This is a genomic window from Candidatus Dormiibacterota bacterium (assembly GCA_035532035.1).
Lineage (GTDB): Bacteria > Vulcanimicrobiota > Vulcanimicrobiia > Vulcanimicrobiales > Vulcanimicrobiaceae > Tyrphobacter.
In genome coordinates this window covers 1-57,671 of sequence record DATKRS010000029.1, presented here as the reverse complement: position 1 = coordinate 57,671, position 57,671 = coordinate 1, and the positions used below count along the sequence as shown (strand labels likewise).

52 protein-coding genes, 1 tRNA gene and 1 pseudogene (1 of these 54 running past the window's edge) are annotated in these 57,671 nt (G+C 65.0%); 34 read left to right on the top strand and 20 right to left on the bottom strand.

Translation table 11 applies throughout. The features are described from left to right. The 4 genes in view from alaS to VMV82_08745 are tightly spaced (at most 11 nt apart) and all read left to right on the top strand, a layout consistent with a single transcriptional unit that may run on beyond the window. On the top strand, window positions 1-288 hold the 3' end of the coding sequence (alaS, locus tag VMV82_08760) for an alanine--tRNA ligase (protein ID HUY41639.1). Its footprint begins 2,310 nt before the window's first position; the window shows 288 of its 2,598 coding nt (coding positions 2,311-2,598); its start codon lies off the left edge, out of view; its stop codon occupies window positions 286-288. Next, window positions 285-929, top strand: coding sequence for a hypothetical protein (locus VMV82_08755; protein HUY41638.1), 645 nt, complete (start codon window positions 285-287; stop codon window positions 927-929). Before alaS ends, VMV82_08755 begins: the two co-directional genes overlap by 4 nt. 11 nt (window positions 930-940) lie before the next feature. Then, window positions 941-2,437 (top strand): DUF2723 domain-containing protein, encoded by a 1,497-nt coding sequence (locus VMV82_08750; GenBank protein HUY41637.1) that lies wholly within the window; start codon window positions 941-943, stop codon window positions 2,435-2,437. Further along, entirely contained in the window at window positions 2,434-3,579 is a 1,146-nt protein-coding gene (locus VMV82_08745; protein ID HUY41636.1) for a hypothetical protein, read from the top strand. Before VMV82_08750 ends, VMV82_08745 begins: the two co-directional genes overlap by 4 nt. On the opposite strand, the gene VMV82_08740 is transcribed toward VMV82_08745, so the two are convergent. Further along, the gene (locus VMV82_08740; GenBank protein HUY41635.1) at window positions 3,515-5,158 is read right to left on the bottom strand and encodes a glycosyltransferase family 39 protein; all 1,644 of its coding nucleotides are present in this window, start codon (window positions 5,156-5,158) and stop codon (window positions 3,515-3,517) included. The two genes, VMV82_08745 and VMV82_08740, sit on opposite strands and share 65 nt — an antisense overlap. Next, a complete protein-coding gene (locus VMV82_08735) occupies window positions 5,158-6,909 on the bottom strand; it encodes a DUF255 domain-containing protein (protein HUY41634.1) in 1,752 nt (583 codons plus the stop codon). The genes VMV82_08740 and VMV82_08735 overlap by 1 nt, the downstream gene beginning before the upstream one ends. 77 nt (window positions 6,910-6,986) lie before the next feature. On the opposite strand from VMV82_08735, the gene VMV82_08730 reads away from it, so the two are divergent. Genes VMV82_08730 through VMV82_08715 form a run of 4 tightly spaced genes read left to right on the top strand, consistent with a single transcriptional unit; the run spans window position 6,987 to window position 10,491 of the window. Next, a complete protein-coding gene (locus tag VMV82_08730) occupies window positions 6,987-7,148 on the top strand; it encodes a lmo0937 family membrane protein (GenBank protein ID HUY41633.1) in 162 nt (53 codons plus the stop codon). Beyond that, on the top strand, window positions 7,132-8,715 hold the full coding sequence (gene ligD, locus VMV82_08725) for a non-homologous end-joining DNA ligase (GenBank protein ID HUY41632.1): 1,584 nt from the start codon (window positions 7,132-7,134) through the stop codon (window positions 8,713-8,715). Before VMV82_08730 ends, ligD (VMV82_08725) begins: the two co-directional genes overlap by 17 nt. Then, window positions 8,715-9,671: a non-homologous end-joining DNA ligase gene (ligD, locus tag VMV82_08720; GenBank protein HUY41631.1), complete on the top strand. Its 957-nt coding sequence runs from the start codon at window positions 8,715-8,717 to the stop codon at window positions 9,669-9,671. The genes ligD (VMV82_08725) and ligD (VMV82_08720) overlap by 1 nt, the downstream gene beginning before the upstream one ends. A 1-nt stretch (window position 9,672) precedes the next feature. After that, window positions 9,673-10,491: a Ku protein gene (locus VMV82_08715; GenBank protein HUY41630.1), complete on the top strand. Its 819-nt coding sequence runs from the start codon at window positions 9,673-9,675 to the stop codon at window positions 10,489-10,491. Between the two features lie 8 nt (window positions 10,492-10,499). On the opposite strand, the gene VMV82_08710 is transcribed toward VMV82_08715, so the two are convergent. Together VMV82_08710 and VMV82_08705 are read right to left on the bottom strand one after the other, a co-directional pair. Further along, complete coding sequence (locus VMV82_08710) at window positions 10,500-11,663, bottom strand: MFS transporter (protein HUY41629.1); 1,164 nt, start codon at window positions 11,661-11,663, stop codon at window positions 10,500-10,502. Next, a complete protein-coding gene (locus VMV82_08705; protein ID HUY41628.1) occupies window positions 11,660-12,607 on the bottom strand; it encodes a trypsin-like peptidase domain-containing protein in 948 nt (315 codons plus the stop codon). Before VMV82_08705 ends, VMV82_08710 begins: the two co-directional genes overlap by 4 nt. A 147-nt stretch (window positions 12,608-12,754) precedes the next feature. On the opposite strand from VMV82_08705, the gene VMV82_08700 reads away from it, so the two are divergent. After that, a tRNA-Leu gene (locus VMV82_08700) sits at window positions 12,755-12,838 on the top strand. Window positions 12,839-13,166: 328 nt separating this feature from the next. Here the strand turns inward: VMV82_08700 and VMV82_08695 are convergent. Beyond that, window positions 13,167-13,571 (bottom strand): DUF805 domain-containing protein, encoded by a 405-nt coding sequence (locus VMV82_08695; GenBank protein HUY41627.1) that lies wholly within the window; start codon window positions 13,569-13,571, stop codon window positions 13,167-13,169. Window positions 13,572-14,246: 675 nt separating this feature from the next. Next, window positions 14,247-14,711: a hypothetical protein gene (locus tag VMV82_08690; GenBank protein ID HUY41626.1), complete on the bottom strand. Its 465-nt coding sequence runs from the start codon at window positions 14,709-14,711 to the stop codon at window positions 14,247-14,249. A gap of 659 nt (window positions 14,712-15,370) precedes the next feature. Here VMV82_08690 and VMV82_08685 point away from each other — a divergent pair. The 4 genes from VMV82_08685 (at window position 15,371) to VMV82_08670 (ending at window position 20,254) form a co-directional block, all read left to right on the top strand. Further along, complete coding sequence (locus tag VMV82_08685; protein ID HUY41625.1) at window positions 15,371-15,940, top strand: hypothetical protein; 570 nt, start codon at window positions 15,371-15,373, stop codon at window positions 15,938-15,940. Window positions 15,941-16,319: 379 nt separating this feature from the next. Continuing rightward, window positions 16,320-16,688 carry a hypothetical protein gene (locus VMV82_08680; protein ID HUY41624.1) on the top strand — a complete coding sequence of 123 codons (369 nt, stop codon included), beginning with the start codon at window positions 16,320-16,322 and terminating at the stop codon, window positions 16,686-16,688. A gap of 108 nt (window positions 16,689-16,796) precedes the next feature. Then, window positions 16,797-17,837, top strand: a complete 1,041-nt coding sequence (locus VMV82_08675) for a copper amine oxidase N-terminal domain-containing protein (protein HUY41623.1) — start codon at window positions 16,797-16,799, stop codon at window positions 17,835-17,837. Between the two features lie 944 nt (window positions 17,838-18,781). After that, the gene (locus VMV82_08670) at window positions 18,782-20,254 is read left to right on the top strand and encodes a helix-turn-helix transcriptional regulator (protein HUY41622.1); all 1,473 of its coding nucleotides are present in this window, start codon (window positions 18,782-18,784) and stop codon (window positions 20,252-20,254) included. Between the two features lie 97 nt (window positions 20,255-20,351). On the opposite strand, the gene VMV82_08665 is transcribed toward VMV82_08670, so the two are convergent. After that, window positions 20,352-21,209 (bottom strand): diacylglycerol kinase family protein, encoded by an 858-nt coding sequence (locus tag VMV82_08665; GenBank protein ID HUY41621.1) that lies wholly within the window; start codon window positions 21,207-21,209, stop codon window positions 20,352-20,354. 326 nt (window positions 21,210-21,535) lie between these two features. Between VMV82_08665 and VMV82_08660 the strand changes: the two genes are divergently transcribed. Together VMV82_08660 and VMV82_08655 are read left to right on the top strand one after the other, a co-directional pair. After that, window positions 21,536-21,694 (top strand): lmo0937 family membrane protein, encoded by a 159-nt coding sequence (locus VMV82_08660; protein HUY41620.1) that lies wholly within the window; start codon window positions 21,536-21,538, stop codon window positions 21,692-21,694. A 2-nt stretch (window positions 21,695-21,696) separates the two neighbouring features. Further along, on the top strand, window positions 21,697-22,965 hold the full coding sequence (locus VMV82_08655) for an Nramp family divalent metal transporter (GenBank protein ID HUY41619.1): 1,269 nt from the start codon (window positions 21,697-21,699) through the stop codon (window positions 22,963-22,965). A 167-nt stretch (window positions 22,966-23,132) separates the two neighbouring features. Here the strand turns inward: VMV82_08655 and VMV82_08650 are convergent, their stop codons facing one another. Beyond that, on the bottom strand, window positions 23,133-23,318 hold the full coding sequence (locus tag VMV82_08650; protein HUY41618.1) for a hypothetical protein: 186 nt from the start codon (window positions 23,316-23,318) through the stop codon (window positions 23,133-23,135). A gap of 91 nt (window positions 23,319-23,409) precedes the next feature. Beyond that, entirely contained in the window at window positions 23,410-24,048 is a 639-nt protein-coding gene (locus tag VMV82_08645) for a Fe-Mn family superoxide dismutase (GenBank protein ID HUY41617.1), read from the bottom strand. A gap of 653 nt (window positions 24,049-24,701) precedes the next feature. On the opposite strand from VMV82_08645, the gene VMV82_08640 reads away from it, so the two are divergent. Then, complete coding sequence (locus tag VMV82_08640; protein ID HUY41616.1) at window positions 24,702-25,718, top strand: alcohol dehydrogenase; 1,017 nt, start codon at window positions 24,702-24,704, stop codon at window positions 25,716-25,718. Here VMV82_08640 and VMV82_08635 read toward each other — a convergent pair. Together VMV82_08635 and VMV82_08630 are read right to left on the bottom strand one after the other, a co-directional pair. Beyond that, entirely contained in the window at window positions 25,655-27,991 is a 2,337-nt protein-coding gene (locus tag VMV82_08635) for a plasma-membrane proton-efflux P-type ATPase (GenBank protein ID HUY41615.1), read from the bottom strand. The two genes, VMV82_08640 and VMV82_08635, sit on opposite strands and share 64 nt — an antisense overlap. Continuing rightward, window positions 27,988-28,590 carry a class I SAM-dependent methyltransferase gene (locus VMV82_08630; GenBank protein ID HUY41614.1) on the bottom strand — a complete coding sequence of 201 codons (603 nt, stop codon included), beginning with the start codon at window positions 28,588-28,590 and terminating at the stop codon, window positions 27,988-27,990. Before VMV82_08630 ends, VMV82_08635 begins: the two co-directional genes overlap by 4 nt. A gap of 107 nt (window positions 28,591-28,697) precedes the next feature. Between VMV82_08630 and VMV82_08625 the strand changes: the two are divergent. The 7 genes and pseudogenes from VMV82_08625 (at window position 28,698) to VMV82_08595 (ending at window position 35,936) form a co-directional block, all read left to right on the top strand. Further along, window positions 28,698-28,822 (top strand): annotated as a pseudogene (locus VMV82_08625) (isocitrate lyase/phosphoenolpyruvate mutase family protein). A gap of 63 nt (window positions 28,823-28,885) precedes the next feature. Then, a complete protein-coding gene (gene solA / locus VMV82_08620; GenBank protein ID HUY41613.1) occupies window positions 28,886-30,061 on the top strand; it encodes an N-methyl-L-tryptophan oxidase in 1,176 nt (391 codons plus the stop codon). 68 nt (window positions 30,062-30,129) lie between these two features. Continuing rightward, window positions 30,130-31,179: an HlyD family efflux transporter periplasmic adaptor subunit gene (locus tag VMV82_08615; GenBank protein HUY41612.1), complete on the top strand. Its 1,050-nt coding sequence runs from the start codon at window positions 30,130-30,132 to the stop codon at window positions 31,177-31,179. Further along, window positions 31,176-33,083 carry an ATP-binding cassette domain-containing protein gene (locus VMV82_08610; GenBank protein HUY41611.1) on the top strand — a complete coding sequence of 636 codons (1,908 nt, stop codon included), beginning with the start codon at window positions 31,176-31,178 and terminating at the stop codon, window positions 33,081-33,083. Before VMV82_08615 ends, VMV82_08610 begins: the two co-directional genes overlap by 4 nt. A gap of 1 nt (window position 33,084) precedes the next feature. Beyond that, a complete protein-coding gene (locus VMV82_08605) occupies window positions 33,085-34,188 on the top strand; it encodes an ABC transporter permease (protein ID HUY41610.1) in 1,104 nt (367 codons plus the stop codon). Beyond that, the gene (locus VMV82_08600; GenBank protein HUY41609.1) at window positions 34,188-35,291 is read left to right on the top strand and encodes an ABC transporter permease; all 1,104 of its coding nucleotides are present in this window, start codon (window positions 34,188-34,190) and stop codon (window positions 35,289-35,291) included. Before VMV82_08605 ends, VMV82_08600 begins: the two co-directional genes overlap by 1 nt. A gap of 42 nt (window positions 35,292-35,333) precedes the next feature. Beyond that, on the top strand, window positions 35,334-35,936 hold the full coding sequence (locus VMV82_08595) for an FMN-binding negative transcriptional regulator (protein ID HUY41608.1): 603 nt from the start codon (window positions 35,334-35,336) through the stop codon (window positions 35,934-35,936). A 15-nt stretch (window positions 35,937-35,951) separates the two neighbouring features. On the opposite strand, the gene VMV82_08590 is transcribed toward VMV82_08595, so the two are convergent. Beyond that, a complete protein-coding gene (locus VMV82_08590) occupies window positions 35,952-36,836 on the bottom strand; it encodes a hypothetical protein (protein ID HUY41607.1) in 885 nt (294 codons plus the stop codon). Window positions 36,837-36,980: 144 nt separating this feature from the next. On the opposite strand from VMV82_08590, the gene VMV82_08585 reads away from it, so the two are divergent. The 6 genes from VMV82_08585 (at window position 36,981) to VMV82_08560 (ending at window position 41,126) form a co-directional block, all read left to right on the top strand. Then, the gene (locus VMV82_08585; GenBank protein ID HUY41606.1) at window positions 36,981-38,372 is read left to right on the top strand and encodes a winged helix-turn-helix domain-containing protein; all 1,392 of its coding nucleotides are present in this window, start codon (window positions 36,981-36,983) and stop codon (window positions 38,370-38,372) included. An 88-nt stretch (window positions 38,373-38,460) separates the two neighbouring features. Next, the gene (locus VMV82_08580; protein ID HUY41605.1) at window positions 38,461-38,589 is read left to right on the top strand and encodes a hypothetical protein; all 129 of its coding nucleotides are present in this window, start codon (window positions 38,461-38,463) and stop codon (window positions 38,587-38,589) included. A 14-nt stretch (window positions 38,590-38,603) separates the two neighbouring features. Next, window positions 38,604-38,999 (top strand): GntR family transcriptional regulator, encoded by a 396-nt coding sequence (locus VMV82_08575; GenBank protein ID HUY41604.1) that lies wholly within the window; start codon window positions 38,604-38,606, stop codon window positions 38,997-38,999. Further along, window positions 38,996-39,898 carry an ABC transporter ATP-binding protein gene (locus VMV82_08570; protein ID HUY41603.1) on the top strand — a complete coding sequence of 301 codons (903 nt, stop codon included), beginning with the start codon at window positions 38,996-38,998 and terminating at the stop codon, window positions 39,896-39,898. The genes VMV82_08575 and VMV82_08570 overlap by 4 nt, the downstream gene beginning before the upstream one ends. A 2-nt stretch (window positions 39,899-39,900) precedes the next feature. Beyond that, complete coding sequence (locus VMV82_08565) at window positions 39,901-40,950, top strand: hypothetical protein (GenBank protein HUY41602.1); 1,050 nt, start codon at window positions 39,901-39,903, stop codon at window positions 40,948-40,950. Continuing rightward, window positions 40,947-41,126, top strand: coding sequence for a hypothetical protein (locus VMV82_08560; protein HUY41601.1), 180 nt, complete (start codon window positions 40,947-40,949; stop codon window positions 41,124-41,126). The genes VMV82_08565 and VMV82_08560 overlap by 4 nt, the downstream gene beginning before the upstream one ends. A gap of 14 nt (window positions 41,127-41,140) precedes the next feature. Here VMV82_08560 and VMV82_08555 read toward each other — a convergent pair whose 3' ends face one another. Genes VMV82_08555 through pnp form a run of 5 tightly spaced genes read right to left on the bottom strand, consistent with a single transcriptional unit; the run spans window position 41,141 to window position 47,845 of the window. Further along, window positions 41,141-42,301, bottom strand: coding sequence for a branched-chain amino acid ABC transporter substrate-binding protein (locus VMV82_08555; GenBank protein HUY41600.1), 1,161 nt, complete (start codon window positions 42,299-42,301; stop codon window positions 41,141-41,143). Further along, window positions 42,298-43,173: a UbiA-like polyprenyltransferase gene (locus VMV82_08550; GenBank protein ID HUY41599.1), complete on the bottom strand. Its 876-nt coding sequence runs from the start codon at window positions 43,171-43,173 to the stop codon at window positions 42,298-42,300. Before VMV82_08550 ends, VMV82_08555 begins: the two co-directional genes overlap by 4 nt. Then, complete coding sequence (locus VMV82_08545) at window positions 43,170-44,657, bottom strand: menaquinone biosynthesis decarboxylase (GenBank protein HUY41598.1); 1,488 nt, start codon at window positions 44,655-44,657, stop codon at window positions 43,170-43,172. The genes VMV82_08550 and VMV82_08545 overlap by 4 nt, the downstream gene beginning before the upstream one ends. A 13-nt stretch (window positions 44,658-44,670) precedes the next feature. Continuing rightward, window positions 44,671-45,585, bottom strand: a complete 915-nt coding sequence (locus VMV82_08540) for an SDR family NAD(P)-dependent oxidoreductase (protein ID HUY41597.1) — start codon at window positions 45,583-45,585, stop codon at window positions 44,671-44,673. Then, on the bottom strand, window positions 45,521-47,845 hold the full coding sequence (gene pnp, locus VMV82_08535; GenBank protein HUY41596.1) for a polyribonucleotide nucleotidyltransferase: 2,325 nt from the start codon (window positions 47,843-47,845) through the stop codon (window positions 45,521-45,523). Before pnp ends, VMV82_08540 begins: the two co-directional genes overlap by 65 nt. 305 nt (window positions 47,846-48,150) lie before the next feature. Between pnp and ggt the strand changes: the two genes are divergently transcribed. Continuing rightward, window positions 48,151-49,839: a gamma-glutamyltransferase gene (gene ggt, locus VMV82_08530; protein HUY41595.1), complete on the top strand. Its 1,689-nt coding sequence runs from the start codon at window positions 48,151-48,153 to the stop codon at window positions 49,837-49,839. Here the strand turns inward: ggt and rpsO are convergent. Continuing rightward, on the bottom strand, window positions 49,836-50,105 hold the full coding sequence (rpsO, locus tag VMV82_08525) for a 30S ribosomal protein S15 (GenBank protein ID HUY41594.1): 270 nt from the start codon (window positions 50,103-50,105) through the stop codon (window positions 49,836-49,838). The two genes, ggt and rpsO, sit on opposite strands and share 4 nt — an antisense overlap. A 136-nt stretch (window positions 50,106-50,241) precedes the next feature. Here rpsO and VMV82_08520 point away from each other — a divergent pair, with 136 nt between their 5' ends. Continuing rightward, window positions 50,242-51,006: an SDR family oxidoreductase gene (locus VMV82_08520; GenBank protein ID HUY41593.1), complete on the top strand. Its 765-nt coding sequence runs from the start codon at window positions 50,242-50,244 to the stop codon at window positions 51,004-51,006. A 16-nt stretch (window positions 51,007-51,022) separates the two neighbouring features. Next, entirely contained in the window at window positions 51,023-51,583 is a 561-nt protein-coding gene (locus VMV82_08515) for a DJ-1/PfpI family protein (GenBank protein ID HUY41592.1), read from the top strand. Here VMV82_08515 and VMV82_08510 read toward each other — a convergent pair. Continuing rightward, complete coding sequence (locus VMV82_08510; GenBank protein HUY41591.1) at window positions 51,580-52,683, bottom strand: quinolinate phosphoribosyl transferase; 1,104 nt, start codon at window positions 52,681-52,683, stop codon at window positions 51,580-51,582. The two genes, VMV82_08515 and VMV82_08510, sit on opposite strands and share 4 nt — an antisense overlap. 57 nt (window positions 52,684-52,740) lie before the next feature. On the opposite strand from VMV82_08510, the gene polX reads away from it, so the two are divergent. Further along, complete coding sequence (polX, locus tag VMV82_08505; protein HUY41590.1) at window positions 52,741-54,462, top strand: DNA polymerase/3'-5' exonuclease PolX; 1,722 nt, start codon at window positions 52,741-52,743, stop codon at window positions 54,460-54,462. On the opposite strand, the gene VMV82_08500 is transcribed toward polX, so the two are convergent. Beyond that, the gene (locus tag VMV82_08500) at window positions 54,459-56,714 is read right to left on the bottom strand and encodes a bifunctional YncE family protein/alkaline phosphatase family protein (protein HUY41589.1); all 2,256 of its coding nucleotides are present in this window, start codon (window positions 56,712-56,714) and stop codon (window positions 54,459-54,461) included. The two genes, polX and VMV82_08500, sit on opposite strands and share 4 nt — an antisense overlap. On the opposite strand from VMV82_08500, the gene VMV82_08495 reads away from it, so the two are divergent. Beyond that, window positions 56,713-57,671, top strand: a 959-nt coding sequence (locus VMV82_08495) for a branched-chain amino acid transaminase (protein HUY41588.1), incomplete at its 3' end; no start/stop codon positions are given. The genes VMV82_08500 and VMV82_08495 overlap by 2 nt on opposite strands.

Genomic DNA, 57,671 nt, shown 5'->3' with positions numbered 1-57,671 from the left:
GACGCGACGCCGGACGCACTGCGCCACTTGAGCCATGCGATACGCACGCGCCTCCCGAGCGGCGTCATCGCCCTTGCGGGCGTCGACGATGGAACCGTGAGCCTGCTGGTGTCGGCGAGCGAAGATCACGTAAAACTCGGCGTCCACGCGGGCAATCTCGTCAAGCTCGCTGCGCCGCTCGTCGACGGAAGGGGCGGCGGCCAGGCGGCGCAGGCGCAGGGCGGAGGAAAGAAGCCGGGCGGCGCGAGCGCCGCGCTCCAGGCGATTCGCGAGGCGGTGCTCGCGTGAAAACCGTCCTCGTATTGGCGGCGTTGCTCGTGGGAGCGCTCCCCGCTCCGCTCGATTCGCAGCTCGTGCTCGAGCGCTACGCAACCGCATTGGCGAATCTCGTGCCGCCGAAGGCGATGATCTTCGTTTACAGCATTTCTCAAGCCGGGCCGACGAACATCGAGCAGCAGCATCGCGTCTACCGTAGCGGCATCAACGTTCGAGACGAAACCATCTCGATCAACGCCGTCTCGGTCCATCGCAAGATCGTCCGAATTGCGCGACGCGGCGACGTATACTCGGTGGCGGCGGTTGCGCCGCGACCGGATGCGTACGAGCTGCTCTTTCTCGACGCCGTGCGGGACGGCGGCCACCTGGACTACGTCTTTCAAACGATACCGCTGCTGCATTCCTCGAGCGGCTTCGCCGTCGATCGCGTCACGATCGACGGCCAAAGCTACCTTCCCCGGTTCGTCGACTTTCACAGCAGCGGCGCGATCGCTGCCGGCAGCGGGCGCATTGCGTTCGGCAGGGAGGGCCGTTACTGGGTACCGCTCAGCGCCTCCGTGAGCGCGACGGTCGGCGGCGGCATGGCGCGCGAGCGCATCGTCTTCAGCCAGTATCGCTTTCCGGCGGCACTACCCCGCTCCACGTTTCTGTAAGGCGGCGCACGTTGCGCGCCGCTCGGCACTTCGCTTCGCTTCGGCTGCTACGCTTCGCTTGGCTGCCCGCGGTCTTGGCTTGGCTCGTGCCGCTGTGCATCTACGCCGCGAGCGCGCGCCGCGACGTCTGGTTTTGGGACACCGGTGAGATGGACACCGTGCCCTGGATTCTCGGAATCGCACATCCGGCCGGCTTCCCCGCGTACGTCGTGATCGGTTACGTCTTCTCGCACCTCGTGCCGTTCGGCTCGGTCGCGCTGCGCATGAGCCTCATGAGCGTGCTCGCGATGAGCGTCGCCGCGTGGCTCGTCGCGCGGAGCGTCGAGGACGAGGGCGCGAAGGCGTGGATCGCGAGTGCCTGCGCGTGGCTCTTCGCCTTCGGGTCCATTGCGTGGACGCGCGCTACGTACGCTGAGGTGCACGCGCTTGCGACGTGCGCGCTCGCAGCAACGGTGTTCTTCGCGCTGCGCTGGCATCGTCGCGGCGACGCGCGCGATCTCTACGCCGCGGCCGCCGTCTGGGGCGTGGGCGTGGCGATACACCCCGTGCTGCTGCTCGCACTTCCCGCGCTGCTCTTTTTGGCGATCATGCACGTGCGTGCCTCGCGTCCGTGGGAACCGCTGGCCGCCGTTGCAATTGCCGTCGTCTCCGCTGGCGCCTGGTACGCGTATCTCCCACTGCGAAGCGCGTACGTGAGCGCGCACGCCGTCGATCCGACGCGCCTGTTGGGGCTTCCGGCCGGCGCACCGTTCTGGGATTACGATCACCCCGCGTCGCTGGGCGGCTTCCTCACGCTCGTGACCGGCGGAGCGTTCGACCCGGTGCGCGCTCTCGCGGGCGTCGCGAACCACGCCGCGCACCGGCTCACGCTCGGGGAGTACGCCGTCGAAGCGATGCGCGAGCTCACGCCCCTGGGGGCGGCGGCGACGGCGGCCGGCGTCTGCACGACCTGGATGCGCGATCACGTCAGAGCCGCTACGCTCTTGCTCTTCGGCATTCCGTGCATTCCGTTCGCTCTCGGCTTTCCGCCGGAGTCGGAGCCCAGGCGCTACCTTCTCGCCTCGTTCGTCGTCGCGGCGATCTTTGCCGGGGACGCAGCGGAGTTCGTCGCGCACCGCATACCGCAGCTGCGCGCCCTCGTCACGGCAGCTCTACTCGCGGCGGCGGTAGTGCTCGTGGTCGAAAATCGCTGGATCTTTGCGTTGGCCGGCGACGAGCGCGCGCGTGCGGTCATCTCCGACGTGCAGCAGCGAACGCCGCAAGACGCGGTGCTCGTGGCGAACTGGCTCGACGCGCCGGCGCTTGCGTACGCGGCATACGTTGAACGCTCGCTCGGCGGGCGCATCGTCGTAGCTGCGTGGATCGGTGACGTCGCGTCCGACGTGCCGGCGTGGCGACGGACGCGCCCGGTCTTCGTCGTAGGGCCATCGAATGCGACGAGCGTCGCCGGCCTTCGCATCGTTCCGCTTTCGCCGGGATCGCCGGTCTATCGGTTGGCGCGTCCGTGAGGCGGGTGCCGCGCAGCGTGCTCGCGGGAATCATCGCAGGCGTCTTCACGCTCGTCGTCTCGCACGGGCGCTCGACGCCGTACGACAACTACGTTCTTCTCGCGCAGGCGGTACTCCAAGGACACGTGTGGATTCATTGGCCCGGAGCGTTCATCGACGCACTGCCCTACAACGGTCTCTACTACATCATCGAAGCGCCCTTTCCGGCGATCCTGCTGCTGCCGTTCGTCGCGATCTTCGGCGGTGCGAATCAGACGTTGCTGGCCGTCGCGCTCGCAGCGGTCGCAGTCGGCGCCGCGTGGAAGCTCGGCGAGCGCTTCGGCCTGCGCCCGGCGACGAACGCCTGGATCTGCGCCTTCCTTTTGGCGGGGACGGATCTGCTGTGGTGCGCGATGCTCGGCGACGTATGGTTCGTCGCCCACGTCGGCGCGGTGTGCTTTACGTTTCTTGCGCTCGTCGAGCTCGCCGGGAAGCGGCGGCCGTGGCTCGTCATGCTCTGGGCCGCCTGCGCATTCGAGTCGCGGTTCTCACTCGTGCTCGCCGTGCCGGTCTACGTCGCGCTCATGGTCGCCGAAGCGCGCGCGAGCGAGCGCGCGCGCGTTATCGCGTCCGCGGCTGCGGTCCTCGTGCCGGTTGCGATCCTATGGGTTGCGTACAACGAACTGCGGTGGGGAACGTGGAGCGACATCGGCTATAGCGCGTGGTACCACCAAGATCAAGCGGGGCTTCCCTATGGATCGCCGTTTCGTTTGCAGTATCTCGGCTACCAGCTGCGCTCGTTCTTCGTTCAGCTGCCGTCGTGGACGCCGGTGTTTCCGTGGCTGGTACCGGGAATGAGCGGCGTGGCACTCACGTGGACGAGCCCGGCGCTGGTCCTCGCGTTCTTCGCCCGTAAGCCGACGCGTTTGGTCGCTGCGCTCTGGGCGGCCGCGATCCTGACGGCGCTCCCGAACCTCCTGTATTACGTCAACGGATTCGCGCAGTTCGGCATGCGGCACGCGCTCGACTTCGTTCCCTTCCTCGTTGCGCTCATGATGCTTACCGCACGCGAGCGGTTGCCGCGCTGGGGGGTTGCGCTCATCGTCTGGTCGGTGCTGGTGGGCCTGTGGGGATGCTGGTACTGGAACGCGTTCGTGCGCTAGCGTTCAGCGGCCGGCCCGAGATGACGGCAAATACCGCACCGTTGACGTCGCGTACGACCGCTAACGGCGTGAAGGCGCGGCGGCTGACGCGATGGTCGTCGTCCGTAACGAGCAGCGTCCCCGGCAGAAAGCACGCGGAACTGTCGACGTTCTCGATCGTCGTCAGCGGCGACCCCGCGAGATAGTAGCGTACGTACGTGTCGAGCGCGTACCATGCCGGGTAGATCGAGATGCAGACGCGCCGGTAGCGGTGCTCGTGAGCGCGGATGAACGCGAACGTCGCGCGCGTTCCAGAGTCCCACGCGTTGGGATAGACGTGGATGTACTGCGTGAAGTAGTAGAGAGAGAAGAGCAGGACCGAGATCGCGACGTTGAGGCCGAGAAGCCCCCGCAACGCGGGCACGGCCAGCCCCTTGCGGTTCGACGGTTCGTGGGCTTTGGCTGCATCCGTGAGCCAGGCGAAGCCGATTGCCGCCAGCACGCAGAAGACCGGCGCTCCCGCCAACGTTCGGGGAGCGTTGGGTATTCCGTCGGTAGTCAGCGCCCCGCCGAGCGGGTAGGCGAGAAGCCAGACCCACAGCCAACCGCGCGCCCACGGCTGCGTGACGTACGCGCGTGCGCAGAGCACGCCAAGGATCGCAAGCGGCACGACCCACCAATAGAATGCGCCGAAACCGACCAAGTAGCGCCACGTCGTTCCCGTTTGCGGGTCGCCCGTCGTGACCAGGTACGACCATCGGAACTGCGCCGCGTAGTTCGCAACGAAGGTCGCAAGCGCCGGCAGCGACACGCCGTGAGCGAACGTCGCCATGCGTTGCGTCCTATCGGCGGTCGACGCGTTCCAGAAGAGCATCCAGAACGCCGGCGCCGCGAGCGCGGCCCACACGGCGGTCGCTCCGGCGATGCGTGGAAGCACGCGGCGCGAGCGCAGCCGCTTCGCGTTGAGCGCGAGGATCGCCCCGGCGAGCACGATCGCGTAGAACCACGCCGCCATGTACGTGTAGCACGTCAGCGCCAGCAGCAACGCGGCAAGCGCGAAGCGCGCAAAGGTCAGTTCGGCATCGCCGCCATCGTCGGCGCGGCGAAACGTCCGTACCAATACGTAGAGACCCGCGAGAAGGAAGGGCAGCTCCGTTGCCGGTTCCCACGCGATGCGAGAAAAGTGCACGAAGATCGGCTGCGTCGCCTGCAGGAGCGCGGTAATGAGTGCGACGTCTCGCCGGCGCGTGAGTTCGAAGGCGATCGCGTACATGAGGAGGATTGCGATGAGGCCGAACGCGGCGGCGGGGAATCGCAGGCCGAACGCGTTTCTCCCGAAGATCAGCGTCGACGCGTAGCCGACGACGGCGTACATCGGCGGATGGCGCGTGAAGGACGAATAGAAGAACGGCAGGAGCCTTCCGTCGATGTCGCGACCGGTCGTGACGATGCTCTGCGCGTTGTCGTAATGTTTCAGCTCGTCGGCGATCAGCTCCGACGGAACGCCGGCGATGTCGTAGAAGCGCAGCGCCGCCCCGAGCGCCATCACGAGGACGAGCGCGCACGTGTGGGCGTTCCAACGCCGGCGCGGCGGCTGCACTAAGGTTGGAGCAGCGCGTCGTAGGCGGCGCGTAGCGCGCCCGCGTCGCGCGCCGGCGCGCCACACCGCTCTCGAGCGCACACGTACGCTGCCGGCGTCGGTGCCGACGCAAGCCCGAGCGCAGCGGAATCGCCCGGCTCGATCGTGCGTACCGCGACGAAAGGTGAAGGCAGGCGGCGAGCGGCCTCTCGAAATGCCGCGGTCTCCGCCTCTGTACCGACGATGCGCACCTCGACCGGGGGCGCGAGGAAGCGGCGCAGCGCGCGCGCGTACGCCGCTGCGAACGGGCCGGCGCTCTGGGCGCTCTGTTCGTACACGCGCAGCGTACGCTCTGCGACGTCGCGGTAGCGTTCCTGCCCGCAGAGCGCGGCAATGCGCATGAACGACTCAGCCAGGATCGCGTTCTCGACGAGCGGCCGGTCGCGCAGCGCGAGGCGTCCGAGCTCCGCTTCGATACCTGCGTGATCGTAGAAGCCGCCGTCGTCCGCGGCGAAGCGTCGCTCGACTGCGCCGGCTACCGCCAGGGCGCGTTCGAGAAAGCGAGCGCTCCCGGAGGCTTCGTGCGCCTCGAGCAGCGCGCGCAGATACGCGGATTGGTCCCCGAGAAGACCGCGAATCGACGGCGTTTCACCGGGGCGTCGTACGTGATAGAGCAGGCCTTCGTCGTCGAGCATAGTCTCGTGAAGTACGTCGAGCGCGCGCACGCCGGCATCGGCGACCGCCGCGTCGTCGAGCGTAGCTCCTGCGAGCACGAGCGCTCCAGCGAGCGCGGCGTTGCGGTCGGAGTACACGGTCCGATCGACGTACGGCGTTGCGAGGGCTCGACGCTCGTCGAGCGTCAGCGCGTAGTACTCTTCGTCGGCGTCCTGGCTGCCGGCAAAGAAGCCCGTCGCCGGGTCGCGCAGTACGTTCGTCACGTACCCGACGAGAGAGCGCAGCGTGGCATGAAGCTCGTCGTGTCGCGTCTGCTGAAGTTCGAGCGAGAGCACGCGAGCGAGCCCGGCGTTTTCTTCCGCCATCTTTTCGAAGTGCGGAATCGACCAGTCGCGCGTCGTGGAGTATCGAAAGAATCCGCCCTCGACGTGATCGTACATGCCGCCTCTCGCCATCGCGAGCAGCGTGCGCACGGCCATCGCGCGCAGGCGGTCGTCGCCGGTCGCGCGTGCCTCTACGACGAGAAACTCGAGCAGCTCGGGTTGCGGAAACTTTGGAGCCTCGCCGAACCCGCCGAACTCCTCGTCGAACGCCGAGGCGATCGTCTCGGCGATGCGTCGCACCTGTTCTGGTTTCGCGCGATCTGCGGGCGTGAGATCGACGCGCGCGGAGGTATGTGGTGCGCGTGCGCGCTCGGCGATCTCGTCTTCGTGCTGCGCGTACCACGTCGCGATTTCACCGAGCACGCGCCGCATCTGCGGCGGCGGGAGATAGGTTGCACCGGTGAGCGCCGTCCCGTCCGAAGCGAGAAAGGCGGTCGTCGGCCAACCGCCCATATTGTACCGCGCGTTGACGTCCGGGCGCTCGTCGTTGTCGACGCGAACGGGAACGAAGTGCTCGCGAATGGCGTCGATGACGCCGGGGTCCGAGTACGTCGTTTCATCCATGACGTGGCACCAGTGGCACCAGACCGCCGAAATCGAGAGCAAGACCGGCTTGCGCTCTCGCTCCGCTGCCTCAAAGGCCCGCGCGCCCCACGGCAGCCAGGGGATTTCGTGCGCCCGATTCGGGCGTGGCGAGAAGCGGAACTCGGGCATCGTTCGACCAAGTTTCGCTGTGGGGTCCGGCGCTCATGCGTGACGCGGCCGCGAAGAGCGGGAACGGAGGATATGCAGTGGGTCAGTTGCTTTGGACGCTCGTCGTCGTTCTCTTCATCCTATGGCTCGTTGGGTGGCTGATCTTTCATCTCCTGACGATTTCCATTCACGTCCTCTTGATCGTGGCGATCGTCTTACTCGTCATAAATCTGCTTCGCAACCGTGCCCGCGCGCGCTAAGCGGGGATCGCTCGCGATCTACCGCGCCAAGCGCGACTTCGCGCAGACGCCGGAGCCTTCGGGTGCGCGCGAGCGCTCAGCGCGCCACCACCGGTTCGTGGTACAGATGCATCACGCGACGCGGCTGCACTGGGACTTTCGCTTGGAGGCCGGCGGAACGCTGGCGTCGTGGGCGGTGCCGAAGGGGCCGACCATGGTCGCAGGCGAGCGGCGTCTCGCAATGCACGTGGAGGATCATCCGCTCTCCTATCGCGACTTCGAAGGCACGATTCCGAAGGGACAGTACGGTGCGGGAAGCGTCATCGTTTGGGATCGCGGTACGTACGATCTCGCCGAAGGAGCGGATCCGACGCACGAGATCGCAAACGGCAAGATCAAGTTCGTGATGCAGGGCGAGAAGCTCAAAGGGCTCTTCACGCTCGTTCGTATCAAGCCGCGCGAGGGGGAGAGCGGCGACCCGTGGCTGCTCTTCAAGGATCGCGACGAATACGCGAAGACGTCGTGGGATATCAAACGGCACTCGCGCTCGGTCAAGAGCGGCAAGTCGCTCGACGAGATCGGACGCGACCCGAAGTCGCGCACGTGGCAGTCGCGACCGAAATCCCGGCACGCGGCGGCGCCGCGCACGGCGGCGGCGCGCGATCGCCTTCCGGCCTTGACGTCGGTGATGCTGGCGACGCTCGTCAAGGAGCCCTTCGACGACGACGACTGGCTCTTCGAGATCAAGTGGGACGGGTACCGTGCGATCTGCACCGTTGCCGAGGACGGAACGCTGACGTTGACGTCGAGGAACGCGCTTGATCTTCTCAAACGTTTTCCGCAGATGGCAGGCCTCGCGGACGCGTTTTCGAGCGTCCCGATCGAGGTCGACGGCGAGATCTGTAAGCTCGACGCGCACGGCAGCTCGAGTTTTCAGCAGCTGCAAGAAGCCGCCAAAACCAAAGCGCCGCTCGTCTACGTGGCGTTCGATCTCATCTACGCAGACGGCAGGGACCTGCGCAAGGAGCCGCTCGAGAGCCGCAAAGCGCTCCTCCAGCAACTCGTCCGCGACGAAGATCTCGTCCTATATTCCAAGCATATCGTCGGTAAAGGCAAAGCATTTTTTGCACTCGCGCGCAAGCGCGGGCTCGAAGGCGTCGTCGCGAAGCGGCGCGACTCGACGTATCAGGAGCGGCGGAGCCGCGACTGGCTAAAGATCAAAGCGCACCTCGAGCAAGAGTTCGTAATCGGCGGATGGACCGATCCGCAAGGCTCGCGAACCGGATTCGGCTCGCTGTTGCTGGGGGTCTACGAGAAAGGCAAGCTCGTCTATACCGGCAACGTCGGAACGGGATTCAACGAGCGCGTGCTGCGCGAACTACATGCGACGCTGAAGAAGCTCGCGCGCAAGACCTCGCCCTTCGCGCGGGGTGACGTGCTGCGTGGCGCGCACTGGGTCGAGCCGAAGCTCGTCGCAGAGGTGCGCTTTGCGGAATGGACGCGCGACGGGTTGGTGCGGCAGGCAGCGTTCCTCGGCGTGCGTGCAGACAAGAGCGCCAAGGACGTCGTTCGGGAGATGCCGCAATAATGGCGGAGAAGCGCACCGAGGTTCGTGTCGAGAACCGCACGCTCTCGCTCTCGAATCTCGACAAGGTACTCTGGCCGCGGGACGGCTATACGAAGCGCGATCTCATCACGTATTATCACGCCGTTTCCGGCGTCATGCTACCCTATTTGAAGGACCGTCCGCTGACGCTCGAGCGCTTTCCCAACGGCATCGATGCCGGCTCGTTTTTCGAGAAGAACGTTCCGCAAGGAATCCCGGAGTGGGTACACCGCGTGACGCTCTCGAGCCCCGGCGGCCGCAGATCGAAGATCACATACGTATTGTGCAACGACGCGCCATCGCTGATCTACCTCGCCAATCTCGCTGCGATCGTCCTGCACGTCTGGACGTCGCGCGTGGGATCCCTCGACGAGCCGGATTTCGTGCTCTTCGACCTCGACCCGGGCGAGGATTGCACGCTCAAAACGCTCGCGATCGTCACGCTCGAGCTGCGCGCAGCGCTCGCCGGCATCGGCCTGACGCCCCTCGTGAAGACGTCGGGCGGCATGGGGCTGCACGTCGTCGTTCCACTCGCCCCCGGCCACTCGTACGAGCAGGCGAAGGTCTTTGCCGAGCTCGTGGCGCGGCACGTCGGCGGAATCTGCGGCAAGCTCGTCACGCTCGAGCGCACGATCGCGAAGCGGCGCTCGGCTGCGGTCTATATCGACTACGTGCAGGTCGGGCACGGCAAGACGCTCGTCGCGCCCTTCTCCGTCCGCGCGCGTGACGGGGCTCCCGCATCCTGGCCGCTGGACTGGAGCGAGGTCGAGTCCTTCCGCCGGTCGAGGACGCCGGTGCCTGCCGACGCCTTTGGGAAATATACGATTCGCACCGTTCCCAAGGCGCTCGCGCGGGAGGGAGACCGATGGAGCGGGCGTAGTTGGAAGCGGACGCAGCTCTCGCGAACCGTCGAGCGCGTTCGAAAGCTTTGGAGGTAAGATGGCGCGCGCGATTTGGTCCGGTTCTATTTCCTTCGGCCTCGTCACGATCCCGGTGAAGCTGACGGGAGCGGTGCACAGCAACGAGCTTTCGTTTCACATGCTGCATAAGAAGGACGAAGGGCGCATCAAGTTCGAGCGCATCTGCAGCGTCGACGGCAAGCCCGTTCCCTGGGACGAAATCGTCAAGGGGTACGAGTACGAGAAAGGCGAGCACGTCGTGCTGACGGACGCCGACTTCGAGCGAATCGATCCCGAGGTGACGCATACCATCGACATCCTCGAGTTTGTCGAACTCGAGAAGATCGATCCGATGTACTTCGATCAGCCGTACTATCTCGAGCCGACGAAGCAAGGCCGTCACGCCTACGCGCTGCTGCGCGAGACGCTGGAGCAGACCGCGCGCGTCGCGGTCGCGCGGGTCGTGATTCGAACGAAGGAGTACATCGCAGCAGTCAAACCGTCGGGCTCGGCGCTCGTGCTCGATCTCATGCGCTGGTCGACAGAGATCGTCGATCGCAGCGAGCTCGATCTCCCCGGGCGCGAAAAGCTGCCGCCGGCCGAGCTGAAGATGGCAAAGATGCTCGTCGACTCGATGAGCGTGGAAGAGTTCGAGCCGGCGAAGTTCCCAAACCGCTACCGCGAGACGGTGCTCGCCCTCATCGAGGCGCGCGTCTCCGGAAAGGAGCTGCCGAAGGCGAAGAAGGCGGCGCCGGTGCGCGGCAAAGTCGTGAACCTCATGGACGTGCTCGAGCGCAGCCTCAAAGAGCGCGGCGAGAGAAAAGAGAGCGCGTCGCGCCGCAAGCGCGGCGCCGCGTAGACGAGCGTTTAGACGGGTGTCGTCCGCCGGGCCTCGCGTCGTGCGGCGACGATGCCCATGACGAGCGCGGCGAGGACGAAGAATGACGGAGCCAGACCGGCGAAGCTCGGTCCCGCGCCTCCGAGCAGTCCGGTCGAGATCGGCGGCGCGACGATTCCGGAGAGGGAATCGAGCGACGACCCGACGCCGAGCACCGTTCCCTGTTCGCGATCGTTCACGGCGTTGCTGATGAGCGCTGTAATTCCGTTTTGCGAGAGCGCCGATCCAAACGCGAAGAGCACCATCGAGACGACGAGGAGGGAAACGCTGTGGACGAATGCGAGCATGGCGAAGCCGGCGAGGAGGCTTGCCAAACCGATGTTCGACATGCGGCGGTCGCCCGTGCGCCGCGAGACGCCGCCGACCGCGCCCGCATTCATGATCACGCTCACCGCGGCAAACGCGGCGAAGAAGAAATCGGTGCGCGCCAGCGCAAAGCCGAGCTGGCGCTGCAGGTACAGGGCGATGACCGAGTACCACCCGTAGAGACCGAGTGAGAGTGCGAGCCGTTGCGCGAGCGCGCGGGCAAGCACCGGATCGCGGAGCAACGCGAGTGCTTGACGGAGCGTGACGCGCTCGCGATCCTCGTGCCGGCGCGACTCGGGAACGAAGACGAGCGTCAGAAGCAGCGTGAGCAGCTGTAGGGCGGCCGCGGCAAGGAACGGTGCAGCGAAGCCGTGCTTGAGGAAGAGTACGCCGCCGATCACGGGGCCGAACACCATGCCCGCGCCGAAGGTCGCGCCGATGAGCGCGAAGGCGCGCGCGCGTTCCTTCGGCGCAACGAGATCGGCGACGTAGGCTTGCGTGATGCCGATGTTTCCGCCGGAGACTCCCTCGACGATGCGCGCCACGAAGACCCATCCGATGTTCGGTGCGAATGCGAGCATCGTCCAGCCGATCGTCGCCCCGATCTGGCTCGTGACGAGCACGAACTTACGCCCGATGCGATCCGAAACGCTTCCCCAGAGTGGTGCGGAGAGCAGCTGGCAGAGCGAAAAAGTTGCGAAGAGAAGCCCGACGACGAACGCTGAGGCGCCGAAGTGCGTGACGAAGTACGGCAGCATCGGAATCAGCATGCTGAAACCGATGATGTCGACGAACGTGATACCGAGAATCGGTATCAGCCGTCTCAATTGGGCGATTCTACGAGGCGAACGGTGGCGTTCAGGCGTTCCTTTTTGCGAAGGACCTCGAGCGTGTAGCCGCGGCCGATCTCGAGCGACGTGAGTTGCTTGTGCAGCTCGTCGACACCGAAGAGCCGACTTTTGTCGAGGCTGACGATGACGTCGCCGTCGGTGAGATGCGCCTTGTCGGCCGGGCTGCGAGGCTCGACCGAGACGACGAGCACGCCGCGCGGGTCGTTCAAGTGAAAGCGCTTCATCGCCGCCGGCGAGAGCGCGACGTCGGCGCCGGCGATGCCGAGATACCCGCGGCGAACGCGTCCGTCGCGAATGAGCAAGCCGGCGACGAACGTCGCGGTGTTGATCGCGATCGCGAAGCAGAGGCCTTGCCCGGGAAGGATCGCCGTGTTGACGCCGATGACGTCGCCGTGCGCGGTGACGAGCGGGCCACCGGAGTTGCCGGGGTTGAGCGCGGCATCGGTTTGGATGATGTTGTCGATCAAATGTCCGGATTGCGAGCGCAGCGAGCGCCCGAGCGCGCTGACGACGCCTGCGGTCACGCTCGTCGCAAGACCGTAGGGATTTCCGACCGCGACGACGAGCTGCCCCGGGCGCAGGGAGCTCGAATCGCCGAGCGCGGCCGGAGAGAGATCGCGTCCCCCGATGCGCAGAACGGCGAGGTCCGTGTGCGGATCGTCGCCGACGCGTTCGGCGTCGAACTGGCGCCCGTCGAGGAGCGCGACCTCGATGCGCTCCGCACCGTCGACGACGTGACTATTCGTTAGCACGAAGCCGTCGTTCGTGAAGATGAAGCCGCTGCCGTTGCCGACGCGCCGGCCCGCGCCGATCTCGATCGCAACCACGGCTGGACTCACCCGCTCGGCTGCGGTCGTTACGGCGCGCGAATACGGATCCAGCTCGCGGGAAAACGCCGTACGCGAGAGGGGGAGGACCACGCCTTTGGTGCTTCGGAGCATGCGCGAACGCTTGAAACCGAAGGCCATTACCGGGGTTTCACGCCACCCCGCCGGACCGCCCTTCTCTCGAGCCGGAGAGGCAGGGCAGCCGCGAGGCGGGACGAATGCGAGGCCGTCCCTTGCTAGGCCCAGATGGCGGAATTGGTAGACGCGCTGGTTTCAGGTACCAGTGGTGGCAACACCGTGGGGGTTCGAGTCCCTTTCTGGGCAAGGCTGCAGGCTGGGAGGCTGGGTTGCTCTATCACAATAAATCGGAATATTTGGGATTTACTGTTGCAGTCGCTCGTACAGCGCTGTATGGTATCGCAACCCGTCGTATGACTCCGGAAACCGTGGTGGACGCGAGCCGGTCGAGTATCTCACCAAAGCGCTCGCGCAGCGGTGCCTCGGCTTCGACAGCGAGGTCGCGGTGCGCGGAAACGCCGACGACGATAGGTACGGCGCTGTTGTTGTTCACGGTCGTCGTCAGTGGCCTAGAGGTCCCTGCGGGTTGCACGGCCCGCGCCGCGTTCACGTGAGTCGATCCTACAGCAAACGCTTACGAGCTTGTCGCGGCGACCGGAACCTCTTTCGGATTGGGGCCCCACTGGTTGGCGCCGGGAACGCTGTCGAGGAGCAACAGTATGAGGAACCAAATCCCTCCGATAAACGGGACCAGGCTGATGAGCAACCACCACGCACTCCTGCCCGTATCGTGAAGCCGGCGAACCGAGACAGCAAGCGACGGCACGAGCACCGCCAGGTAGTAGAGTGCGAAAATGATTATTGCCGGAGTCGCGGCAACGCCGTTGTTTGTGTTGCTGAATGACCCCATGACGCCGGCGATAATACCGAGCACCACGAAAATCAATGAGTTAAATAGCGCGAAATACCAATACTCTGTTCGCCTTGCACGACCGCTGAAGTCGGCATATTTCTTCAACACTGCGAGATACCAACTCATCACTACTCTCCTTACTACGCTCCTTAGCAAAAACGGCACGCTCGCTTGCGCCCAAACGCCGCCAAGCGTCGAGGGTCGTGCTCGCTATTCCGTGTACCAGCCGGGCGTCCTGTCGCCCATTGAGAATGATCGCGACCTTGCGCTGCGCCGTCCAGCGTTCGAACTTCTCCGGCTCCTCGGCGGCCCGGGACTGCTGCTTTGCCATTCTGACACTTTCTAGCCGATTAGCTTATTCGGTGTCCAGCTCTGGCGGGGGTCATTACAATGCACGCCTGCTTCGCCCCATTCATCGGTTGCAGTGGACGAACACAACCTCGTCGGCTCGGTTGATACGCAAAGCTTTGGTCCGCGCGGCAGCCTGACGTGCGCTGGAAAAGGTGGTCAGCGGGAGCTGTGGGTTTCTGGGCGTAGAGCCCAGCAAGGTGGATTCCACCTCTACTGAGGCAGTGCCGATGAGGCGCTTCGAATTTTCGATTATTGGGATTTAAGGGCGGATGCATCATGCATCAAGGCGCATGCGCTCAGCGAAGATCGCGTCGCGCTAAGCCCTCGTGGGCGTTGCCCTCGGCGTCGGGCCATGCGCGGCGGGCGCAGGGGGCATGTCGCATAACGTCACCGGGGAATCATTTTCTGGAAGCATTGAACGAGCATTCCTAGGCCCGGCGCATGCAGACTCTAGCTCGGAGATACGGTAAACTCAGCCGTCTTCTGGTCCTTTTGCTGACCGTCGACCATCATATCGACTTCGATTTCATACGTACCCGCGGGCCAGCCGGCGGCCGGCGGCGTGAGATGGTACGTGCTCACGTTTTCGCTCGCCGGAATATCGAGGGATCTATCGGCTTCACCGTCCCGGGCATTGGCGGGGTATCCCGCGACGTGTTCGAGGATCAGGTGCCACTGCACCGTGACTGTGCCGGGTGAGTTCGCGATTCCCGCTTGCGCGTACACCGTGTCGGTGGCTGCGAACGTACTCGTCGGCGTCGTCATGGCGCTGTCTTTGGCGGTCGTGATGCTAGTGAGGTGAGCGGTCGAAAAACCGCATGCCGGAATCACTGCGAGCGCTGCGAGACATATCAACGAGCAGTAGAGGCTGCTCCTCGGTTGTGCGATCATGCGAATCTCCTCTAATGTCGTCATTCCCAAGAGTGCGGCGAGTCCCTGTTGGAAAGTTGGGACCATCCTATGAAATGAGGCGTCCGAAATTCGTCCGACGGCCGTCGTGGCGCCGGGTGCCGCGCTGTAGGTCATGCGATGTACCCCGTCGTTGGACCACGGGGGATTGTGAGTTTAGGTTGTCAAGTCGCCGCAAGTGCCGTCTCCGCAAAGGCTTGCGGCGTTTTGTTGCCCAGCGACCGGTGCGGGCGAACCTCGTTGTACTCGCGTCGCCACGCTCGTGCCGCTCGGCGGACTGCACCTAGGGTATCAATTAAGCACAACCTCGGGAATACTTGGGATTTAAGGCCGGAAAACCGAGTTTTTGCGATGGAGCCGATGTCGGGGATGCCGGGATGTCGGGATGTCGGGATGTCGGGAGTGCGGAAGTGCGGAGTGCGGCTTATGGCGGTGCCGAAAGAACTTTGGGGCGTCGTGCAGCATGGCGCGCGGAGCTCAGATCATCGATGCTAACCGGGTTGTAGCGGGGCGCTTTTGAGGCCCCGTCAGCGCGTCACGAGTAAAGCCTGCTTTATACAGACTCACACATTATGGGGAATGCCCGTTGAAGTGATCCGGCGCCATCCGCGCGAAACGTAGCACGCATGAAACGATACGTAGTCATTAGGGTCGAGTAGATCCTCATGACGTGGGAAGCGGTCGCGGCGCTTGGCTCGATTGCGAGCGCGCTCATCCTTTTGATCGGCGCCGTCGCGGCGGTGGTGCAGATCAAGCATCTGCGCCTGGCCAATCAGCTCGACTGCTATCTTCGCCTGATGCACGAGATGAACTCCGCCGAAATCATCGAGGCGCGACGCTTCATCGAGTCAACGGACTTCAACGATCCGCAGGCGTTACGGGCGGCGACGCAACCCGAGCTCGACGATCGGATTAGGCGCCTTGCGACGCACTTTCAAGCCGTCGCATGCCTCCTGAACCTCGGCGTGCTCAACGAAGAGATGTTCGTCGCCCACGTCGGGACCGCAGCGCTCGTCTGGAGAGCCGTGCGTCCGGTCTATCGCGTTATGCGCGAGCGCACCGGCACGCCACTCTTGGCCGACGTGGAGTATCTCGTCTACCGGACGGCGCGCGACCGGAAGATGCTCAAGCTGGCGAAGCGCTACCCGAAAAAATTCCAGGAGCGCTCGGGTCTGGATCGGCTGATTGAGAAGGCCCAGGCGGCTGCCGACAGTGCAGATGCTTCGCTGACCTAATGCAGCCGTTCCGCGACCCCGCCGGGCCGGACAGATCGCTAGACCGCAACGTCGCGGCGGATGAAATATCGACAACCCGCTGGGCGCGGTGCCGAGCGAGAGCTCGGATATCTTATTGATCGAATTCGCATTCACGCTGGCACTAAGACGCGAAGTGCCTCGTGACGCAAGGTAAAAATCGCGGGCGTTTGCGCTGGCTCGAGCCATTCAAAGAATCGCCAATCCCAATCGTGCCATGCCGAGAGCCAATGCGCGAGGCCGAGCATCGCCAGTACGTAGATGTCGGGAGATGTCCGAATGTCGGATGTCGGATGTCGGATGTCGGATGATGGCGGATTCGATGACGTCGGGAATGTCGCGATGTCGCGTTGCCGCGGTAATGTGTCTTGCGGTCGGAGGGAACGCGATCGCCGATACGACGACGCCGCACATCGGGCCGCCACGCGACATGGCCGCAGTGGCGGCACTTGCGCAGTCGTACTATCATCGGCGATACCAAATCGGTACGGTTATCGTCGTCGGTACTGCCGGTTACGTCGATTTCTTCATCTCGCCGGTAGCCGGTGGCCAGATCTTTGCAAAGAAGATTGCGGGTCGGTGGCGCGTGGTCGCGACGGGCGGTAACGATGCGCCGACTCCCGCCGACTGGTCTGCGCGATCGCACGGTGCTCTTACGGTGGGGCAAATTTGTGCCGTCGAGCGGCATATTCCCGGCATGGGAAGGCCGCTGGGTTGCGCGCAGTGGTAGGCAAAGGCGGCGGCATCCTCGCGCCCAAGCAGGCGGGCGTATGCGCCAACCACGGGTATACTCGTCTGAGATAGAGCCAACCGACATCTCGGAGGAGCACCGCATCGAATGTCCCTATACAAACGTCTCCCGTATCTCGCCCTTGCGATCGGCCTCACGTTCAGCGCCGCGCCGCACCACGCTTCGGCGGCAACGGTTACGGTCGAAGTCGACGGTCAGGTAGTCCCGTTCGATCAGCCGCCGATCCAGAACGCGGGCCGCGTCTTCGTGCCGCTGCGTGGCGTTTTCGAACGCTTGGGTGCCAGCGTCGTATATGCCAACGGTCAGATCAACGCACAAGGCAATGGCCGTAGTATCGGCTTGCATATCGGTTCGACCGCCGCCGTCGTAAACGGAAGCACTGTGTATATGGATGTGGCGCCGTTCATCATCGGCGCGCGCACGCTCGTACCACTACGATTCATCGCGCAATCGCTCGGGGCTGCCGTGAACTGGAGCCAGAGCAACCAAACCGTCTACATTAATAGTGAGTCGGGCGGAGCCAACGTTCCGCCTCCGGCCGCGTCCTTCAGCCTCACACAAGTGAATCCCGAAAACGCAGCGCGATCGAATCGTCCGGCGATTTGGGCGACGTTCAGCGAGCCCGTCAACCCCAATTCGATCAGGATCCTCCTCGATGGGCGCGACGTGAGTTCGCTATCGTATATGAGCAGAACGCGATTCGACTTCACGCCGTCCTACGCGCTTCCCCCCGCCCGACACACGGTCGACGTGACGGGTCAAACCGAAAGCGGCATCGGTTTTGACAAGGGCTGGACGTTCACAACGGGCTCGATGGGGGGCAACTTCGTCAACGGCATCTCACCGTTGCCTGGCTCGCAGGTGCGCAACGCCTTTACCCTCTCGGGGCGCACGCTACCGAATTCACGCGTGACGATCGTTGCAACGAGTCAAGCCACGGCGTTCGGTATCATTCCGATAACTACGGGAACCTTCAAAACGCAAACCTACGCGGATTCGAACGGCTACTTCTCGGCAGATGTGAACATGAACGCCCTAGGCGGTGGCCAGGTTCACGTCATCATCCAATCGATCGCGCCCGACCAGGCGTTGGGATCGGCCGAGGCCACCGTCGTTTACAGCACCTAGCTTTTCGTTCCCGCGCGCAAGCTTGACCGAGCATCAGGGGCATATGGGTGCGGTGCAGCAGTTGGGGCCTTTCGGGTCGAGGAGCGACGCCCGCCGCTGGGCGGCGGAGTACCCCGCGGCGGCGGCTCGTTCGTCCGCTGAGTAACCAAAAGCGTCGTGGTGTGCTCGAAGATCCAGCAGTTCCGGAGAACCGAGATCGGCCCACGTTTGGCACCGCTCGCGAAGGTTATCCCCTTCTTCAAACCGGGTTCCGGTTCGATGAACCAGTATGGCGCATCCCAGCGACCATATCCGAACCAATCGCGCGCAGCGACGCGCTCCACGTCGATAGCCTTGGCCTGGTGCGCCATCACGTACGGATGCAGCACGCCGCCCAGTAACGCGATCCGACCCGCGCACGTCTCGTAATAGCCGTTCGCAACAGCGTCAGAGCCAGCCGACGCGGCGGCCGTGGTCTTCGCGTACTGCTGAACCGCGCTCAAATCGACCGTACGAGGCGTGCAGCCCGCCGCGACGGCTGCAGATAAGGCGACTACGAGCAGCGCCTGCGCAACATTGGCCGCCCTCTACGTCCGGGCGATAGGTTGGACCCCACTTTAGTTGTAGCCTACTAGGCTAGCCATATGGCTGGCAATCTGCCCTTTTTGGGCAATGGAGGCTCTTCTCATGGGCTTTATCGCGGCTTTTCTCATCCTGGTCGGCTCACTGCTCAACCCGGTCCTTATCGGGCACGCTGGGCACGTTTCTGGCCATGCTCGCATCATGGACGGCGGCGGCATTCCGGCCGACGGCGGAGGAACAGGGGGAGGGGGTAACTAGCCACCCGAGTTAGCCGAAGGGGAGGGCTACGCATGAGCGGCAGCCTTCCCCCGTGAATCTGTTCCCTGATGAGTATCTCGCCCCGACGCCAACGCGTTACCCCACCTCGCGATCTCGATACTCGGATGCGGCGACTCTGGGACGCCGCCCGGTTTAAGGACGCCGCTTGGCTCTACGACGACGAGTCGGGGAAGAACCCTCCCCTTGAAGCTACGTTTCTGCGCGCACGTATCTATCTCAAGCACGACGACGCGCCGGCGGCCATCAGACTGCTTGAGAGAAGCCCCGCGGGTAAAGGGCCGCTTTCGGCCAGGCGGGCCATGTTGTTGGGAGCCGCCTACGCCCATGGGCGCAACTACTCACTCGCCGATGAATTCTTCGACTTTGCGGATACGACGGCGCGTCGAATCAAGGCTCCTGAACTCATCTGCGATATCGCGTTCTATCGGGCGCGGCGGTATGCATACGAGCGACGCCCCGACGCCGCCCGGGAGTTGCTTCCGCTCGCGCGATCGTACGGCTCCGAATCTGCGCAGTTGCGCGCATTGCAACTAGAAGGTTTCATTCTCGATCAAGAAGGGCGTCACCGCGAAGAAGCGCGGATACTGCTTGAGCTGCTTCGTCGAATCGATCCGAACGGCATCGAGGGCATGGATATCCGGGCGTGGGCGACGGATACGCTTGCGTACCTTGCCCGTGAGACCTATCTTCCTGAAGCGCTTCCCGAAGTGGAGCGGCAACTCGCCGGCATTGACTGGTCGCCGGACCTGGACGATCGACGGTTTCAGGCGCTCAAAGCGCTTGGTTGGGCCTGCGCGCTTCGAGGGGATTACTTCAACGCTCTTCGCTACTTGCGTCTGTGTTCGAGAAAGGCCACGAACGATGTGGGGCGCGCAATTGCGGCGGCCGAACGAGCGGAACTGTTACGTTGCAAGGGCGAGCAACTGTGGTCGCGTCAAGAACTGGCCGAAGCCGAGGAATATGCGGAAAATATCGACTGGACCACGGTCCGAGACGATGCACGGATTGGTCTCCTCCTCCTTGCCGAGTTGTTCGTTTCGATCGACCCCGCGAAGGCGGCATATTATCAGGCACGCTTTAGTGAAAATGAAGACGTCAAGGCGCCGAATCTGCATCTCAAGGGCGACCCGCGTCTCGCCGCTCTGGCTCAATACTCCGAAGGGGTCGTGGATCTTAGCAGCGGTCATCGTAAAGTCGGTGTCGAGTCACTGAAGAAAGCCCTCGAGACATTCCGCAAGCATGGGTATGATTGGCGCGCCGGCCGGTGCGCACTGCGCTTGTACGAGGTAACGCGTGATGAGGCGTATATGAACCTGGCACACGAGCATCTTCGAAACTACATGAGTTCGTGGCTCGGCGACGAGTATCGCGGGCTCCTGTCAGCGAGTCCGGTGCGGCTTCCGCCGATGCAGCAACGGGTGCTCGAGGCACTGTGCAGCGGCCTAACGGTGCCGCAGATCGCCCAGAAGTTTGGGCGGAGTCAGCATACGATCCGCAATCACATAAAACCAGTGTTTAAAGCATATGGGGTAAATAACCGTACGGCACTAATCGCGAAAGTAGCGCAAGGCCGCTGATGACGCGCCTTTACGGCATCGCGGTCGTTGCTCGTAAAGTCGCGAAGGCATAGTCTGAACGCACGTTCACGCACGCACATGGTCCGCGAATGCGCATTCACGCTGGCACTAAGACGCGAAGTGCTCCATGACGCACTGTAAAAGTCGCGGGCGTTTGCGTTACGATGTCGCCGTCAGCTCCGACGAGTTGCACCGCAGCCGTCCGAATCGCGACGCAGTTCGCAGAGAACGTTTCGATTCGGCGTGACGTGGCCATCCTGCGGAGTGCAACGCTGCAGAGAATTGGAAGAAGCGCCCATCGAGTGCGCGCTAGACAGAGGGTGACGTGGAGTGTGGCGTCGGCCAAGCCGGAGTAGCGAATTGGGAAACCGCCATCGTACTTGCCGTTGCCCACAAGCGCGGCAATGATTCGCCGCCGTTCGACTCGGCCATCGGCTTCGATTTCCGCCTCGAATGGCTTGGCATTGTGCCAGAGCATGGGAATGAGGGAGAGAGTCGCAAGAATGCCGAGGCGTTGCTTTAAGTCGGGCGTAAGGTGCCTCGTCGCATCCGCAGGTAATCCGAGCGTTGCATTGTTGAGAAATGATTGACCGTTGACCTCGGCAATGTCGACCCGACGTTCGACCCAATCCCGAAGTGCCTGCAGGCAGTCGTCCTCACACTCGATGCCGAGCGAGCGTGCGAAGTCGTTGGCGGTCCCGAGCGGCCAAATCGCCACTGGCAACTTCGCTTTGAGAATCGCGGGCAACGCGGTCCGCATCGATCCGTCGCCCCCGCCGACCACGATCGCATCGTGATCCGGCGCGAGCCGTAGGGCCGCTGCATTCAACTGTTCCAGGCTTTCGACGCGTTCGAGCGTAACGGCGAAACCCGACTGTCGCAGCTTTGCCTCAAAGGCCTCGCCGTCACCCACGCCTCGTCCGCCCCAAGCGCGCGCGTTTACGAAAACGAGCAACCGTCGCGCACCGTTCAACAAGAAACCTAGCTCCCTCCTCTCATCAGGTTCTGCGCTGACAGCACAACGACATTTTCCAACTTCGAACGGCTTTAGCAGCGCCGTCGCGCAGTTCGACGCGCTGGAGCGACTCTTCTGTACACCCGATCGCAGATGACACGTCCAGGGATACGTTCATTGGCGTCGTGCGAGCATTTCCGGAGCCAAGGCACTTGGTTGCGCCTCTCTTGCTCGGGGGTAAACTTCCGAAAGGAGGACATGATGTCACGGAAAGGAACGAGCGGAACATAGCGCGGCTGCAAACGTAAACTCGGGAGGTGATCCTGATGGCAAATCTGCTGTGGACGATCGTCGGCGTGCTTTTCGTGTTATGGCTCGCCGGCTTCTTGCTGCACTTCGGAGGCGGCCTGATTCACCTGCTCTTGGTGGTGGCGCTGGTCATCCTCGTCATTAACCTGTTGACCGGTCGAGGGGCGCGCATCTGACCTTGAGCCGCCCGTCGCGGCTCATACGCTTCTTCCGAGTACTCGGTCCCGGCCTCATCACCGGGGCCGCTGATGACGATCCGTCCGGGATCTCCACGTATTCGGTGGCCGGAGCTTCAACCGGCTACTCACTCCTGTGGCTCACGCTGATCTCGACGCCGATGATGGCCGTTGTACAGGGCATGTGCGCGCGCATCGCGCTCGTGACGGGCGAGGGCCTCGCCGCGGCGATGCGCAAACGCCTCGTCCCGCCGGTAGCCTACTCGCTGGCGACGCTCGTGATCATCGCAAATACGTTCAACGTCGGGGCAGATATCGGGGGAATGTCCGCGGCGGCTCATCTCGTCATTCCGTTGCCGCCGGATGCGTGGACGCTGCTCTTCGGCGTCGGACTCATCGCGGCACAGGTGTGGCTTTCATACGCCGTCCTCGCGCGCATATTCAAATGGCTGACGCTGTCGCTCTTCGCGTACGTCATCACCGCCTTCGTCGTGCATGCTCCGTGGTCGCGCGTGCTCGCGCATTTGGTTGTGCCGCACATGCGCTTGGACTCCAGCGTTCTCGCGACGCTGGTTGGCGTGCTTGGGACAACGATCACGCCGTACCTGTTCTTCTGGCAAGCCTCCCTCATGGTCGAGGAGGAGAAGAATCAAGGGAAGACCACGATCGTCGCCCGGCGAGGAACCAATGCGCAGGCGATCCGCGACTGTCATACGGACATCAACGCGGGGATGATCTTCTCGAATGTCGTTGCATTCTTCATCATCGTGACGACCGCAACGACGCTCGGTGCCCACGGCATACGCAACATTCAGACGGCGGAGCAGGCGGCGCGAGCGCTCCAGCCGCTCGCGGGGCGGTTTGCCGCGATGCTCTTCACCGTGGGCATGGTCGGCACGGGGATCTTGGCCGTGCCCGTACTGGCGGGGTCCTCAGCGTACGTTGCGGCCGAAACGTTTAAGTTCCGCCAAGGTTTGAACGAGCCACCCGCGCGGGCCCGTCAGTTCTACGCCGTGATTGCGGGTGGAATCATCATCGGGATCTTCATCGACTTGCTGCGGATCAATGCGATCAGCGCGCTCTTCTGGTCGGCGGTCCTCAACGGCATCGCAGCAGTGCCGCTCATCGCCGTAATCGTCTGGCTCGCATCAGACCGGAGGATGGGCGAGTGGCGCAGTTCGATGCTCGCGATCGCATGGGGCTGGGCGACGGTTGTGCTCATGGGTGGAGCTGCCGTCGGAATGTTCTATTTCATGGCAAAGGGCTCCTAACGAGCCACCCACGCGCTTCTCGTTGCGGCTGCGGTTCGCAGCGGCCCGCGTGCGCATGTCGATGTTGCGGCCCCCAGGGCAACATCACGTCACTCGACGCCGGCTACAAGGAGCCAACGTTCTACGATTCGACCGCATCGTGGTCGCACGCTACTGCTACCAGTCTGCTAAAGCCGCGCGCCGCGGGAGCGATTGATCGCTCCGCGGATCTCCCGCACTATGCCCAGGATCGCGGCGACCGTTGCGCCGACGCCGACGAGCGCCTCGTCGGGGATCGCGGCAATCGGCACAATCAGGAAGACGACGCCCGCAATGAGCCCAACGACCGAGAGGAACGCGACGACTTTGCGCATCAACGTCTCTCTCGTTCAGAGGCGAGACCTTGCCGCTGCTTCGCCCCGTCTCGCCTCCCGCAAGTCTTCCGCGCGTACCTCATGCGGCCGACTACGTACTGCTATGCGACATCTTGAGCGATGGCAGTGGCAGGCGCGCTTCGCACGCTTTCCAATCGAGATTGGCAAAGAATGCCTCGATGTACTTGTCCTTGTCGGCAGGCTTGTAGTCCTTGATGAACGCATGCTCCCAAACATCGAGAACCACGATCGGAACGGAACCAGCGATGTGACCATTTTCGTGATCGTTGATCCAGTGATTGGTGATTTCCAAGGTCGTCGTGTCGTAATAAGCGATCGCCCAGCCCACGCCGCGCATGCCGGCGACAGCCGAGAAATCGTTTTTCCACTCGTCGAAACCGCCGTAGGCTTCGCCCAGGGCCTTGCTCAACCTGTCCGAACCGACGGGTTCGGAATGTTTGGTCATGTTGTCGAAGTACAGCTCGTGCAGGCGCATGCCGTTGTACTCGAACCCGAGACCGCGCACCAGATCGGCATAGACCGGGTCGGTGCCCGTCGCCTTGCCACGTTCCCGGATCTCAGCCAGACGCTCGTTCAGAAGATTCGTGTTCTTGACGTAGCCTTCGTACAGGCCGAAGTGCATCTCGAGTGTGGCATCCGAAATGCCGTGCAGCCCTGCGAGATCCCATTTCTTCGGCACGAAGACTTTTGGTGCAGAATAGACTTTCATGATCTTTCTTCCCCGCTTTCATGGCGAGCTAAGCACCCGGCCACGCTGCGCGCGTTCAAGCGCCTCCATCAGGTGGGTTCCAGCGCGGGTGCCGATCCCGCGATCGGGGGCTCAGCATCGAAATCGGAACGGCACTGTAGGTGCGGATTCAATCGGATGCAGACTGTGAGCCGTGAGCGTGCTGCGCTCGTTGTCGGCGAACTCCACGTGGGCGTAGCGCGAGTACCCAGTGGCAATCAAATCCGGAAAGGGGCGATTGCGCCTCGCAGGCCGTATCGCCACGCGCATTGCGTAGCGTAGTTTGCGGAGGCGTGCCCGCGTGCCCGGGAGCCGGGGTGGGGCGCGAGCGTCCAGGCGGGATCCAGCCTGGACAGTTGGCGTTTGAGCATTTGTTACTTCGCCGGAGGGTAAGGCAGTGGGAAGTCAATGTTTGGGATGTAAGAGCACCCCGGAGAGTATTGGGGACTTAAAACCGGAAAAGCGAATATCTATGATCGAACCAGGCTCACCAGCTCTTGCTCTTCAGGCTCGCAGGCTCGCAAAACCCTACGATTGGTACGTGTTGCGAGGTCGGCGCTCGATGGCGGAGTGAACGTCGGACAACGCGCCAGGTCTACGTTGGCATAGAAAAGCAATGGAGGAGAGGATCAACGATGCGTGCAGTCCACGTTCCGCCCGGCAGAGAGCCTCGCCTCGAGTTGATCGAGCGCAGCATTCCAGAGCCGGCCTCGGGCACCGCGCGCATTCGCGTGGAGGCGTGCGGCATTTGCCACAGCGACGCGCTCGTGGTGAATCGCGAGTGGCCGGGCCTCACGTACCCGAGAGTTCCCGGCCACGAGATTGCGGGAACGGTAGACGCGCTCGCAGACGGCGTTGTCGGATGGAGTGTCGGTGACAGGGTCGGTGTCGGCTGGCACGGGGGGCATTGCGGACGTTGCGATCGCTGTCGCCGCGGCGACTTTATCACGTGCCGCAACCTGCAAATTCCCGGCATGGCCTACGACGGTGGTTACGCGGAGTATGCGATTGTCCCGGTTGTCGCGCTCGCGCGCATTCCAGCAGCGCTGTCCGCGACCGAGGCGGCCCCGTTGATGTGCGCCGGCGTCACGACGTTCAACGCGTTGCGCCACAGCGGAGCAGGCCCGGGCGATCTGGTTGCGATTCTCGGCATCGGCGGTCTCGGGCATCTTGCCGTGCAGTACGCGGCGAAGATGGGGTTTCAGACCGTTGCAATCGCCCGCGGAGGCGACAAAGAAGAGCTCGCGCGAAAACTCGGAGCGACGCGGTATCTCGACAGTCAAGCCCTCGACGTCGGCGCGGAGCTTCAAAAGCTCGGCGGTGCTCGAGTGGTCCTTTCGACGGTGACCGCGGCGAAGGCCATGGAGCCCGTCATTGCCGGCCTAGGCGTCGACGGGCAACTCCTGGTCGTCGGCGCATCCGGCGAAGCCCTTTCGCTCAATACCGTCGCGATGATCGGCGGGCGCAAGTCCGTCAAGGCGTGGCCGTCGGGAACGTGCGCGGACTCCGAGGATACGATGAACTTCAGCGTCCTCGCCGGCGTTCGCGCGCAGATCGAGACGATGCCGTTGGAGCGAGCCCAGGAGGCCTACGATCGGATGATGAGCGGCGCAGCACGCTTCAGAATGGTGCTCGCAGCCTTACCGGCATAGATGACGGCGACGTAGGCGGCTCCGAGGCCTACGATGGCCGCGGCGAGCGTCGCCGGTATGGGCGCCACGAGTATGCCGAAGACGGCGATCACGAAACACGTGCAAACGTCCGCGAGCGACGCCGCAAGCAACGAGGCCTTGGGCGGTACCTTTGGCGTTGCGCGAATGACGTAGATCATCCCCTGGCTCGTCACGACGAGCAACAGAAACATTGCGGTTTGAATCTGTGGCACGGGCAAATGCAGCGATGCCGTCAGCAGCGCAAATACACCGAGCGAGAGCACGAGCAATGCGCCCCCTATCGCAGAGGCTCCGCCGATGATCCGGCGTGGATTCCATCGATCCGGCACGGGCGAGCCCCGGGCGTTGTCTGTCGCGATCGCCATCGTCGCGAAGTCGTTGCCGAAGATCAGCAGAATCATCAACAAGGGCGTTAGCGGGACGATCGACGTCGAGAAGGCGGCGATGGTGAGCAGCGCCGAGATCTCGATCGTCTTGCCGATCTTGTTGGTGACGTAGACCATCATGCGGCGGAAGATCGCGCGGCTTTCCTGCACGGCTGCAACCGCCTCCGCGAGCCCGGGATTCGTCAGAACGATGCTTGCTGCGTTCTTCGCCGCGTCCGTAGCGCTGGCAACGGCAATGCCGACCTGCGCCGCGCGCAGGGCCGGCGCGTCGTTCACACCGTCTCCCGTCATGCCGACCCGATGTCCCGCAGCTTGTAGCGCCTGCACGATCGCGTATTTATCCTCGGGAAGAACGTCGGCGAGAACGTCGACGTCGGGCGGAAGGCCGTGTAGCGCCCGCCACTCCGAGGCGTGCAGCGCTCTTCCCGAGAGGCCGAGTTCTTCTGCGACGCTCTGCGCCGTCGGCAACGCATCGCCGGTGAGCATGATCACGCGCACGCCCAGCTCTCGCAGGCGGGCTAAGAGCGTGGCGGCGTCGGGACGAACCGGATCGCCGAAGGCGAGCAATCCCAAGACGCGGTAGCCTTTGCCGTCGTCGCGAGCCACGGCGAGAACGCGCGCGCCGCCGGCGCTCGCTTTGGCAACTTCCGCTTCATCAGGCGCCGCGTTTGCGAGTGCGTAGATCGCCGCGATCGCGCCCTTACACGCACGAACGATCGCTCCGCCGACGCGAACGTCGGCTTGCGCGTACTTCAGCTCGGGGTCGAAGGGATGATAGGCGGCTCTCACTCCCAATCCGTTGCGCGCGATGTGATGCTGTGCGAGCGAGCCGATCACCGCAAGGTCCAGCGGATCCTGACTCGCTTCGTCGCTCGCGGCGGCAGCCGCCTCGAGCACGTCGGCATCGGATGCTCCGGCAACAGGGAGAATCGACTGGAGCGCGAGCGCGTTTTGCGTTAGCGTTCCGGTCTTGTCCGTGCATAGAACGTCCATCGTTGCAGCGTCTTCGATCGCGGAGAGCCTCGTCACGAGCACGCCGCGGCGTGCGAGCTCCGAAGCGCCGAGCGTGGTGGCGAGCGTAAACGTCGCGGGAAGAGCGACGGGAATGGCCCCGATCAGCAGCGTCAGGGCGAACGAGACGATGTCCACAGCGCTCGTTCCGTGCGCGAGGCCGTATGCGAAGAACGCGATCACGAGCACGCCGTCGAGCAGCAGGAGGTATTTGACGACCGAAAAGACCTGGTCGTGCAGGTGCCCGCCTTCACGGCTGTGTGCGACCAGGAGCACGACGTTCCCAAAGGCGGTGCGGGCACCGGTTGCGACGACCTCCGCCGTCGCTTCGCCATGTTTGACCGTCGAGCCGGAATAGAGCTTTTCACCGTTCGCACGAGTCCGTGCGGCCGATTCGCCGGTCAGCACCGCCTCGTCGACCGAAACCGCACCGTCGGCGATCGTGCAGTCCGCCGGCACGACGTCGCCCATGCGTACGTGAATGACGTCACCGGGAACGAGTTGCCGGCTCGCGATTCGCTGCCAGCGCCCGTCGCGCAGTACGCGCGCTTGAATCTCCAGTCGCCGTTCGAGCACCTCGACCGCTTCGCGCGAGCGATGCTCGTGGAGAAAGGCAATGACGGCGTTCACGAGCAGCAAGACGAGAACGACGGCCGCTTCTGCATAGCGCTTCGTCGCGACCTCGAGTGCCACGGTTCCCTCGAGCATCCACGGAATCGGTCCCCACAGCTTGGCAACGAACTGCCCGAGAATCCCCGGCTGAGATTCTTGTATCGCATTCGGCCCAAACTGGGCGAACCGCGCAGCCGCCTGCGCGCTCGAAAGACCTTGGGTTTCTTGAGGCTTAAGCGTCAAGAGGCTCGCAGGATGAAGTGGTACGGGAAGCGCACGTCGCGAATCCGCTCGACGCGCGCAAGGCCGTTGCGCGTCAGACGCTCTTGCGCTTCGCTCGGACTATGTGCATGCTCGGCCGGCGGACCCGTGGGACGATCGATGGTCGCGTCCCAGTCGACGAACAAGACGCTGCCGCCGGGCGCCAGCAGCGGCGCGAGGCGATGCAGCGTGACATTATCGATCTCGTGGAGCACGTTGAGCGCCACGATGCGATCGTATGGTGCTCGGCGCTGCGCCTCTGCCCAGTCCGCGCCGCTGAGGTTCTCGACGTGCGCGTCCGCCGCGCGGCGGCGAACGATGTCGAGCATTTCGGGTTGCACGTCGTACGCGACGACGTGCAGGTCGGGCCGTGCCCGCGCGAGCGCGATCGCATAGCGGCCGGTACCGGTGCCGAAATCGAGAACGCGCGCCTGCGAAGGAGCGTCGAGCAACTCGACGAGTGCGGCCGCCGGAGTCCATTGCTCGCGTTCTGGCTCGTCCAGCACGGCGGCGCGCTCGTGCGAGAAGATCTCATGCTGCTTTGCGCCCTCTCCGGGCTTGTGGCGATGCGAGTCGTGCATAGGAGGTCGTTGGATTTCGTACTGCCGCGCAAACTCCCTCGGCGGGAAACGCTTCCAGAGCGAGAACAACGCCACGACACCACGAGCATTCCTCGGAGGCGAAGCCAGTGGCCGTACAGGCAGAGAAGGCAGCGAGGTTTCGCGCCTTGCATCACCGCAATCACGCGTTCGTGATTCCGAATCCATGGCGTGCGGGGACGCGAAGTTTCTGGAATCGCTCGGTTTCGAGGCGCCGACGACGCACCGCCGTTCGCCGACATGAACGCCCTGTTCGCGGGCTAGAGCTTCCCTAGGTATGCGCGTCATCGTCGTCGGCCTCGGTGCGATGGGAAGCAGCGCGGCGATGCAGTGCGCGCTGCGCGGCGCACACGTGCGCGGCATCGAGCGATTCGCGCGCGGTCACGCCTTCGGAGCCTCCAACGGCAAGAGCCGCATCATCCGACAGGCGTACTACGAGGACGCCGCGTACGTTCCGCTCTTGCTGCGCGCGTACGAGCTCTGGCGCGATCTCGAGCACCGCGCGAACGAACGCCTGCTTCACCTCGTCGGCTTGCTGCTCGCCGGCAGAGAAGGCTCGGCGATTCTCCAAGGAACGCTTGCCGCCGCGCGCGAGCACGGCTTGAATGTGGACGCCCTCGATACGCGCGACGTACGCGCCCGCTATCCGGCTCTGCGTGTCGAAGACGGCGAGGTCGGACTCTTCGAGCCGCTGGGCGGACTCCTCGTCCCCGAAGTTGCCGTGCGTGCGTTTGCGCACGTTGCCGAAGATGCCGGAGCGGAGTTGCGCTTCGAGACGAAGATGGAAAGCTGGAGCGCGAGCGACGACGGCGTCGAGGTTACGCTCGAGGACGGCACGCGGCTACAGGCTGACGCGCTCGTGCTCGCGCTCGGACCGTGGTTCGAAGCCGAGATGGCACGTGCCGGCGTTCCGATGCGCGTGCAGCGCAACGTGCAGCTCTGGTTTTCGCCCGCGACCGATGCTTACGACGCGACGCGCTTCCCCGCGTTTCTCCTAGATCGCCAGTCGCTTCCCGCGCCGTTGTACGGCTTTCCCGACCTTGGCGATGGCGTCAAAGCGGCGTTGCACGGCTACGGCGCCGTGGCACACCCAGACGGTCTCGACCGCACGGTCGATGTGGAGCGCGACGTCGTGCCGGTCGCGCGCGCGCTCGACGCGTGGATGCCGGGCGCTTCAGCGGTGTTTCGCGAAGGGCGAGCGTGCATGTACTCGCTCACGCCGGACGAGCACTTCGTCATCGACGTCCATCCGCAGCATCGCAACGTCGTGCTCTGCGGTGGATTCTCGGGGCACGGATTCAAGTTCGCGAGCGCCGTTGGGGAAGTCGTCGCAGATCTCGCTCTCGCAGGCGAGACGCGGCACGACGTTGGATTTTTGAGCGCCAGGCGGTTTTCGCGGGAGCGCCGCACGGCCATCGATAACGCCGGGCTCGGTGCCTTTCACCTGAAGTAGCGCGTCGAAGACGCAGTTGTGCCCTGGAGAGGGAAAAGACCGTCAGCCATGCCAAACCTTGCTTTCGCATGTCGCAACGGAACGTTCTCGCACGCCGCGTACTGGGGTTGCTCGCCGTTGCAGCAATCGTCCTCGCCGGTATCGTCGCTTGGCGTTTGCTCTCCGGCGGCGGCTCTCCAAGCAACGTCATTACGCTCTCGGGGCGAATCGAAGGCGACGACTCCGCGCTTGCGCCGAACATCGGCGGCCGCGTGGCAGAGGTTCGCGTTCGCGAAGGCGATAGCGTCAGCACCGGTCAGGTGATCGTCGTGATCGATGGCGCGCAAGTGCGTGCTCGCGAAGCACAAGCGCGGGCCGCCACGGCGGCTGCCGCGGCGCGCGTGGGAGCGGCGCAAGAGCAGGTCGGCGTTCTCGGCGCACAGGTCGCAGCGGCCGATGCGGATCTCGCCCAAAGCCGCGCGTTGTACCGGCTAGCTGCATTCAACGAGAGCAGTGACGTCGCGCTCTTCCGCACGGGCGACATTTCGGAAGAGCAGGAGCGCGCCGCAATTGCGAGCGCGCAACAAGCGGCAGCGTCCGTGGCACTGCGTGCCGCGCAAACGGCGGCGGTCGAGCGGCAGATCGCACAGCAGCGCGCGACGATCGCGAGCGCGTCGGCGGAGATGCGCCAAGCGGCCGCGCAGCTCGCAGAAGCGCGAGCGAACCGAAGCGATCTCGTCGTCCGTGCGCCGTTCTCCGGGACGGTCATTACGCGGGCGGTCGAGCCGGGAGAGGTCGTTGCCGCTGGTACGCCCGTCGCGACGCTGCTGAATCTCGATCGCGTCTACCTGCGCGGCTTCATTCCGGAGGGGGAGATCGGAAGAGTCAAAATCGGCCAGCCGGCACGCGTCTATTTGGACTCCAATCCCGATCGACCGATCGATGCGTACGTGCTGCGCATCGACCCCCAAGCGACGTTTACTCCGGAGAACACATACTTTCGCAACGACCGCGTCAGAGAAGTCTTCGGGGTGAAGCTCGCGCTGCGCTCGGGCTTCGGTTTCGCCAAGCCGGGCATGCCGGCCGACGGCGAGATCCTCATCAGCGGAACCTGGCCGAGCGCACGACCGCCGTCGTGAGCGCGAGTGCCGGTCCGGCAGTTCGCGTACGCAATCTCGTCAAGCGCTACGGAACCGTCGAAGCCGTGCGCGCAATCACCTTCGACGTCGCTGCCGGCGAGATCTTCGGGCTCGTCGGGCCCGACGGCGCCGGGAAGACGTCGACGCTGCAGATCGTCGCCGGCGTCGCGAATGCGACGAGCGGCGACGCGCTCGTCTTCGACCAGCCGGCGCGCGCGGCGCGGTTGCGAACTGGATATCTCACGCAGGGCTTTACGCTCTACCCCGACTTGACGGTTGCGGAGAACATCCGTTACGTGGGGGATCTGCGGCTGACGCCGCCGGAGACGATCGCGCGCCGCGGCACCCACTATCTGGAGATCTTCGGCATGGGGCAGTTCGCTCATCGCCTCGCCGACGAGCTCAGCGGCGGAATGAAGCAGAAGCTCGCGCTCGTCTGCGCGCTCGTCTCCGAGCCGGACGTGCTTTTGCTCGACGAACCGACGACCGGCGTCGATCCGGTGTCGCGCCGCGAGTTCTGGGACGCCCTCGCGCATCTGTGCGCCGAAGGCCTGACGATCGTGGTGGCGACGCCGTATCTCGACGAGGCGGAGCGATGCACGCGTGTCGCGTTCGTGCATCGCGGCGAGATCTATCGCCTCGGCACGCCGAGCGAGCTGCGCGAGAGCCTGCACGCACGGCGCCTCGTGGTGCGCGTCGACGACCTGCGCGCCGCAACGCAGGCGCTCGGTCCCGCCGTCGCCGCAGGCACGATCGTGGACGTGCAGCGTTTCGGCGATCACCTCGACGTCCTCGCTGCCGATACCGATGCGGCGCGCGCGATCGTCGAAGGCGCCGCGAGCGATGCGAAAATCGCGGTGCAGGAAATTCGCGTGGACGACCCGTTGCTCGAGAACGTGTTCGTCGCATCGATGCGTTCGCTCGGACAGCGAGCGCCCGACGCTCCGTTCCCGGCTCGTCACGAGCATCGCGAGCCGCGCGGCGAGGTCGCGATCGGCGCCGAGCGGCTCACGAAGCGCTTCGGCGATTTCGTCGCGGTTGACGGCGTGAGCTTCGAGGTGCGCTACGGCGAAATCTACGGGCTCCTGGGCGCGAACGGCGCGGGGAAGACGACGACGATCAAAATGCTCTGCGGCTTGCTCGAGCCTACGGAGGGGCGCGCACGACTGGCGGGAGCCGGCGATCACCTGCGAGCGCAACAGGTTCGCCAACGCATCGGCTACATGTCGCAGCTCTTCTCGCTCTACGACGATCTATCGATTCGCGAGAACTTGGAGTTCTTTGCCGGCGTGTACGACGTTGCGCCGGAAGAGGCGGCCGCGAAGATCGCCTGGGTGCTCCGCTTCTCGGGGCTCGGCGGCAAGGAGCGCGACCTCACCGGCAGCCTTCCCGGCGGTTGGAAGCAGCGCGTTGCCTTCGGGTCGGCGATCATGCACGAGCCGAGCGTGATCTTCTTGGACGAGCCGACCTCCGGCGTGGATCCGCTCGCGCGTCGCGCGTTGTGGGGAGTGATTCAGGCACTCGCCGACAGCGGCGCGGCAATTCTCGTAACGACGCACTATTTGGAAGAGGCGGACCAGTGCAATCGGCTCGGATTCATGATCGGGGGAAGGCTTGCCGTCGAAGGAAGCCCGAGTGAGATCCGTAGCCGGCAGGCGGGACATTTGCTCGAGCTGCGCGTCGATCGGCCGCAAGTTGCCGCCGATCTCCTTCGGCGCAAGCGATACGACGCATCGCTCTTCGGCGATCGGCTGCACGTCGTCGTCGACGACGTCGCGTCGGCGCAACCCAGCGTGACGCGCGAGCTCCAGAGCGGCGGGATTCACGTCATCAGCGCGCGCGAAGCTCGGTTCTCGCTCGAAGACGTGTTCATCGGCGCGGTCGAGAAGGCCGGGGTCTCGTAACGTGCGGCGCGTCTTCGCGCAAACGCGAAAGGAGATCATCCAGGTCCTTCGCGACCGCCTCACGCTCGTGCTCGCGCTCGTGCTGCCGGCCTTTCTCCTGGTCATCATGGGAACGGCCATCTCGCTCACGGTCAACGAAATGCCCATCGTCGTGCAGGACCTCGACGGCTCGAGCGCCTCGAACGCGCTCGTGGATGCGTTTCGCGCCTCGATCACCTTCACTGTCATCTCGTGGCCCGTGAACGAAAGCGCGGAGCGCGCGCTCGCTTCCAATCGCGCGCGCGCGGCCCTCGTCATCCCGCCGGACTTCGGGCGCGACGTCGCGAGGGGCGTGCCCGCGCCCGTGCAGCTGCTCGTCGACGGATCGGATGCCAACACGGCCAAGCTCGCCGCCGGCGATGCGAGCGAAGTCGTCGATGCGTACAACGCGACCCTCGACGAGGCCGCTCGGCAGCCCGTGCGCGCGGCGATTCGCCTCTGGTATAACCCGGGCGGCGACTCGAAGAAGTTCTACGGGCCGGGCATTTTCGTACTGGCGCTGACGCTCTTTCCGACGCTTCTTGCCGCGCTCGCGATGTCGAAGGAAGGCGAGGAGAAGACGATTCTGCAGGTGTACGCGTCGAGCATTCCCGCGCACGAGTACCTGCTCGGCAAGATTCTCGCGATCGTGGCGATCGCATTTTGCGAGTGGGTGATTCTCATCGCCCTGCTCCTTACGTATTTCGGCCTCGGGTTCGTCGGCGATCCGACGCCGTTCGTCGTCGCGTCGTTGCTCTACGCATTCTGCGTGGCGGCCTTCGGCACGATGGTCGGCTCGGCGATACCGAGCCAAGTCGCCGCGATGCAAGCCGTGGCTGCCGGCGGATTCTTGATGGTCTTCATCCTCTCCGGATTGCTCTTTCCGATCGAAAATATACCGATCGCATTGCGGTGGATGTCGAACGTCGTGTGGGGGACCTACTACATCAAGATCGTGCGTGATGCGTTTCTGCAAGGGGGCGGATGGCCGGCGATGTGGTCCAGCGTCGCGGCGATTGGGGGATTCGGACTTCTGTTCTACGGGATCGCGTGGCGGAACATGCGCGCCATGCAGGTGAAGGATTGATGGCCGGGCGGCGGCTGCGGGCGTTGATCGTCAAAGAGTTTGCGCAGATGCTGCACGACCGGCGGTACATGATCGCGCTCGTGGTCGCTCCGGTGCTCGAGCTGCTGGTCTTCGGTTTCGTGCTCAGTGCAACGGTAACGAATCTTCCGTTGGGCGTCGTGGACCTCAGCGCGACGCCGGAGAGCCGCGAGCTCGTCGCCACGCTCTCGGAGAGCAGAAGCTTTCGCGTCGTGGGGTATTACGATTCGGGCGCGGCCGTCGGGGATGCGATTGCGCGCGGCACGCTCGACGGCGGCGTCGTTATTCCGTATGGATTTGCGCGCGACATGCTTCGCGGCAGAACCGCGACCGTGCAGTTCCTGCTCAACGCGACGAACGCAAATACGGCGGCGATCGCGCAGGGGTACGCACGAGGCGTCGTCGCGGCCTACGACCGCCTCGTCGCGGGCGCGCCGCAGGCGGGCGGCGTCCTGCTCGAGCCGGATTATCTCTACAATCCCGGTCTCGTGGGATCATGGTTCATCGTGACGGGCATCTTGGGGTTGCTGCTCATCCTCGTTGGAACGCTCTTCTCTTCGCAGATGATCGTCAAAGAGCGCGCGGCGGGAACGCTCGAGCAGCTCTTGATGTCGCCGGCCAGCGCGGCGGAGATCATCGTCGCGAAGATCGTTCCACTCTTCACGGCGCTCTTCGCCATGGGCCTCATCGCACTCGCGATGCTGCGCTGGGTCTTCGACCTACCGTTCAACGGGAGCTTGGCCGTCTTTCTCGCCGGCGCCGGCCTGTGCATGTTCTCGGGAATCGGGCTCGGGATGTTCATCGCGACCATCGTGCGGTCGGCACGCCAGGCGCAGCTGGTGCTCTTCTTTCTCAACCCGCCGCTCGCCTCGCTTTCGGGCGCGTTCACGCCGATCGAAGCGATGCCGCGATGGCTGCAGCCGGTCGCACTCTTCAATCCGATCAACCACTTCGGCGTGATCGCGCGTGGCGCGCTCATCAAGGGCAGTGGCCTCGGCGTGCTATGGCCGCACTTCCTCGCGCTTTTCGCATTTACCGCGGTGCTGTTGAGCGTGAGCGTCTGGCGCTATCGCGCCCAGCTCTAGCCTCGGCAAGGAACCGGTGGATCGTTCGCGCATTGACGCACGATGTACGTTCCCGCCGCCTTTCGCGTGGATAATGTCTCCGAGCTTGCGCGCTTCGTCGAAGAGCACGCGTTTGCCGTCCTGGTCTCGGCGCAACACGGCGACTGCGTGGCGACGCACGTGCCGTTTCTCGTCGAGCGCGACGGCGATGCGATGATCTTGCGCGCGCACATGGCGCGCGCAAATCCGCAATGGCGCGCTTGGGGAGCCGCAGAGGCGCTGGTCGTCTTCTCCGGGCCGCACGCGTACGTTTCGCCACGCTGGTACGAAAGCCGCGACAACGTGCCGACGTGGAACTACATGACGGTCCACGCGTACGGAACGCCCCGTCTCGTCGAGGATCGGGAGCGGGTGCTCGACCTCGTTACCGCGCTGAGCCGTCGCTACGAGGGAGACGTCCGCGACGCGTGGGACGTTCGCGAGCTGAGCCCCGAGCGTCTGGAGGCCTTCCTCGACGCGATCGTGGCATTCGACATTCCAGTGACGAGGCTGGAAGCGAGCTACAAACTCTCGCAGAACCGGACGGTCGCGGATCGGCGCGGGGCGGTTGCAGCGCTGCGCCGGGAAGGAAGCGGCGCGCTCGCCGACGCGATGGAACGCTTCTAGGAGTTCGGCAAACTCCTAGCCGCCGACGCTCTGCTTGAACTGCGCGATCTTGTCGACGCTTTCGGTCCCCGTAACGGGGAACGCAGCGCCCTTCTGCGCTTCCGACTCTTGATAGAACTCCGGAACCAACTGCTCGAGCCAAGGCTCGTTCTTGCGCGTGTAGAGCTTCGTGTCGTTGAGAAAACGCTGCACGTTGTGCGACGCCGTACGGTTGATCATGCCGAGTGCGCTGAAGGCGGGCCCAAAATAGAACGCGGCGAGCTGCGCGCGCACGGCCATGCGCGAAAGGATGATCTCCGGAACGACTAAGTTCGAATAGTAATACTCGGCAATCGCGGCGATCGCATTGTAGATGGCGAGAGCGTTGCGGGTTGCGTCGATGTTCCCGAAGACGAGATCGCGCTTGAGCTCGTCGCGAATCTTTCGGATGTCGCCGCCATTGCTCAAGAAGAGGTTGTCGAGCCACTCCGCAGGTTCGCGTACGTCGCGCCCGTCGAGCAGCATCTGCGTGAAACGCAGGCGCTCGAAGAATGCGGCGGTCTCCGTTTTGTTCACGACGGCATCGGCGGCGGCGCGAATCGACGTCTCGGCGTGCTCGCGCGTCGCCGTGAGCTCCCGCTCGCTGCGATCGCCCAGAGCTGCGGCTTCGCTCGCGGCGCTTCGCGCTGCGATGTTGGCGCGCCGCACCGCAGCGGCAATGCCGAGCACGGCAATCGCGAGGGCTGCGACCGAGACGACGATGGAGCTGAAGACGGCGACGGCGAGCTGCACGGGGTGCATCGTCAACCGAAGGAAGATCGCAAAGAGGAGCAGCAGGACGATCGCTATAGCGATCACCACGGCGTTGACGGAGAGCCACGCTCGAGCGTGACCGAGAGTGTACGGTTTGCTCGGTTCCATGGATAAGGGCGGTCCGGACGGCGGTATTGGGCGCGCCCTCGCCGGACTCCCTTCCCTGGGCTCGCGACCCGGCGGGAATTAGGCCGGAAGTCACGGGTCGCCGGCGACGACAAACGCGGCGCAAGCAAAGAAGTCCTCGGCGCGGTGGTGCGCGAACCTCTCGCCATGGTGGTCTACGAGTTCGGCCCGTTCCGGCTCGATGCGCAGCGCCTGCTGCTCTATCGCGACGGCGCTCCGATCGCGCTCGGCCCCAAAGTGGTTGAGACGCTGCTCGCCCTCGTCGAGCGCGCGGGCGAGATCGTCTCGAAGCAGGGGCTGCTCGGGCGAGTTTGGCCCGAGGGTTACGTCGAGGAGGCGAATCTCACCCAGAACGTCTACGTTCTTCGCAAGCTCTTTCGTGCAAGCCGCTGCGCGGGGGCGATCGAGACGATCGCGCGACGCGGATATCGCTTTACGTTTGCGGTGCGCCGGCTCGACGCGATTCCCACGCCCGAGCACGTGCCGCGGCGCGCGGGCCGCATGGCGCTCGCGGCAATGGCTGCGTTGCTCGTCTTTGCGATCGGCGCGTGGGCGCACGGCCTCTCTCGCGAGCCGGCGACGCCGCCGATGTCCGCACCGGCGCAGCTCTTCACGATGGGCAACTTTTTCCTGACGCTGCGAACGCGCAGCGGCGTCGAGCACAGTGTGGCGCTCTTCTCTCGCGCGATCGCGCAGGATCCTCGCGACGCGCAGGCCTTCGGCGCACGCGCAAGCGCCTATGCGGTAATGGCGGATTACGGCTATGGCGCGTCGCCGTCGCGAGACGATCGCGCGCGCGCGCGCGCCGATGCGGGCAGAGCGCTCGCGCTCGACCCACGATGCGGCCGAGCCTATGCCGCACTCGGGTTGCTGGCGCTCGACTCCGGTAGCGGAAGGGGTGCAGTTGGAGACCTGCAAAGAGCCGTCGCTCTCGCCCCGAGTGATGCGGCAGCACATGTGTGGTACGGCATCGCGCTCGTCGCGCGCGGGCACATCACCGAAGGGGAGGTCGAGCTTCGGACCGCGCAACGCCTCAACCCGCTCTCGATCGCAGCAACGTCGTGGCTTGCATGGGTGGCGTATCTGGAACACCGGTACGGTGAGGCGATCGCAGAGGCGCACGAAGGGCTGGCCGTTGCGCCGACCCGCTACGAACTCTGGATTACGCTCGGTCTAGCCGAGGAGGCGCGGGGGCGGCAGGGACCGGCAATCGTCGCGTTTACTCACTACGCGCAAGCGTGCCGTGCGTGCCGCGCCGAAGGCGCGGCACTCCTCGCCTACGCGTACGGGCGGCTCCATTGGGCGGCTGCCGCCCGGCAAGAGCTGGCAATCGCGGCAACCGGGCCCGTACGCCCCGAGGATCTGGCGCTGGCGCTCGCCGTAGAGGGCGAGCACGGGATGGCGATCCGGCGGCTGGCCCGCACGATGAGCAACGAGGATCGCATCTTCGCCCTCGACGACCCGCGGTTCGGCGTCCTCACGAGCACGGACCGGCGGCTTATCGAACAGCAAGGCTGAACTAAAAGAAATCCAGGAAAGGGCTTGACGGCGCTCCTCTGTTGTACTATTGTACTAGTACAACATCGCCCTAGAACAAGGAGCCGCCATGAACGCAACCGCCCTCTTGACCGAGTACATCGCCCCTCGCCCGGAAGTCCGGGTTACCGAGCATCGCTCGCCGATCGCCTGCCCGCGTGAAGATCCGTTCTTCCAGGGTTGGGGTCCGAGGCTCTAGGCGGATCTACGACAGTGCCGGTCGTGCTTACCGTCGATCCACGCAGCGGCGTGCCGATCTACCAGCAGATCGTCGAGCAGGTCAAGCGCTCGACGGCGCTGGGCGTTCTGCAGTCCGGCGAGCAGCTGCCGACGGTGAAGCAACTCGCACTCGACCTGACGATCAACCCGAATACCGTCGCCCGTGCCTATCGCGATTTGGAGCGCGACGGCGTCATAGAAACGTCGCCCGGACGCGGCTCCTTCGTCAAAGGTGACGGCGTGTCGTCCACGCGAGCCGCCGCAAGCGACGTCACACGTCGCGCCATGGAGGGCGCGGTACGCGAAGCAAAGGCAATGGGCTTGACGCGCGCGGACGTGCGCGACGTCGTCGACGCCGTTCTCGACCGCTGGTTCTCGGAGGAAAGATGAACATCGCGATTTCGCATTTGAGCAAGAAGTACGGCTCTCAAGCCGCCGTCGATGATCTGTCGGTCGAGATTCCGGCCGGTACGATCTTCGGGCTCTTGGGCCCAAACGGCGCCGGCAAGACGACGACGTTCAAATGCATGCTTGGGCTCGCGCGGGCGAACGCCGGCAGCGTCACCTTCGCTGGGAAGCCCCTCGTGCCGGCGCTCTTCGAAGCGATCGTCTACATCCCCGAGCGCGACGTGCTCTACGACTGGATGCGCGTCCACGAGCTCGTCGAGATGAACCGCCGCGCGTTCAAGCGCTTCGACGCATCGCGCGCCTACGATCTCCTCAAGACCTTTGGCATCGATCCGCGCAAGCGTGCGCGTTCGCTCTCGAAGGGCATGAAGACGGCGGTTGCCGTCGGCATCGCCTTCGCGCGACAAGCCGATTTGCTCGTGCTCGACGAGCCGACGAGCGGCTTGGACCCCGTCAACCAGCGTCACGTGCTCAACCTCATGGTCAACGAAGCAGCGCGCGGCGCGACCGTGCTCTTCTCGTCGCACCAGATCGGCCAGGTCGAGCGCGCGGCCGAGCGCATCGCAGTGCTGGATCGCGGCCGTCTCGTGCTCGAGGGCGCGATCGACGATCTGAAGTCCGGGCGCAAGATCGTCGAGGCGATCTTTCCGAACGAGAGCTACTCGCTCAACGGCATCGCCGCAGACGCTCGCGTCGGCCGCGTCGATCGCAGCGGCCGCATCGTGCGCATCATGGTCCTCGACGGGCCAAACGAGATCGCGCAAAAACTCGAGGCGGCCGGCGGTACGGGCGTTCGCATCATCGATCTCAATCTCGAAGATATCTTTCTTTACGCTGTCGCTCCGGCGTCGGCGACCGCCGACGTCGTGGAGGGTTCGTAATCATGTTCTATCCCGAGTGGCTGCGCGTTCGCACGACGCTCAAGGTCCTCGCCATCGTCTTCGGCTGCCTGTTTGCGATCGCCGCGCTGTTGCGCATCGCGTTCAACGGGCAGATCTCCGGAACGTACAGCTGGGTCGATCAAGAGATGAACAAGCCCGGCGTACGCGTAACGCACGAGCGTCAGAGCGACGGCTCGATGCGAACGACGATCGACGATAGATCGCGCGGCGACCACATCGTGATCGTCGACCGCGGATGGCAGGGCAAAACCATCACCATCACGGGACCCGACGTGACCGTCAGCCGCAGCCACAACGTGCAGATCGGCAGCGTCGGCGTGCACGCGACGCGGGTCAGCCCGACGAGCAACGAGGTCCAGGTCACGACCGACGAGCCCGTCTCGGCGCGCTACTTGCTGCTGTTCGCGTCGTTCGTCGCGCTCATCGTCGCGACAGTCCTCGCGGGACCGCTCGCGAAAGAGAACACGAACCACCTGGAGATCGCGTGGACGAAGGCGATCGGCCGCGAACGTATGGCGCTCGGACTGTTCGGCGTCGACGCACTCGCCATGCTCGCGTCTATGGCGCTCACCGTGATTTTCCTCGTGCTGTGCACGGCGCTCTTCGAGATACCGCACGTCGTCGTCGACTCGGCGACGCTCCCGGTGCTCGCACTGACGGTGTTCCTGCCTTTTGCCTGGTACGCGCTGCTCACCGCGTGTTCGAGTTCTTTGAAGCGCGGGCTCGGCGCCGTGATCGGGCTTGGCTGGCTCGCGGCGCTCGTGGTTCCACCGATCGGTCAGGCACTGGCAATAGCCGGAAATCCGCTCCTGCACGCCGCCGGCGTCGCGCTCAGCTACGTCTCGTTGCTCGACCCGCTCGTGTACATGCACTTCTCGGGCAGCGCGGCTCCCGGCGACAGCACCGCAACGTTCGGGGATACGTTCTCGCTGCTCGCTTCGCCGCCGCTCCTGCGCGCTGCGATACTGCTCGCGCTGACGGTGATCTACTCTTCGCTCTCACTGCTTCAATGGCGCCGATTGGAGGCATGACGATGGAAATCATGGGTACGCACTTCAGTCTCACGCTCGGCGCCTGGCGCCTGCGCTTCAGCCTCGCCGTCGAGGATGCAGACCTGCAGGCGCCGACGACGGCGACGAAGCAGGAGACGCCGCTGCGCCTCGCGTCAAGCGAGAAACTCGACCGCATCTTCCCGAACAGAAGGTAAAGAGGGCGGCTCGGTCAGACGATGAATCCGTTGCGGATCGCCGGCTCGACGTAGTCGAACGTCGTTCCCGATATCTTGAAGAAATAGAGATTCGGTAGCAGCGAGTCACCGTTGAGGTCGAAGCTGAAGGGGCCGACGAGCGTGTTGAAGCCGCCTTGCATCTGCATCGTGGAGAGCAACGAGTAGCGCGTGAGGGCGTTCGTCCGCTGCGAGGCCTGGATGACGATCTGTGCCGCGGCGTACCCGTAAGCGATGAGCGCGGTCACGCTCGAGACCTCGCGCCGTAGATCCGCGAGCTGCTGAAAGATGCCCGTGGCACGCGCGAGGGGAGGAAGCGGGCCGTAGACGATTGCGTTGCCGAGCTTCGAGCCATATTTGGTGATCGTGTCCTGCGTGTAGAAGCCGTCGCTCAAACCGTACAGGCCGTTGTACCCGGCGCTCGCGAGCGCCGGAATGATGGGTCCGAGCTGCGCAACGGTTCCGCAGAGGAAGAGGTAATCCGCGTCGCGCGCGAGGATCGCGCGTGCGGCTCCAGCCGGATCGAAGGCGTTTACCGGAAGCGTGACGACGTCCACGTTGCGCCGGTCCGCCTTTGCTTGCTGCACGAAACCGCGTGCGACGCCCGGACCGTAGTCGCCGTCGAGCGTTACCGCGAGCGCGAACGTCGACGGCTGGCGGCGGAAGATCGTGGACGCGAAGAGACGGCCGGCGACGTCGTCGCGCGTCGGCAAGCGGTAGATGTTGTGATACCCGCGTTGGGTAAGCGCGTCTGCGTGGACGCTCGGGACGATGACGGCAAAGCCGTTGTTCGCGTACTGCGTGAGCGTCGCGAGGGTGACGTCGGCAGTCAGGTTGCCAACGATGCCGACGATCGTTTGATCGGCCGCGGCGACGGAGACGTTTCCCATCGATATCGAGGCCGAGTTCTGGTCGTCGAGCGGGCGAATCCCGAAGACCGTTCCCGAGAGCGCGGTGAGCATGTTGCTCTCGTCGATCGCGGCTTTGACGCCCTCGACCACTTGCGCGCCAAACTGCCCGAGCGCTCCCGAGAGCGGGACGTTGACGCCGATCGTGAGCTGCCGCGCGATCTGTACGGGGTTGATCGGGACCTGCGCGCTCGCGCGCGCCGCCAGTGCGGCAGCGCCGGCGGCGCCGAGAAAGGCGGCGCGTTTCATCGCACCGTCATCCCCGCGAATGTGGTGATCATGAAGAGCACCGAGAATGCCATGTTGGCCGTGAAGACGCGCTCGTTGACCACGAAGAGGTTCTCCGCGCGGCGCAGGAGCTGTCCTTCGTATGCCGCAACCGCAAGGGCCGCAGCCACGCCGGCGTAGTAGAGCGGCGAAGCGCCGGCGGTGGCGCCTGCCCCGCCGAGTGCGATGGCGGTGAGGACTTGCAGTGCGACGGCGAGCACCCGGCCGTGCGACGCGCCGAAGCGCGCGGGCAGCGAACGCAACCGCTGCGCGCGATCGACGTCGAGGTCCATAAGCGCGTAGATAACGTCGAAGCCCGCTACCCAGAACGTTACCGCGGCAAAGAGCAAGAGCGCGCTCGGGCTCACGCGCCCGGCAACGCCGATATAGGCGCCGAGCGGCGCGAGCGCATCGACCGCGCCGAGCACGAAGTGCGTGAGCCACGTGAAGCGTTTGCACAACGGATACGCGAGCACGCCGAGCGCGGCGATGGGTAAAAGCTTGACGCAGAGTGGATTGAGCATCCACGCGGAGACGACAAGCAGTGCGAGCCCGGCGCCCGCCGCCCAGAGCATCGTTGCCGGCGAAAGCCGTCCGCTCGCGACCGCGCGCCGAGCCGTACGCGGATTGCGCGCATCGATATCGCGGTCGAGATAGCGGTTCGCCGACATCGCTGCGGTACGAGCGCCGAGCACCGCGAGCGTGATCCAGAGCAGCGCCCACGGCGAGGGGAGGCCGCGCGCGGCGAGCAGCGCGCCCACGTACGCGAAGGGAAGCGCGAAGAGCGTGTGCTCGATGCGTATCTCGCGCAGAAATATGATGCCCTTCGTCACGCTCGGGGTGACGCGGCTCATCGTCCTTGTCCGCTCCAAGGATCGGGTTGCAGCATCGCAGCGATGCGGTCGAGGCCGTACTCGCGCCAGCGGCGCTCGACGAGAGCCCGCGTCTGCGGATCCATCACCATGTCCGGCGGCCATTCGCGTGTGTACCCCTCGGCCGCGCTCTTGCGCGTCGCATCGATGCCGATCTTCGTGCCGTACGCGATCGTGTACGAGCCGTGGTCGAGGTCGTCGACCGGCCCCGGCATCATCACCACGTCGCGCTCGGGTGCGAGATTGTTCAGAACGAACCACGCGGTCTGTCGCACGTCGTGCACGTCGACGTCGGCGTCGACGATGACGAGCACGCGCGTGAGCATCATCATGTGGCCGAGCCCCCACAACGCGTTCATGACTTTCTTCGCTTGGCCGGGATAGGACTTCTTGATCGAGACGAGCGCGAGATTGTGAAAGCCTCCTTCGACAGGCAAGTTCATCTCGACGACTTCTGGTACGACCATGCGCAGCAGCGGAAGGAAGATGCGTTCCGTCGCTTTGCCGAGCCAGGCGTCCTCCATCGGCGGCTTTCCAACGAGCGTCGCCGCGTAGATGGGATTGCGGCGGTGCGTGACGCAGGTGACGTGAAACGTGGGGTAACGATCGGCGAGGCTATAGACGCCGGTATGATCGCCGAACGGACCCTCGACGCGCAGATCCGCGTTGTCAACGTACCCTTCGAGCACGAACTCCGCATGTGCCGGCACGTTGAGGTCGACCGTGGTAGCCTTCACGAGCTCCACGGGCTTCCCGCGCAGGAGTCCGGCGAACGCGAACTCGTCGAGCATCGGCGGCAGCGGAGCCGTCGCCGCGTAGGTCAGCGCCGGCTCCGTGCCGATCGCGACCGCGACGGGAATGCGCGCGCCCCATGCATCGGCATGCGCGCGTCCGTGTTTGTGGCGTTGCCAGTGCATGCCGGTCTCGCGAGGACCGTAGACTTGCATGCGATACATGCCGACGTTGTACGCTCGCGTCTGCGGATCTTGCGTGATCACGAGCGGCAGCGTGATGAACGGTCCTGCGTCGAGCGGCCACGTGGTGAGCACGGGCAGCTTGCGCAGATCGGGCTCGCGCTCGATGACGTCGTGGCAACTTCCGTCGCGCACGACGCGCGGGATGGCGTTCGCGAGCGGCGCGAGACGCATCATCGCGCCGAGTTTCTCGCCGATCGAGGCGCCGGGCGGCGAGAGGTCGACGAGCTTGTGAATGCGTGCGGCGACCTCGTTGAGGTGCTCGGCGTCGAGCGCCATCGCCATGCGCCGGTGCGTGCCGAACTGGTTGGTGAGCACCGGGAACGCGGAGCGCTTCACGTCGCTGAAGAGCAGCGCCGGGCCGCCGGCTTTCACGACGCGATCCGTGATCTCTGCGATCTCGAGCTTGGGGTCGACCGGCGCCGAGATCGTGTGAAGCTGCTGCGAGGCTTTCAGGGCATCGACGAAATCGCGCAGCGAATCGTACGGCACGTGATCGAGGCTCCTACGGCAGGCGCATGACTCTGCGCATCAGTGTGCCGCGCGCGCGAACCGGCAAGAACGCAGCGACGAGCGCTCCCGCTTTGGCGCCGCCGCCGAGGACGTAGCGTTCGCGTGGCCGCGGGCCGAGCGCTGCGCGCGCGATCGCGCGCGCGACGACGCGGACGTCGACGCCGTGCTTGCTTTCGTGCGCGAGGTTCGCGCGCATCGCGCCGGGCACGAAGCCGTAGTACCGCCGCTGCTCGGGGGAGGCCTGAGCCTCCAAACGCTCGAGAGAGCTTCCGCCTTTCTCCCAGATCGGCGTCTTGACGCTTCCGAACTCGAAGAGCGAGACGCTGATGCCGCTGCCCGACGCATCGAGCTCGATACGCAGCGCGTCGGTCAGTGCTGCAAGCGCCGCCTTCGACGCCGCATAGGGGCCGACGAACGGTGGAGTTAGGCGTCCGGAGATCGACCCGACGAAGAGCAGTCGCCCGTGCGTTTGGCGCAGCATCGGCAGAGCGGCTTGCGCGACCGCGAGCGCCCCGACGAGATTGACCTCGAGTTGGTAACGCAGGCGCTCCAACGGCAAGAACTCGAGCGGGCCGCCGAGCGCGATGCCCGCGTTGCAGACCACGGCGCGTAAGGGCACGCCGTCGCGAGCGATGCGTTGCGCGGCAGCCGCGATCTGCTCGGGAACGGTCACGTCGAGAATCAGCGGTCGCACCGAGTCCTCGATCTCGGCGAGGCGCGCGGCGTCCGCGTCCGTGCGGACGCCGGCATAGACGATCGTGCCCGCGCGCAGCAACTCGTCGACGACGGCGTAGCCGATGCCGCTCGACGCGCCGGTAACGAGCGCGGCGCCCGGATCCGGCTTACTCGTCGTGACGGCGACCCTGCGGCCGTCGGCGTCGCCGCATGGGCGGAGCGTCGCCTCCACCGGCCGGAGCCGCACCCGATGGAGCCGCACCCGATGGAGCCGCACCCGATGGAGCCGCACCCGACGGAGCCGCGTCCGACGGAGCCGCGTCCGACGGAGCCGCATGGCGCATCTCGCGCGGCTCGCGCGAGCGTGGCCGATCGCCGTCGCTCGACGCCCCGTTGAGCAGTGCCTTGTGCGAGAGATTGATGCGGCCTTGCCCGTCGATCTCCATCACTTTCACCTTGATCTCGTCGCCGACTTTCACCACGTCGTCAACGCGCTCGACGCGCGTGGGCGCGAGCTGACTGATGTGGACCAACCCCTCTTTGCCGGGCGCGATCTGCACGAACGCACCGATGTTGATGATGCGCGTAACCTTACCGACGTACGTCTCGCCGATTACGATGTCTTTCGTGATGGATTCGACGATTGCTCTGGCCTTGTCGCCGGATTCCCCGTCGAGCGACGTAATGAAGACGCTGCCGTCGTCTTCGATGTCGATCTTCTCGACGCCGGTTTCGGCGATGATCTTGTTGATGATCTTGCCGCCGGGTCCGATGACGTCTTTGATCTTCTCGGGGTTGATCTTCATGACGATCATCCGCGGCGCGTACTTCGAGAGTTCCTCACGCGGCTGCGCGATCGTTTCCTCGAGTTTTTCGAGGATGAAGAAACGCGACGCGCGTGCTTGCGTCATTGCCTCGCGCATGATCTCGAGCGTGACGCCCTGAACCTTGATGTCCATCTGAATCGCGGTGATGCCCTTCTTGGTTCCCGCGACCTTGAAGTCCATCTCGCCGAGCGCGTCCTCCAAGCCCTGAATATCCGTGAGCACGCTGTACTTTCCGTCCTTGAGGATGAGGCCCATGGCGACGCCGGCGACGTGCGCGCGAATCGGAACGCCCGCGTCCATGAGCGCGAGCGTCGACGCGCACACGGACGCCATCGACGAGGAGCCGTTCGACTCGAGCGTCTCGCTCATGAGCCGTAGCGTATACGGAAAGTCGTCCTTCGCCGGAAGAACCGGGAGCAACGCTCGCTCCGCGAGGTGACCGTGACCGATCTCACGCCGCCCAGGACCGCGCATCGGCCGCGTCTCGCCGACCGAGTACGGCGGGAAGTTGTAGAAGTGCATGTAGCGCTTGTTCTCGAGTGCGACGATTCCGTCGAGGCGTTGCGCGTCGGACGTCGAGCCGAGCGTTGCGGCGGTGAAGACTTGCGTCTGGCCGCGCGTGAAGACTCCAGATCCGTGCACGCGGGGTACGTAGTGGACCTTGCACCAGATCGGACGGATTTCGTCCGGCTTGCGGCCGTCGGGACGAATCTTCTCGTCGACGACCATCGTGCGTAGCTCTTCCTCCTCCATCGCTTTCACGATTTTCTGGAAGTCCTTTTTGCCGAGCGGCTCCTCGAGGGCTGCCCGAACGTCGTCGTCCTTCTTGCCGCAGCGATCCAGCGCTTCGTCGAGCGAGATCGCGTCGAACGCGTGCTCGCGCTCCGTCTTGTCGACCACGCGCATCGCTTTGGCGACGTCCTTTGCAAAGTTCTTGCGCACCCACTTCTCGAGATCGGCCGACGGTACGTGCCTGGGAAACTCGCGCTTGGGTTTGGCAACCTTCTTCGCGAGCCGATCGATCGCGCCGACGATCTTCTTGATCTCCTCGTGCGCGAATGCAATGGCCCCGAGGAAATCGTCCTCGGAAATTTCGTTTCCGCCGCCTTCGACCATCATGACGGCGTCATCCGTTCCCGCGATCACGATGTCCATGCCGCCGGTCACATACTCCGGCAGCGTGGGATTGCAGACGTAGTCGCCGTTCTCGTTCCGGCCGACGCGTACGGCGGCGACGGTCTTCTCGAACGGAATGTCGGAGAATGCGAGCGCGGCGCCTGCGGCGCATACGCCGATCACGTCAGCATCCAGTTCGGGATCTATGGAGAGCACTGTCGCGACGATCTGCACGTCGTTGCGGAAACCGTCGGGGAAGAGCGGGCGAATCGGGCGGTCGATTTGGCGCGAGCTGAGCACGCCGTGCTCTGTAGGACGCCCTTCGCGCTTGATGAAGCCGCCGGGAATCTTTCCGGCGGCGTACATGCGCTCTTCGAAATCGCAGGTCAGGGGGAAGAAGTCGATGCCTTCGCGAGGATGCTCGGAGGCGGTGACGGCGCAGAGCACGACGTTTTGATCACCATAACGAACCAGTGCGGAGCCGTTTGCTTGCTTCGCGAGTTCACCCGTCTCGATGACCATCGTGCGCCCGCCGACCGTAAGGGTCACGGATTCGGGCACGATTACTCCTAGTATAATTTCTCTTTTAGTGAATCACCGCGGCCCTTCTGGGGTCGCGGAGCACGGACCTTTATTGGGTGGTACGGGCCGGGTTGCCGGCGAGTCCGTCTGGCTGCCGGACGGCCTTTGCGTCCGTGGCGACTCTCCGGCATTGGGACGAAGGGCTCGCGTGCGACATTTGGCACGGGTACGAGTATTGCATGCGGCGCGCCAACGGGACCGGGCGAGCGGCGGCGCAATGCTGCCTCGCGCCGGGCAGGAGCTTGGCGCGCGGCACGCATAGTCGGCAACGCGTGATACGTCTTCGCGCTCTCGCTCCGATGCTGATCGTTGCGGCAATGACGAGCCTTCCTGCCGGCGGGTGGCATGGCGCGCGCCCCGTCGTCGCGCGACATGCGATGGTTGTCACCGAGCAGCGCCTCGCGTCCGACGTCGGCCTGCAGGTGCTGCGCGAGGGCGGGAACGCGGTCGATGCGGCGGTCGCGGTAGGCTATGCGCTCGCTGTGGTCGACCCGTGCTGCGGCAACATCGGCGGCGGTGGCTTCATGATCGTTCGCATGCACGACGGTCGCGAGCGCTTCATCGATTTTCGAGAGGTCGCGCCGTCGCGTGCGACGCGTACCATGTACCTCGACGCACACGGCAACGTGGAGCCGGCGAAGTCACGCAAGGGGTGGCTTGCAGTCGGCGTGCCCGGTTCGGTGCTCGGCCTCGAGACCGCGCGCCGCGAGTACGGCACGATGTCGCGTGCCGCGCTGATGGCGCCCGCGATTGCCTTCGCACGCGATGGCTTTCGACTCGGCGCCGGAGACCTGATTCCGTTCCGCGCGATGCCCGGCGGTTACGCGGCGGCGCGTTGGGCGATGCAGACGCCCCCGCGCGTGGGAGAGCTTTTCCGCCAGCCGCAGCTCGCAGCGACCCTCGCGCTCATCGCACGCGACGGGCCTCGTGCCTTCTATCGCGGGCCGATCGCGCGAGCGGTGGTCGCTGCGGCCAACGCCGGCGGCGGCGTACTCACGATGGAAGACTTCGCGCGGTACCGCGTCGTCCAAGCCTCGCCGCTGCATTGCAGCTATCACGGCTACCTGCTCTCCGCTGCGCCGCCGCCGAGCTCCGCAGGAGTCACGCTCTGCGAGATCCTCGGCATCCTCGCGCCCTACCCTCTCTCGCAGTGGCCCTGGCACGGCTTACGCGAGACGCATTACGTCGTCGAGGCGGATCGGCGCGCCTACGCCGACCGCAACGCCGCGCTCGGAGACCCCGCGTTCGTGCGCAATCCGGTCGCGCAGTTGCTCGCGCCGGCATACCTGGCTCGGCTCCGCGCGTCGATCGACCCGTCGCGCGCGACGCCGTCGAGCGACGTCCATCCCGGGCTCGCCGCGCTCGCGCACGAGCACGCGCAGACGACGCATTACTCGATCGTTGACGCGCGCGGGAATGCGGTTGCGGTGACGTACACGCTCAACGATTGGTTCGGCGCCGGGGTCGTCGCCGGTAATACGGGATTCTTCCTCAACGATGAGATGGACGACTTCACGAGCAAACCCGGCGCGCCGAACATGTACGGCCTCGTGCAAGGCAAGGCCAACGCCATCGCGCCCGGCAAGCGCCCCCTCTCGTCGATGGCGCCGACGATCGTGACCAGGAACGGGAGGCTCGTGATGGTCACCGGCAGTCCCGGTGGATCGCGCATCATCACGATCGTGCTCGAAACCCTGCTCGACGTGTTCGAACATCGCATGAACGTTGCGCAGGCGGTCGACGCGCCGCGGATTCACATGCAGTGGCTTCCCGACGAGATTCAATACGAGCCCGGCGCGCTCACGGGCGCGACGCTGCGCGGCCTGCGCACAGAAGGTTACGCGTTACGCGAGATCGCCACGTGGGGCTCGGCACAGGCAATCGTCGTCGATTCGCGCACCCGCCTGCTCGAAGGCGCGAGCGATCGCCGCCGCCCCCCGGGCGGCGCGGCCGGATACTAGCGCCGCAGGCCGAGTTCGGCGATGAGTTTGCGGTAACGCTCGAGATCGGTGCGCTGGATGTAGTTCAGAAGGCTACGGCGCCGCCCGACCTGTAGCAGCAAGCCGCGCCGGCTGTGGTGATCTTTCTTGTGGGTCTTCAAGTGCTCGGTGAGCTGATTGATCGATGCCGTGAGCACCGCAATCTGAACTTCTGCGGACCCGGTGTCCGCGGCGGTGCGGCCGTACGTGCCGGCGATCTCCGCCTTCTGCTCTTTGGTGAGGGGCACGGTTGCGTGGCTCCTTGCTCAGGAAAGTCTCGCTCGAGTGCAGCGCCCGGCGCCGCCTCGGCGACCGCGCTACTATATCAGGGGAGATGCTCGATTCGCAAGGGGAGGGGCGGCCCTGAGCGCGATAGACCCGCGCATGGACCTCGGCATTCGCGAAAAAGTCGCGCTCGTCACCGGCGCGAGCTCGGGAATCGGTGCGGCCGTGGCGCTCGCTCTCGCGGGTGAGGGCGTCCGGCTTGCCGTGGCCGCGCGCCGTACGCAGCTGCTCGAGCAGGTCGCAGAGCGGGCACGTGCTGCGGGAGCGCGGGAGGCGCGTGCATTCGCCGTTGACCTCGCCGATGGCGCGAGCGTGCGCGCCATGTTCGCCGGCATCGAAGCGGCGTTCGGCGGAATCGATATTCTCGTCGCGAACGGCGGGGGACCGAAACCGGGCAGCTACCTGCAGGTCGCGCCTGCCGATTGGGACGTCGCCTACCGTTCGACGCTGCGCGCGATGCTCGATCTCGTCGACGGCGTTCTTCCCGGAATGCGCGCGCGCCGCTGGGGTCGCATCGTCGCCTTGACCTCCACGTCGGTGAAACAGCCGATCGACAACCTCGTGCTTTCGAACGCGTTTCGCACGGCGCTCGTCGCGGCGCTGAAGACGCTCTCGAACGAGGTGGCTCGGGAAGGCGTCACCGTCAACGCGGTTGCGACCGGCCGCGTCGCTACCGACCGCCTGCGGCAGCTCTACGGGAGCGACGAGGAGATGCTCCGCGCCGCCGAGCGCGAGGTTCCGATGGGCCGCGTTGCGCAGCCCGAGGAGTACGCGCCGCTGGTTGCGTTCCTCTGTAGCGAGCCCGCGCGATACGTCACGGGCCAGACCATTGCCGTCGACGGCGGGTTGATTCGCGGGCTCTAGCGAATCGTAGGGCGCGATGCAGGGAGTTGAAGGCAAGCGAATCGCCGCGCTGATCGGCGACGGCTACGAAGAACAGGACCTTTCCGAGGCCCGGCGCGCGCTCGAAGATGCCGGGGCGATCGTCACGATCGTCGGCGTCGAGGAGCGTTCTCGCCAGCGTATCCGCGGCAAGCGCGGTCTCGACGATGGCGCGAGCGCGCGCGCCGAGGAGCTGGTAGCCGATTGCACCGCCGACGACTTCGATGCCCTGCTCGTTCCCGGCGGCACGTCGCCCGACCAAATCCGTACGAACCGCGACGTTCAGCGATTCGTTCACGAGTTCGAAGCGGTGAAGAAGCCGATCTTCTCCGTGGGGCACGGCGCGCAGGTGCTGATCTCCGCGCAGGTCGTACGCGGACGCCAGCTCACGGGCGCACACTCCATCGCCGACGACATTCGCAATGCGGGCGGCCTCTACCGCGACCAGCCGACGGTAACGGACTCGAACTGGGTCTCGACGCGTGGGGGCGAGGATATGGCGCTGTTCAATCGTACCGCGCTCGAAAAACTCGCGCAGGCGGTCGTCCCCGTCGCTTAGATCTCGACGAGTTCGAGCCGCGGATTCGGGCGTTCGGGGCGCCCGACTTTATGGCATGGTTTCCACGCGTCGTTCTCTCGCAATGCGGCGATGTCGGCGGTGAAATCGAAGCGACCGGAGTTGTCGAAGAACGCACTGCCGACGGCGTACGCGTCGACGGGAACGCCCGCGCGCTCGAAGGAGGCGATGCGGTGCGGCGTAAAGCCGCCGCTCGCGACGATGCGCACGTCTTCGAAGCCCTCACCGTCGAGCGCGTGACGAACGTTCCAGACGAGCTGCGGGTTTACGCCGGTCGGCACGAAAGTGCCCATCTGATTCCAGAGCGACTTGTCAACGAGCGTGCGCGACGTGTCGAGGCGCACCCCCCAGAGTCGTCCGCGTAGGGCTCGCGCTACCGCAAGGCTCGTCGCGACGCAATCGTTGTCGAAGTCGACGAGCGCGATGATCTGCGCCTCCGGCTGCGCGTACTGCGCGACCTTCTGCGTCGCGAGCACGGTGTCGCCGCCGTACGCCGCGATGAGCGCGTGCGGAACGGTGCCCACGCCGCGTGCTCCCCACCACTCCGCGTTGGCGTCGGTCGAGACGCCGAGCGCGCCGGAGATGTACGCGGCGTAGCCGTCACCGGTTTGCACGAGATGGTGGTCGAAGCGAGCCGGGAAGAAGAGCACGATCTTCCCGTTTGCGGCGGAGACGATGTCGCGTGCGTTCGTGGCGATTCGCGTCCGGCGTGAAAGCACGCCGAGATAGCACGTTTCGAGGTGCGCGAAGAGCCCGTAGTCGCCTTCGATGACGAGTGCGGTTTCGTACGGCGAAAGGTGCGCGCCGTCGGGAAGGGCGTAGACGCGCAGATCGTTCCACGCGTCGGCCCACGTGCCGTCCGGTCGACGCCGGCCGCTGCAGAGCCTGAGGATGGCAAGCGCTTCGTCGATGCCGCACAGCACGGCGTCCGAGCGCTGAAAGACTTGCATCCGCACGACCGGATGCGCTCCGTCGCGCTCGAGGATCTCGCGCGACCGATTGAAATACGTATCGGAGTAATAGCCGTCACGCATCTTTTCGACGGGCAGATTGAAGATCGACGGGTCGAGCCGGGGCCTCATGATGCCGAGCTTCGCCGCGGCGGGCGCCGCGTCCGTGCGGGAAGAACGAACCCGGTGATGCTCTCCAACGAACAGGTCGCGGCGCGGCTGCTCGAGATTCGCACGTTGATGGAGATGGCCGGCGAGTCGTTCTATAAGTACATGGCGTACGAAAGGGCTGCTGCGAGCATCGAGAACGCACCCCCACTCGCCGGTCTCGTCGCTATCGGGGCGCACCTCGAGCTGCCGGGAGTCGGCACGTCCATAGGCGCCGTCATCGAGCAGCTGGTGAAGACGGGTACCGCGGAGCCGCTCGCAGCATTGCTGGAGCGCTTTCCGCCGACCCTGCTCGAGCTGCTCGGCGTCGCAGGCATAGGGACGAAGACGGCGGCGATGCTCTACGACGATCTCGGCATCGCATCGCTCAACGATCTCGAGAGTGCGCTACGCGACGGACGGCTCGACGGCGTTCCGCGACTCGGGAGAAAGACGCTCGATAATTGGCGTCGCGGACTGCTCGCGTACAAGGGCCGCCTGAGCCGGACGCCGTTGCCGCGAGCGCGCGCGATCGCGCGCGAGGTTGCCACGTTCCTGGCGCAAGGGCCGCCGCTGCATCGGCTCGCGCCGGCCGGGAGCGTACGGCGCCAGGAGGTGACGGTCGGCGACGTCGATCTCGTCTGCACCTCCGACGATGCGCCCGCCGTCATCGAGCGCTTCACGTCGTGGCAGCGCGCCGAGGCCGTGCTGGCGGAAGGTCCGACGAAGGCCAGCATCTGGCTCGCGGGAGGATTGCAGATCGACCTCCGCGTGCTTCCCGATCATCTTTACGGTAATCTGCTGCAGCACTTCACCGGCTCGCGCGAGCACAACGTCAAGTTGCGCGAATACGCGGTGCGCAAAGGTCTGCGCGTCTCGGAGAACGGTATCGCCGATCTCGCGACCGGCGCCGTCACCACCGCGGCGGAGGAGATCGGCGTCTACGAGCGGCTCGGCATGCAATACGTCGCGCCCGAGATGCGCAGCGGTCTCGACGAAATCGAGCTCGCTCTCGCGCACGCGCTTCCAGCGCTCGTCGAGAGCGGCGATATCCGCGGAGACTTCCACATGCACACGACGTGGAGCGACGGACGCGACGATTTGAATGCGATGGTCGCCGCGTCGGCGGCGCTCGGCTACGAGTATCACGCGATCAGCGACCATTCGCCCTCACGCGGGCGCTTCGGCGTCACCGCCGAGCGCATGCGCGAACAGCGGCGTGCCATCGAAGCGATGCGCGAGAAGCATCGAATATATACGCTGTGTGCGAGCGAGGTCGACATTCTTCCCGATGGCTCGCTCGACTATCCCGACGACGCGCTTGCGCTCTTCGATCTCGTCGTCGCGAGCGTGCATTCGGCGTTCGACCAATCGCGTAGCGAGATGACGGCGCGCCTCGTGCGTGCGTGCGAAAACCCGTACGTCACGATCGTCGGCCATCCGACCGGACGACGCTTCGGGGAGTTCGACGGCTACGAGTTCGATTACGATAGAGTGTTTGCAGCTGCGGCGCGCACGGGAACGGCGCTCGAGATCGACGGCCAGGCACCGCGCCTCGATCTCTCGGGAACGGTGGCGCGGCACGCTGCGACCTTCGGCGCGATCTTCGCGCTCGACAGCGACGCGCATCGCGTCGAGCACCTCGAGAACGTGGAGTTCGCGCTCGGACAAGCACGACGCGCCGGCCTCACGAAGGAACGCGTGCTCAACGCAAAGCCGCTCCCCGAGCTGCTCGAGTTCCTCCGGCTCAAGCGCGCGGGCTAGCGATGGGGGCGCGCGCGTGCGGCGTGCGCGAGGATATCGTTGAGGATGCGTGGATCGGCCTCGTCCGCGTGGCGGAAATCGAGCCGCATGCTCTCGGCTGCGCCGTAGGCCGTGCGCGCGTTGCGCGCGTTGACGTCGACACGAGGCGCAAGCACGTCGAACGGTCTGAGCACCGGCCGGAAGCCGAACGCGCCGTAGAGCGGCGGCGCGACGGCATCGTAGATCGACATCGGCGGCAAGCCGAGAAGCACTTCGATCGTGCGCAGGACCGACGCGGTCGTGTATGCGTCGTGGTGCGTTCCGGCGAGCGCGTACGGGCTTACGACGTAGAGCGTCGTGCGCTGGTCGTCGACGTGGTCGGGCCCGTTCTGGGCGTCGTCTTCGATCGCGAAGATCGCCGTGGTCGCCCAATACGGAGAGCGTGAAACGGCGTCGACGATCTCGCCGAGCGCGTAGTCGTTCTGCGCGACGTAGGCCTGCGGCGTCAACTCGCCGGGGCGCGTGCCCTGCGTGTGGTCGTTGGGAAGACGCACGATCTCGAGTTGCGGAAGATCGTCGCCGGCGACGTATCGGTCGAACTCGGCCTTCCAGGCCTCGTACCGGACCTGGTCGCTGATCTCTAAGTTCCATCCGGGATAGTGGGGAGCGACGACGTCGTCGCCCAGGTGCGCCATGTGCGAGACGACGCGACCGCTCGAGAGGCTCGCCGGATTGGTGACGAACTCGCCGTAGTCGCGATAGGTGATGCCACCGCGCGCGGCGTCGTCCCAGAGATATCCGTTGTGCGGCGTCGCCGCCATCGAGTCATCTTCGAAATCGTAGAGGGACCGGCGGCCCGAGTAGTTCTGCGGCCAAAAGCGTTCGACGTAATCGTTTGCAAATGCCGCCGTCGACCAGTTGTGGCCGTCGGCGCTGATCTGCGCGTCCGCAAACGTGCGGTCGAAGACGCCGAAGCGCGTGGCGAGAGCGTGCTGGTTCGGCGTGATCCGAGCGCCGAACCACGCGAGCCCGGGATCGCCGTCGGCGTTGGGGACGTCGCCGAGCACCTGGTCGTACGTGCGGTTCTCTTTGATGATGTAGATCACGTGCTTGATCGGCCCGTCGGGACGCACGACGGTGTGCGTGGGAGCGATCCAGCTCTGGGAGACATTTGCGACGACCTGCCGCGTGTCGATTGCATCTGCGCCGAGGATGCGGATCGAGCCGTCGAGGCTCGAGCCGACGTATCCGTTGCGGTGCCCGCGCGCGTACGGTTGAAACTGCGGGTTCGCCGGGCTCGACTCCCCTTTTGCGTTGCTGACGTAGAGCCGTCCGCCCGGTCCGAGAGCGATGCTGCTCGGATACCAACCCGTTGGAATGCGCCCGAGGAGCGTCCTGTTGCGTATGACGGCGATCGCGTTCTCGGCGCCGAGACTGACGTATACGTCGCGCGCTCCGATGGCGATTGCGTTCGGCGATGCGCCGTAGCCGCTGGTGCGCCCGTCGTGCAGCGATAAATCAATGTCGGCAACGCGCGTACGCGTGCGAAGGTCCACGATGCCGAGCGCGTCGTCGTCGCTTTCGGCGACGTAGAGCAGGGTGCCGTCCTTCGAGAGCGCGAGCGCGTCGGGGTGCAAGCCGACGGCGACGTACGCGACGTCGTGATTCGCGACGTTGACGACGGCGACGCTTCGCTCCGCGCGCAGGGCAACGTAGACGCGTCTCCCTCCGGGAGAGAAGAGCAGGTCCGACGGGTTCGAGCCGACGTGCACGATTGAAGGTGCGGAACCGTGGAGCGCTCCGATCCCGACGCTTGCGGTCATGTCGTTCGACGTTGCAAAGAGCCGGTGATCCGGCGAGAGCGCAACCTGTGCGGGCCACGAGCCCTTCGGCAGCGTCACGCGCGATACGCCGCCGGTGGCGACGTTGATGTTCTCGACAGCGTCGTCGTTCTCGCCTGCAACGAGAACGCGTGACGTGTTGAGCCAGAGCGGCCTGCCGAATGCGCCGGGGAGCGGGATCGCGCGTTGCTGCGCGAGCGTCGTCGCATCGAGCACGAGCAACGCCGGAGGGCCGTCCCCCGAGTCTACGACCGCAAGATGCTTGCCGTCGGGAGAGAGCGCGATGCCTTGTGGGAAGAGTCCCACCGCGCGGACGGGGCCGCTAGGAGCTGAGATGTGCCAGGCGGTGGGAAGCCAAATCGACGTCGCGCCGGCAACCGCGCCGAGCAGCGCCAGCGTTGCGAGCAGCGGGATGTGAAGCAAGCGCAGCATGTACTCAAGAGTAACCTTCGGCGCAGGCGATTCCCTCTCGGCGGCGCAATCGTTGCTCATGGCCGCGAGTCGAAATCTGGATGCGACCGTCGTCTATGCCTCCGGTGGCTTCCGGCGCTACGACGAGGCGAAGGTCGGGTTGCTCACGCACGGGCTGCAATACGGAACCGGGTGCTTCGAAGGGATCCGCGGGTACTGGTCGGAGCCGGAGCGCGAGCTCTTCCTCGTGCAACTGCGCGAGCACTACGAGCGCTTGGCCACCTCGGCGAAAATCCTGCTCATGGAGCTTCCCCTCTCCACCGACGAGCTCATCGACGTGACCGTCGAGTTGTGCCTTCGCAATGCGTTCGAAGCCGACGTCTACGTGCGGCCCTGCATCTTCAAAGCGGCGCAGGACGTCGGCGTGCGCTTGCACGGCGTGCCATCCGCCTTTGCGATCGTTCCGATCCCCTTCACGAGTTATCTCGACAAATCGCGCGGCGTGCGCGCGTGCGTCAGCTCGTGGCGCCGCGCCGACGACACGATGGTTCCTCCGCGGGCCAAGGTCACGGGATTGTACGTCAACTCGGCGCTCGCAAAAAGCGAAGCGGTGAGCAACGGCTACGACGAGGCGATTCTGCTCTCGCACGACGGCCACGTCTCCGAAGGCTCTGCGGAGAACATCTTCCTCGTGCGCGGCGGCGTGCTCTACACGCCCGACCCGTCGCAGAACGTTCTCGAAGGATGCACGCGCCGTGCGGTCATGGAGATCGCGCGCGATCGGGGCATCGAGGTGGTGGAGCGCGCCATCGATCGCGGCGAGCTTTATGCCGCCGACGAGATATTCTTTACGGGCACCGCCGCCGGAATCGCATACGTCGCGTCGGTCGACCAGCGCACCGTAGGGAACGGCGAGATCGGTCCGATCGCGCGCCACATCACCGAGACGTACGAGCGCGCGGTCGTCGGGCGCGAGCC

Excerpts from the sequence above, each read along its gene's own strand:
- VMV82_08565 (HUY41602.1), top strand. The coding sequence starts at position 39,901 with ATGTTCTATCCCGAGTGGCTGCGCGTTCGCACGACGCTCAAGGTCCTC.
- VMV82_08680 (HUY41624.1), top strand. The coding sequence starts at position 16,320 with ATGTGTCTTGCGGTCGGAGGGAACGCGATCGCCGATACGACGACGCCG.
- VMV82_08690 (HUY41626.1), bottom strand. The coding sequence starts at position 14,711 with ATGACGACATTAGAGGAGATTCGCATGATCGCACAACCGAGGAGCAGC.
- VMV82_08695 (HUY41627.1), bottom strand. The coding sequence starts at position 13,571 with ATGAGTTGGTATCTCGCAGTGTTGAAGAAATATGCCGACTTCAGCGGT.
- VMV82_08570 (HUY41603.1), top strand. The coding sequence starts at position 38,996 with ATGAACATCGCGATTTCGCATTTGAGCAAGAAGTACGGCTCTCAAGCC.
- polX (HUY41590.1), top strand. The coding sequence starts at position 52,741 with ATGCTCTCCAACGAACAGGTCGCGGCGCGGCTGCTCGAGATTCGCACG.
- VMV82_08590 (HUY41607.1), bottom strand. The coding sequence starts at position 36,836 with ATGGAACCGAGCAAACCGTACACTCTCGGTCACGCTCGAGCGTGGCTC.
- ligD (HUY41631.1), top strand. The coding sequence starts at position 8,715 with ATGGCGGAGAAGCGCACCGAGGTTCGTGTCGAGAACCGCACGCTCTCG.
- VMV82_08640 (HUY41616.1), top strand. The coding sequence starts at position 24,702 with ATGCGTGCAGTCCACGTTCCGCCCGGCAGAGAGCCTCGCCTCGAGTTG.
- VMV82_08555 (HUY41600.1), bottom strand. The coding sequence starts at position 42,301 with ATGAAACGCGCCGCCTTTCTCGGCGCCGCCGGCGCTGCCGCACTGGCG.
- VMV82_08500 (HUY41589.1), bottom strand. The coding sequence starts at position 56,714 with ATGCTGCGCTTGCTTCACATCCCGCTGCTCGCAACGCTGGCGCTGCTC.
- VMV82_08515 (HUY41592.1), top strand. The coding sequence starts at position 51,023 with ATGCAGGGAGTTGAAGGCAAGCGAATCGCCGCGCTGATCGGCGACGGC.
- solA (HUY41613.1), top strand. The coding sequence starts at position 28,886 with ATGCGCGTCATCGTCGTCGGCCTCGGTGCGATGGGAAGCAGCGCGGCG.
- VMV82_08600 (HUY41609.1), top strand. The coding sequence starts at position 34,188 with ATGGCCGGGCGGCGGCTGCGGGCGTTGATCGTCAAAGAGTTTGCGCAG.
- VMV82_08560 (HUY41601.1), top strand. The coding sequence starts at position 40,947 with ATGACGATGGAAATCATGGGTACGCACTTCAGTCTCACGCTCGGCGCC.
- VMV82_08735 (HUY41634.1), bottom strand. The coding sequence starts at position 6,909 with ATGCCCGAGTTCCGCTTCTCGCCACGCCCGAATCGGGCGCACGAAATC.
- VMV82_08645 (HUY41617.1), bottom strand. The coding sequence starts at position 24,048 with ATGAAAGTCTATTCTGCACCAAAAGTCTTCGTGCCGAAGAAATGGGAT.
- VMV82_08660 (HUY41620.1), top strand. The coding sequence starts at position 21,536 with ATGGCAAATCTGCTGTGGACGATCGTCGGCGTGCTTTTCGTGTTATGG.
- VMV82_08550 (HUY41599.1), bottom strand. The coding sequence starts at position 43,173 with ATGAGCCGCGTCACCCCGAGCGTGACGAAGGGCATCATATTTCTGCGC.
- VMV82_08675 (HUY41623.1), top strand. The coding sequence starts at position 16,797 with ATGTCCCTATACAAACGTCTCCCGTATCTCGCCCTTGCGATCGGCCTC.
- VMV82_08580 (HUY41605.1), top strand. The coding sequence starts at position 38,461 with ATGAACGCAACCGCCCTCTTGACCGAGTACATCGCCCCTCGCCCGGAA.
- VMV82_08650 (HUY41618.1), bottom strand. The coding sequence starts at position 23,318 with ATGCGCAAAGTCGTCGCGTTCCTCTCGGTCGTTGGGCTCATTGCGGGC.
- VMV82_08715 (HUY41630.1), top strand. The coding sequence starts at position 9,673 with ATGGCGCGCGCGATTTGGTCCGGTTCTATTTCCTTCGGCCTCGTCACG.
- VMV82_08520 (HUY41593.1), top strand. The coding sequence starts at position 50,242 with ATGGACCTCGGCATTCGCGAAAAAGTCGCGCTCGTCACCGGCGCGAGC.
- VMV82_08630 (HUY41614.1), bottom strand. The coding sequence starts at position 28,590 with ATGCACGACTCGCATCGCCACAAGCCCGGAGAGGGCGCAAAGCAGCAT.
- VMV82_08670 (HUY41622.1), top strand. The coding sequence starts at position 18,782 with ATGCGGCGACTCTGGGACGCCGCCCGGTTTAAGGACGCCGCTTGGCTC.
- VMV82_08615 (HUY41612.1), top strand. The coding sequence starts at position 30,130 with ATGTCGCAACGGAACGTTCTCGCACGCCGCGTACTGGGGTTGCTCGCC.
- VMV82_08685 (HUY41625.1), top strand. The coding sequence starts at position 15,371 with ATGACGTGGGAAGCGGTCGCGGCGCTTGGCTCGATTGCGAGCGCGCTC.
- VMV82_08595 (HUY41608.1), top strand. The coding sequence starts at position 35,334 with ATGTACGTTCCCGCCGCCTTTCGCGTGGATAATGTCTCCGAGCTTGCG.
- VMV82_08510 (HUY41591.1), bottom strand. The coding sequence starts at position 52,683 with ATGAGGCCCCGGCTCGACCCGTCGATCTTCAATCTGCCCGTCGAAAAG.